45 protein-coding genes and 6 tRNA genes (2 of these 51 cut by a window edge) are annotated in these 57,671 nt (G+C 44.5%); 12 read left to right on the top strand and 39 right to left on the bottom strand.

Annotated elements, in window-relative coordinates:
- Positions 1–783, bottom strand: the 5' portion of a protein-coding gene (tatC, locus tag M3085_RS09345) for a twin-arginine translocase subunit TatC (RefSeq protein ID WP_178255857.1). Its footprint begins 54 nt before the window's first position; 783 of the gene's 837 nt are visible here — the first part of the coding sequence; it begins with the start codon at positions 781–783; its stop codon lies off the left edge, out of view.
- 25 nt (positions 784–808) lie between these two features.
- Positions 809–1,039: a twin-arginine translocase TatA/TatE family subunit gene (locus M3085_RS09350; protein WP_178255856.1), complete on the bottom strand. Its 231-nt coding sequence runs from the start codon at positions 1,037–1,039 to the stop codon at positions 809–811.
- A 276-nt stretch (positions 1,040–1,315) separates the two neighbouring features.
- On the opposite strand from M3085_RS09350, the gene M3085_RS09355 reads away from it, so the two are divergent.
- Positions 1,316–2,956, top strand: coding sequence for a DUF6377 domain-containing protein (locus tag M3085_RS09355; RefSeq protein WP_249052869.1), 1,641 nt, complete (start codon positions 1,316–1,318; stop codon positions 2,954–2,956).
- 97 nt (positions 2,957–3,053) lie between these two features.
- Here the strand turns inward: M3085_RS09355 and M3085_RS09360 are convergent, their stop codons facing one another.
- Entirely contained in the window at positions 3,054–3,380 is a 327-nt protein-coding gene (locus M3085_RS09360; protein ID WP_178255854.1) for a DUF3467 domain-containing protein, read from the bottom strand.
- Positions 3,381–3,784: 404 nt separating this feature from the next.
- Between M3085_RS09360 and M3085_RS09365 the strand changes: the two genes are divergently transcribed.
- Positions 3,785–4,426, top strand: coding sequence for a hypothetical protein (locus tag M3085_RS09365; RefSeq protein ID WP_249052870.1), 642 nt, complete (start codon positions 3,785–3,787; stop codon positions 4,424–4,426).
- Positions 4,427–4,865: 439 nt separating this feature from the next.
- Here the strand turns inward: M3085_RS09365 and rpoC are convergent, their stop codons facing one another.
- The 17 genes from rpoC to rpsU form a co-directional block, all read right to left on the bottom strand.
- Positions 4,866–9,152, bottom strand: a complete 4,287-nt coding sequence (gene rpoC / locus M3085_RS09370; protein WP_178255852.1) for a DNA-directed RNA polymerase subunit beta' — start codon at positions 9,150–9,152, stop codon at positions 4,866–4,868.
- Between the two features lie 117 nt (positions 9,153–9,269).
- The gene (gene rpoB / locus M3085_RS09375) at positions 9,270–13,082 is read right to left on the bottom strand and encodes a DNA-directed RNA polymerase subunit beta (protein ID WP_178255851.1); all 3,813 of its coding nucleotides are present in this window, start codon (positions 13,080–13,082) and stop codon (positions 9,270–9,272) included.
- A 139-nt stretch (positions 13,083–13,221) separates the two neighbouring features.
- Positions 13,222–13,599, bottom strand: a complete 378-nt coding sequence (gene rplL / locus M3085_RS09380; protein WP_007564160.1) for a 50S ribosomal protein L7/L12 — start codon at positions 13,597–13,599, stop codon at positions 13,222–13,224.
- An 81-nt stretch (positions 13,600–13,680) separates the two neighbouring features.
- The gene (gene rplJ / locus M3085_RS09385) at positions 13,681–14,196 is read right to left on the bottom strand and encodes a 50S ribosomal protein L10 (protein ID WP_191710209.1); all 516 of its coding nucleotides are present in this window, start codon (positions 14,194–14,196) and stop codon (positions 13,681–13,683) included.
- Between the two features lie 14 nt (positions 14,197–14,210).
- Positions 14,211–14,909: a 50S ribosomal protein L1 gene (gene rplA, locus M3085_RS09390; RefSeq protein WP_191710208.1), complete on the bottom strand. Its 699-nt coding sequence runs from the start codon at positions 14,907–14,909 to the stop codon at positions 14,211–14,213.
- 17 nt (positions 14,910–14,926) lie between these two features.
- Complete coding sequence (gene rplK, locus M3085_RS09395) at positions 14,927–15,370, bottom strand: 50S ribosomal protein L11 (protein WP_191710207.1); 444 nt, start codon at positions 15,368–15,370, stop codon at positions 14,927–14,929.
- A gap of 58 nt (positions 15,371–15,428) precedes the next feature.
- Positions 15,429–15,968, bottom strand: a complete 540-nt coding sequence (gene nusG / locus M3085_RS09400) for a transcription termination/antitermination protein NusG (protein WP_191710206.1) — start codon at positions 15,966–15,968, stop codon at positions 15,429–15,431.
- A 12-nt stretch (positions 15,969–15,980) separates the two neighbouring features.
- Positions 15,981–16,175, bottom strand: coding sequence for a preprotein translocase subunit SecE (secE, locus tag M3085_RS09405; protein ID WP_191710205.1), 195 nt, complete (start codon positions 16,173–16,175; stop codon positions 15,981–15,983).
- A gap of 16 nt (positions 16,176–16,191) precedes the next feature.
- Positions 16,192–16,264 (bottom strand) — tRNA-Trp (locus M3085_RS09410).
- 58 nt (positions 16,265–16,322) lie between these two features.
- Positions 16,323–17,507, bottom strand: coding sequence for an elongation factor Tu (gene tuf, locus M3085_RS09415; protein ID WP_191710204.1), 1,185 nt, complete (start codon positions 17,505–17,507; stop codon positions 16,323–16,325).
- A gap of 48 nt (positions 17,508–17,555) precedes the next feature.
- Positions 17,556–17,627, bottom strand: a tRNA-Thr gene (locus tag M3085_RS09420).
- Between the two features lie 23 nt (positions 17,628–17,650).
- A tRNA-Gly gene (locus M3085_RS09425) sits at positions 17,651–17,723 on the bottom strand.
- A 14-nt stretch (positions 17,724–17,737) separates the two neighbouring features.
- Positions 17,738–17,820, bottom strand: a tRNA-Tyr gene (locus M3085_RS09430).
- A 44-nt stretch (positions 17,821–17,864) separates the two neighbouring features.
- Positions 17,865–17,938, bottom strand: a tRNA-Thr gene (locus tag M3085_RS09435).
- Between the two features lie 99 nt (positions 17,939–18,037).
- The gene (gene hpf, locus M3085_RS09440) at positions 18,038–18,337 is read right to left on the bottom strand and encodes a ribosome hibernation-promoting factor, HPF/YfiA family (protein WP_191710253.1); all 300 of its coding nucleotides are present in this window, start codon (positions 18,335–18,337) and stop codon (positions 18,038–18,040) included.
- A gap of 16 nt (positions 18,338–18,353) precedes the next feature.
- The gene (locus M3085_RS09445) at positions 18,354–19,235 is read right to left on the bottom strand and encodes a tyrosine recombinase XerC (RefSeq protein WP_249052871.1); all 882 of its coding nucleotides are present in this window, start codon (positions 19,233–19,235) and stop codon (positions 18,354–18,356) included.
- A gap of 78 nt (positions 19,236–19,313) precedes the next feature.
- Positions 19,314–19,505 (bottom strand): 30S ribosomal protein S21, encoded by a 192-nt coding sequence (rpsU, locus tag M3085_RS09450; protein ID WP_191710202.1) that lies wholly within the window; start codon positions 19,503–19,505, stop codon positions 19,314–19,316.
- Between the two features lie 171 nt (positions 19,506–19,676).
- On the opposite strand from rpsU, the gene M3085_RS09455 reads away from it, so the two are divergent.
- Both M3085_RS09455 and M3085_RS09460 read left to right on the top strand, forming a co-directional pair.
- Positions 19,677–21,458: an aminopeptidase P family protein gene (locus tag M3085_RS09455; RefSeq protein ID WP_178255952.1), complete on the top strand. Its 1,782-nt coding sequence runs from the start codon at positions 19,677–19,679 to the stop codon at positions 21,456–21,458.
- Between the two features lie 21 nt (positions 21,459–21,479).
- Positions 21,480–22,037: a gamma carbonic anhydrase family protein gene (locus tag M3085_RS09460; protein WP_178255951.1), complete on the top strand. Its 558-nt coding sequence runs from the start codon at positions 21,480–21,482 to the stop codon at positions 22,035–22,037.
- Positions 22,038–22,173: 136 nt separating this feature from the next.
- On the opposite strand, the gene M3085_RS09465 is transcribed toward M3085_RS09460, so the two are convergent.
- Complete coding sequence (locus M3085_RS09465) at positions 22,174–22,512, bottom strand: translation initiation factor (RefSeq protein ID WP_249052872.1); 339 nt, start codon at positions 22,510–22,512, stop codon at positions 22,174–22,176.
- Positions 22,513–22,648: 136 nt separating this feature from the next.
- On the opposite strand from M3085_RS09465, the gene M3085_RS09470 reads away from it, so the two are divergent.
- Genes M3085_RS09470 through ispF form a run of 3 tightly spaced genes read left to right on the top strand, consistent with a single transcriptional unit; the run spans position 22,649 to position 24,406 of the window.
- Positions 22,649–23,296, top strand: a complete 648-nt coding sequence (locus M3085_RS09470) for a redox-sensing transcriptional repressor Rex (protein WP_249052873.1) — start codon at positions 22,649–22,651, stop codon at positions 23,294–23,296.
- A gap of 16 nt (positions 23,297–23,312) precedes the next feature.
- Positions 23,313–23,930, top strand: coding sequence for a fumarylacetoacetate hydrolase family protein (locus M3085_RS09475; protein ID WP_204499449.1), 618 nt, complete (start codon positions 23,313–23,315; stop codon positions 23,928–23,930).
- Entirely contained in the window at positions 23,927–24,406 is a 480-nt protein-coding gene (ispF, locus tag M3085_RS09480; RefSeq protein WP_249052874.1) for a 2-C-methyl-D-erythritol 2,4-cyclodiphosphate synthase, read from the top strand. The genes M3085_RS09475 and ispF overlap by 4 nt, the downstream gene beginning before the upstream one ends.
- A 58-nt stretch (positions 24,407–24,464) precedes the next feature.
- On the opposite strand, the gene M3085_RS09485 is transcribed toward ispF, so the two are convergent.
- Complete coding sequence (locus tag M3085_RS09485) at positions 24,465–25,529, bottom strand: M20 family metallo-hydrolase (protein WP_191710198.1); 1,065 nt, start codon at positions 25,527–25,529, stop codon at positions 24,465–24,467.
- Positions 25,530–25,872: 343 nt separating this feature from the next.
- Here M3085_RS09485 and M3085_RS09490 point away from each other — a divergent pair, with 343 nt between their 5' ends.
- From M3085_RS09490 to M3085_RS09500, 3 genes are all read left to right on the top strand, one after another.
- On the top strand, positions 25,873–27,888 hold the full coding sequence (locus M3085_RS09490; RefSeq protein WP_249052875.1) for a glycoside hydrolase domain-containing protein: 2,016 nt from the start codon (positions 25,873–25,875) through the stop codon (positions 27,886–27,888).
- A 31-nt stretch (positions 27,889–27,919) separates the two neighbouring features.
- Positions 27,920–28,819: an alkaline phosphatase gene (locus M3085_RS09495; protein ID WP_178255944.1), complete on the top strand. Its 900-nt coding sequence runs from the start codon at positions 27,920–27,922 to the stop codon at positions 28,817–28,819.
- A gap of 252 nt (positions 28,820–29,071) precedes the next feature.
- A complete protein-coding gene (locus M3085_RS09500) occupies positions 29,072–29,827 on the top strand; it encodes an endonuclease/exonuclease/phosphatase family protein (protein WP_249052876.1) in 756 nt (251 codons plus the stop codon).
- A 3-nt stretch (positions 29,828–29,830) separates the two neighbouring features.
- On the opposite strand, the gene M3085_RS09505 is transcribed toward M3085_RS09500, so the two are convergent.
- From M3085_RS09505 to M3085_RS09540, 8 genes are all read right to left on the bottom strand, one after another.
- Positions 29,831–31,066 (bottom strand): YdcF family protein, encoded by a 1,236-nt coding sequence (locus tag M3085_RS09505; protein ID WP_178255942.1) that lies wholly within the window; start codon positions 31,064–31,066, stop codon positions 29,831–29,833.
- A complete protein-coding gene (locus M3085_RS09510; RefSeq protein ID WP_178255941.1) occupies positions 31,063–31,956 on the bottom strand; it encodes a glycerophosphodiester phosphodiesterase family protein in 894 nt (297 codons plus the stop codon). The genes M3085_RS09505 and M3085_RS09510 overlap by 4 nt, the downstream gene beginning before the upstream one ends.
- 22 nt (positions 31,957–31,978) lie before the next feature.
- Positions 31,979–33,547 carry a RagB/SusD family nutrient uptake outer membrane protein gene (locus tag M3085_RS09515; RefSeq protein WP_204499435.1) on the bottom strand — a complete coding sequence of 523 codons (1,569 nt, stop codon included), beginning with the start codon at positions 33,545–33,547 and terminating at the stop codon, positions 31,979–31,981.
- 16 nt (positions 33,548–33,563) lie between these two features.
- Positions 33,564–36,845: a SusC/RagA family TonB-linked outer membrane protein gene (locus tag M3085_RS09520; protein WP_249052877.1), complete on the bottom strand. Its 3,282-nt coding sequence runs from the start codon at positions 36,843–36,845 to the stop codon at positions 33,564–33,566.
- A 217-nt stretch (positions 36,846–37,062) separates the two neighbouring features.
- Positions 37,063–38,208 (bottom strand): OmpA family protein, encoded by a 1,146-nt coding sequence (locus M3085_RS09525; RefSeq protein WP_204499433.1) that lies wholly within the window; start codon positions 38,206–38,208, stop codon positions 37,063–37,065.
- Positions 38,209–38,716: 508 nt separating this feature from the next.
- Entirely contained in the window at positions 38,717–40,195 is a 1,479-nt protein-coding gene (gene cysS, locus M3085_RS09530; RefSeq protein WP_249052878.1) for a cysteine--tRNA ligase, read from the bottom strand.
- Positions 40,196–40,382: 187 nt separating this feature from the next.
- A complete protein-coding gene (locus tag M3085_RS09535; RefSeq protein ID WP_178255936.1) occupies positions 40,383–41,393 on the bottom strand; it encodes a 2-oxoacid:ferredoxin oxidoreductase subunit beta in 1,011 nt (336 codons plus the stop codon).
- A gap of 5 nt (positions 41,394–41,398) precedes the next feature.
- Entirely contained in the window at positions 41,399–43,252 is a 1,854-nt protein-coding gene (locus tag M3085_RS09540; protein ID WP_178255935.1) for a 2-oxoacid:acceptor oxidoreductase subunit alpha, read from the bottom strand.
- 208 nt (positions 43,253–43,460) lie between these two features.
- Between M3085_RS09540 and M3085_RS09545 the strand changes: the two genes are divergently transcribed.
- A tRNA-Arg gene (locus tag M3085_RS09545) sits at positions 43,461–43,532 on the top strand.
- 274 nt (positions 43,533–43,806) lie between these two features.
- On the opposite strand, the gene kbl is transcribed toward M3085_RS09545, so the two are convergent.
- Positions 43,807–45,000 (bottom strand): glycine C-acetyltransferase, encoded by a 1,194-nt coding sequence (kbl, locus tag M3085_RS09550; protein WP_178256494.1) that lies wholly within the window; start codon positions 44,998–45,000, stop codon positions 43,807–43,809.
- Positions 45,001–45,151: 151 nt separating this feature from the next.
- Here kbl and M3085_RS09555 point away from each other — a divergent pair, with 151 nt between their 5' ends.
- Positions 45,152–46,102 carry an NAD-dependent epimerase/dehydratase family protein gene (locus M3085_RS09555; RefSeq protein WP_178256495.1) on the top strand — a complete coding sequence of 317 codons (951 nt, stop codon included), beginning with the start codon at positions 45,152–45,154 and terminating at the stop codon, positions 46,100–46,102.
- Positions 46,103–46,207: 105 nt separating this feature from the next.
- Here M3085_RS09555 and M3085_RS09560 read toward each other — a convergent pair whose 3' ends face one another.
- The 8 genes from M3085_RS09560 to lepB (M3085_RS09595) all read right to left on the bottom strand — a co-directional run.
- Positions 46,208–49,114, bottom strand: a complete 2,907-nt coding sequence (locus tag M3085_RS09560; RefSeq protein ID WP_249052879.1) for a glycosyl hydrolase 115 family protein — start codon at positions 49,112–49,114, stop codon at positions 46,208–46,210.
- 246 nt (positions 49,115–49,360) lie between these two features.
- Positions 49,361–52,348 (bottom strand): protein translocase subunit SecDF, encoded by a 2,988-nt coding sequence (gene secDF / locus M3085_RS09565; RefSeq protein WP_204499428.1) that lies wholly within the window; start codon positions 52,346–52,348, stop codon positions 49,361–49,363.
- A gap of 374 nt (positions 52,349–52,722) precedes the next feature.
- Complete coding sequence (locus M3085_RS09570) at positions 52,723–53,793, bottom strand: endonuclease/exonuclease/phosphatase family protein (protein WP_249052880.1); 1,071 nt, start codon at positions 53,791–53,793, stop codon at positions 52,723–52,725.
- Between the two features lie 3 nt (positions 53,794–53,796).
- The gene (locus tag M3085_RS09575) at positions 53,797–54,687 is read right to left on the bottom strand and encodes a rhomboid family intramembrane serine protease (protein ID WP_178256523.1); all 891 of its coding nucleotides are present in this window, start codon (positions 54,685–54,687) and stop codon (positions 53,797–53,799) included.
- Positions 54,668–55,342 carry a rhomboid family intramembrane serine protease gene (locus M3085_RS09580; RefSeq protein ID WP_178256499.1) on the bottom strand — a complete coding sequence of 225 codons (675 nt, stop codon included), beginning with the start codon at positions 55,340–55,342 and terminating at the stop codon, positions 54,668–54,670. Before M3085_RS09580 ends, M3085_RS09575 begins: the two co-directional genes overlap by 20 nt.
- A 72-nt stretch (positions 55,343–55,414) precedes the next feature.
- A complete protein-coding gene (locus M3085_RS09585) occupies positions 55,415–56,056 on the bottom strand; it encodes a WbqC family protein (RefSeq protein WP_178256500.1) in 642 nt (213 codons plus the stop codon).
- 13 nt (positions 56,057–56,069) lie between these two features.
- Positions 56,070–56,984, bottom strand: coding sequence for a signal peptidase I (gene lepB, locus M3085_RS09590; protein WP_317239280.1), 915 nt, complete (start codon positions 56,982–56,984; stop codon positions 56,070–56,072).
- Between the two features lie 13 nt (positions 56,985–56,997).
- Positions 56,998–57,671, bottom strand: the 3' portion of a protein-coding gene (gene lepB, locus M3085_RS09595; protein ID WP_249052881.1) for a signal peptidase I. The gene runs 856 nt beyond the window's last position; only the last 674 of its 1,530 coding nucleotides appear in the window; the start codon falls outside the window, past its right edge; the stop codon is at positions 56,998–57,000.

Here is a 57,671-nt window from a genome sequence, read left to right on the forward strand (position 1 = left end):
TATATATATAGGTATAAATACAGCCATAAGTGTAAAAGGATCTGACGAAGGCGTTATGACAGCCGCCACCACCATCAGTACCACCACGGCATGGCGACGGTACTTCTTGAAAAAGCTGCGGTTTAAAATGCCAAGTTTCGACAACAACATCGACAGCAATGGCAATTCGAACATAATGCCCATCATAAAAATCAGCATCAGGAAATAACTCATATACGAATCCAACGACAACTGATTGGAGATATTCGGACTCAACTCATACGAGTATAAAAAACGCAGCGTCAAGGGAAACACCACAGAATAGCCTACCACACAGCCTATGAAAAACATGACCGTCCCAAACACGAACGCCCATCTCACCCCTTTCTTTTCATTGTCGTACAGAGCCGGACAAACAAATTTCCACACCTCATAAACAAGATAAGGGAAGGTGATGAGCAACGCCAGCCAGAACGACAACGACATGTGAATAAAAAATTGTGAAGCCAGCTTGATGTTTATCACATCTACGCGGAAAGGTTTGCCGATAAAATCAGGCAACATCGAAAATGCAACTCCTGTTTCCTGTTCCGTCCAATGGCTGAAAGCCGTTCCCGCTTCTGCAATCCAACGGTAAAGAAAAAAATCATTGCTACACGGAGCCATCACCACGTGGTCGAACAAATAGGGTATAAACATGAATCCCAGCAACATAAAGATTCCCCATGCCACCAATACCCTTATTAACATCCACCGGAGGGCTTCCAGATGATCCCAAAAAGACATTTCCGACTGCTCTGCCATACCTAATCTCCTCTACACTGAAATATTATTTCTTTTCCACGCCTTGCGTCGTTCCCGGATTCGGTTCGTCAACGTTGATGTCTTTGTTAATGTCTTTTTCTATTCCATTCACGCCTTCTTTAAAACTTCTTACGCCTTTACCTATTCCGCGCATTAATTCCGGTATTTTTTTACCGCCGAACAGCAACAGTACGATAAAAACAATCAGAAGAATCTCCGACGTTCCGATAGAACCCAAAAAGAGTAGTGTATTCATAATAAAATCTTTTTAAATAAAACAATGTGTTTACGGTTCCCGAAGGCTTTTATTGCAAAAATAAGAAACAAAAGCCTATCTCTTCAAACTAAATACAAAGTAGTAGATTGTTGAGAGAAAAAACAAGCTGACACACAATATTTTAATAAAAATTACAACAAAAAAAGAGTAGATTGCTTAAAAGATATTTTGCAGACTTTTCCGGCTTATAGCTTACATATAAACAAAATAATTCGTACTTTTGACAGCGGACATCTTTGTTAAAAATCAAGAGCTATGATAAAGCAATACTTATTGGCAATACTACTATTATTTCCGCTATGCGCTTCGGGAGAGAACGACCTGAAAACGCTATCGGATTCGCTCAACGCCATACTCGAACAGAAGCAATATTACGTTGCACTGAAAGAAAAGCAGATAGAAAGTATCAAGCAGACGCTAAAAGATTCTACACTTTCTATCGGAGAAGAATACGAGATAAACGCAACCCTCTACGAAAAATACCAGAAATTCAATACTGATTCGGCCGCACGATACATTCAAAGGAATATCGAAATAGCCGTGGCGTTAGGGAAAGAACATGCTGAATACGACTCCTGCCTGAAACTCTCATTGCTTTACTCAATGTGCGGGAAATACCGCGAAGCAGAGGAAATCTTAAAACGACTCCAGACGATAAAACTTCCTGCCGACCTGAAAGCTGCGTACTATAATGCTTATTACCGCTTTTGGGAATATTATGCCATCTCGACGGGAAACACCCCTTACGCCCGCCAGCAATGCAGAATATATCAAGACTCGATACTGACGGCATCCCTGCCCACATCGGTTAACGCCAGATTAGAACAGGGGTTCAGACTCATGGAAACGAATCCGGAAAAAGCAGAAAAGCTACTGACTAACTTACTTGCGACTGAACAGGTGGGAACTCCCGAGTATGCGATGATAACTTGTGGTATCGCATACGCTTACCGGGGATTGGGGAACCGAGAGGAAGAAAAAAAATATTTCATGTTATCTGCCATTGCCGACATTCAAAACGCCACACGTGAAACGGTCTCACTTCAATCGCTTGCCATGATAGCTTACCAAGAAAATAACTTAGACCAAGCCTTCCGTTTCAGTCAATCGGCCATAGAAGATGCAGCCGCCTCCGGCATCCATTTCCGTGCCCTCCAGATGCACCCGTTCTACTCTATCATCAACTCTGCTTATAAAACGGAACAGACCAAAGTGCGGACAAACCTCACCATATATCTTACAGTGGTGTGCTTGCTCGCCGGCGCACTGGCCATATTGGTTTGTCTTACTTACAAACAAATGAGAAAGACTTTGCGGATGAAAGAAGAACTGACCCAAAGTAATGACAAGCTGAAAGAGTTAAGTCGCTCGCTGAAGGAAACCAACCAAATGCTGAACGGCCGCAATCAGCAACTGCAGGAAATCAATACCATCAAAGAACGATATATCGCCCAGTTCTTCGACCTCTGTTCTAACTACATCGACAAGATGGGGCAATACCAGAACGAAATCTATAAACTTGCCATCAACCGCCATTACGAAACATTAATCAAACAGACCAAATCGACTACGGTTATCGATAAAGAATTGAACTCGCTTTACGAACATTTCGACAGTATATTTCTCAACCTCTACCCTACGTTTGTAACCGACTTCAATGAACTGCTGCGTGAAGGCGAACAAATCACCCCGAAAGCCGGCAGCCTGATGAACAAGGAACTGCGCATATATGCCCTGCTGCGACTGGGTATCAACGATAGCGGGAAGATTGCCAGTTTCCTGCGGTGTTCGGTAAGCACCATCTATAATACGCGCACCAAGTTGAGGAACAAGGCACGATGTCCGCGCGATGAATTTGAAGACCAAGTGCTTCAAATAGGAAGCACCTCTGAGTAACACCGGAACACCCCTTACCCACAAAAAAAGCCATTCCGCTTTCTTTGCATCCAAAGAAAACGGAATGGCAAATACCGCATATTCTATAAGCAAAACGTTATGCTTCACCCTTGAAATCGCTCAAAGGCGGAACAAAAGTCTTACCGCCCTGTTGCTGTTCTTCCGGCATACGAATCGGACCAAAATTCTTTTCGTACTTGTTAACGTTATCTTGCAACGCATACATCAAGCGTTTTGCATGTTCGGGAGTCATCACGATACGTGACTGCACGTTGGCTTTCGGCAATCCCGGCATGATGCGTACAAAGTCGATAACAAACTCTGAAGTAGAGTGAGTGATTATCGCGAGATTAGCATACGTTCCTTGAGCCACTTCTTCTTTCAGCTCAATCTGGAGCTGGTTATTTTTGTTTTCGTTTTCCATGATATTTGATATGTTTTTTTGTTAGCGGAAGCAAATGTAAAAAAAAAGTCGATACGGCAAACATATAAGCCTTGAAAATATTTCAAACCTGTTCAAATTTTGTCCTAACATTCTTATGGCAGTCAATCAAACCGTCTCCCAAAATAACAGAATGTAGTATTTTCCATGAGTTCATTAATAATATCCTCATATTTTTACCGCTCGGCCAACAAATTCATGTAAACAATCTTTTATTTTACAAATATTTTTATAATTTTGCTACAAGGATTATGTAAACGTATAAGGTCTTGCCAGCCTTTGTACACCATAATGCAGATTCAAGAATGTTTATTAATAAAATCAAGATGGCAAAACCTTCGTTCTAACGAAAGTCAACATATTTTTTATTAACCTTAAAATTAGTCATGAGAAAGTTTCGTTTATTATTAGCTCTGTTCTTCTTAAGTTTGTGCATGACGGTTCATTCACAAGAGCAAGAACGTTTTTCGTTTTCGGTAAGCGCAGGTAAAGGCAATTTATTTGGCAAGTCCAATCTCTCAGTAATGGGCTGCGAATATCGTTCGGCATACGACAAAGGTTTCGATGCGAATATGAAAGTGGCTTATTTGGTTAACCGGATTTTCCAGATTGGAGTCAAATATGATTTCTTTCAATCTGCCGGAGATTTTACCCTTTCTAACGGATCGATGGTGGTCAGTGATGCGGAGTTGAACTATATCGCCCCGCAGGTTGGCATCCGGAAAAATATAACGAATAAGTTACTGTGCGAATTCATGGTGGGAGCCGGCTATGTGCATTACAAAAATTCAGGTGAATATGGCGGCAACGAATATAAAGCCACTAAGGGATTCTGTGCAAGCAATTTTGATGCTTCCTTTTTCTACCGCATTTACAACCATGTGTATTTGGGCATAGGTGCTTCGTTTATGGGAGGCAATGCTTCTTCGTTCGATATGGATGGAGCAGGCACTGTGGATTTGGAAGGGCGCGACAAGTTAAAACTGCGCAAGGGCGATGTTTTCGTCACTGTTCGTTGTCAACTTTAATTCAGGTGAAAGCCGTAGTACAAATTTGCGACAGGCTCTAAGACAATGTATCTCGTTGTTGCAACTTTAGAGCCTGCCGCTTAAATTTTCTTCTTTCTCTTTGTATTCAAAGCCTATATAGCTCAATCAATAACATGCTTATGGCAGCAAGTCTTCCATGATTGTCAAACCATGAGAAAATTCGTTCTACCACCCCTCTCTTCCCTATTGACTCAAAACCTTTAGAAGTAAGCATTAACGATAGAAGAAACTCATGCGGATAAACTGCTCAACTCATGCGGATGCTTTGATGAAAACAACCGCATGGATCGATGAGTCTTTCCGTATGTTTTTCAAACCGAATCGCAGACATCTTTTATTCCTCCCCCATATACAAACAAAAAAAGCTGCACCAGCGAACTGGCACAGCTTTTCATTATCGTTCAACAGCAAGGAAAGATTATTCTACCTCACTATAATCAAGTACATTCTTCTTGTTTGCCATGATGCGATCGTACTCTTCTTTCGAGCCTACCACAATCTTGTCAAACTCGCGCTGACCCGTACCGGCAGGAATCAAGTGACCGCAGATTACGTTTTCTTTCATACCTTCCAGTTTGTCAACCTTTCCGTTGATAGCGGCTTCGTTCAAGACCTTCGTAGTTTCTTGGAATGACGCTGCCGACATGAAACTTGAAGTTTGCAGAGCCGCACGGGTAATACCTTGCAGAATCTGTGTTGACGTTGCAGGAACGGCATCGCGTGCTTCAACCGGTTTCAGGTCGCGACGTTTCAACATACTGTTTTCATCGCGTAATTTGCGGGCTGTAACAATCTGTCCCGGCTGCAAGTTCTGAGAATCTCCGGCATCTACAACTACCTTCTTACCCCAAATACGGTCGTTCTCTTCGTTGAACTCGATACGGTCTACCACTTGTTGTTCCAAGAAGCGAGTATCACCCGGTTCGTCGATTTGAACCTTACGCATCATCTGACGTACGATAATCTCAAAGTGCTTATCGTTAATCTTTACACCCTGCAAACGGTATACGTCTTGGATTTCGTTTACGATATACTCTTGTACTGCCGTAGGACCCTTGATTGCAAGAATATCGGCCGGAGTAATCGCACCGTCGGACAACGGAGTTCCGGCACGTACGTAGTCGTTTTCCTGCACCAGAATCTGTTTTGACAATGCAACCAAGTATTTACGCACATCGCCTGCCTTAGAGGTTACAATGATTTCACGGTTACCACGCTTAATCTTACCCATTGTTACCTCACCGTCGATTTCAGAAACCACTGCCGGATTCGACGGATTACGTGCTTCGAACAACTCGGTAACACGGGGAAGACCACCCGTGATATCGCCCGCCTTACCTACGGCACGCGGAATCTTAACCAAGATATCACCAGCCTTAACGGTTTGCTTGTCTTCTACCACAACGTGACCGCCCACCGGTAAGTTATAAGTACGGATAATATTACCGTTTTCATCGTTAATGTGGAGCGACGGAACTTTGGTCTTGTCTTTCGATTCAGTAATGATGATTTCACGCAAACCGGTAGCTTCATCTGATTCTACTTTATAGGTTACGTTTTCAATTACTGCTTCGAAATCAATCTTACCCGCAGCTTCGGTAACAATTACGGCGTTGAAGGGATCCCACTTTGCAATCAGTTTACCCTTTTCAACCACATCACCGTCGGAAGCATAGAGCTTAGAACCGTAAGGAACGTTATGGGTAGAAAGAATAATACCTGTATTCACATCGACAAAACGAACTTCAGCCAAACGTCCTACCACAATCTTAACCGGTTCGCCTGTTTCTTCCACAGCATCTACCGTACGCAGTTCTTCAAACTCCAGACGGGCATCGTTTTTAGCCACGATGCTTGCATTGGCAGCCATGTTACCCGCGATACCTCCGGCGTGGAAAGTACGCAAAGTCAACTGAGTACCCGGCTCACCGATTGACTGTGCAGCAATGACACCGACAGCCTCACCTTTCTGAACCATACGGCTGGTAGCCAAGTTACGTCCGTAACATTTTGCACAAACGCCTTTCTTCGATTCACAGGTCAATACGGAACGGATTTCAACGCTTTCAATCGGTGATTTTTCGATTTCTTCAGCAATATCTTCCGTAATTTCCTCTCCGGCAGCAACAAGAAGTTTGCCGGTAGTAGGATGTATAACGTCGTGTACAGATACGCGCCCTAAAATACGTTCGTACAGTGTAGCGATAACTTCATCGTTATTCTTCAACGCCGTACAAACCAGACCACGCAATGTACCACAGTCTTCTTCATTGATAATTACATCGTGAGAAACGTCAACCAAACGACGAGTCAAATATCCGGCATCGGCTGTCTTCAACGCAGTATCGGCAAGACCTTTACGCGCACCGTGAGTAGAGATAAAGTACTCCAACACAGACAACCCTTCTTTAAAGTTTGAAAGAATCGGGTTTTCAATAATCTGTGCTCCTTCAGCTCCTGCTTTCTGAGGTTTAGCCATCAAACCACGCATACCAGACAACTGACGAATCTGCTCTTTAGAACCACGGGCTCCAGAATCAAGCATCATGAATACAGAGTTGAATCCTTGATCATCGTTCTTAATAGTCTTATACAAGATGTCTGACAAATCGCTGTTAACGTGTGTCCAAGTATCAATTACCTGATTATAACGTTCGTTGTCGGTAATGAAACCCATGTTATAGTTCATCATGATTTGTTCCACTTCCTCATTTCCACGCTTAACCAGTTCTTCTTTTTCTTTCGGGATAATAATATCTCCCAAGTTGAATGACAGACCACCTTCGAATGCCATCTTATATCCTAAGTTCTTGATACCATCCAAGAACTCGCAGGCACGAGCCACTCCGACTGCCTTAATTACGTCGCTGATGATATCACGCAAAGATTTCTTAGATATGATAGTATTCAAGTAACCACATTCATCAGGAACCAGTTCGTTGACAATAACACGTCCTACAGAAGTTTCTTTGATCATCTTCTTGACGATATTGCCGTTCTCGTCCAAATCGTTCGTAACCACACTTACGATGGCGTGAATATCTACTTTTCCTTCATTATAAGCAATCAAGGCCTCTTCCGGTCCGTAGAAAATCAAGCCTTCACCTTTTGCTCCCTTACGCAACTTGGTGATATAGTACAAACCGAGTACCATATCCTGTGCAGGCACAGTAATAGGCGCACCGTTAGCAGGATTCAATATATTGTGTGACTGAAGCATCAACATCTGAGCTTCCAAAACAGCTTCGTTACTTAAAGGCAAGTGTACTGCCATCTGGTCACCGTCGAAGTCGGCATTAAATGCTGTACAAGCCAACGGATGGAGCTGAATAGCCTTACCTTCAATCATCTTAGGCTGGAATGCCTGAATACCCAAACGGTGAAGTGTCGGGGCACGGTTCAACAGTACCGGATGACCTTTCATTACGTGTTCAAGGATATCCCAGATAACCGGTTCTTTACGGTCGACAATCTTTTTGGCAGACTTCACGGTTTTTACAATACCGCGTTCAATCAACTTACGGATAATAAACGGTTTGTAAAGCTCTGCCGCCATCAGCTTCGGAATACCACATTCACCCATCTTCAACTCAGGTCCGACAACGATAACCGAACGTGCAGAATAGTCAACACGTTTACCCAACAAGTTCTGACGGAAACGTCCTTGTTTACCTTTCAAACTATCGGACAATGACTTCAACGGACGATTGGCATCGGTCTTCACTGCGCTCGATTTACGAGAATTATCGAACAATGAATCAACAGCTTCCTGCAACATACGCTTTTCATTACGCAAGATTACTTCCGGAGCTTTGATTTCAATCAATCGTTTCAAACGATTATTACGAATGATAACGCGACGATATAAGTCGTTCAAGTCGGAAGTTGCGAAACGACCTCCATCCAGCGGAACCAACGGACGAAGTTCAGGCGGGATAACCGGTACGATACGTACAATCATCCATTCCGGCTTGTTGCGTCCACGCGAAGCACGGAACGATTCGACAACCTGCAAACGTTTCAAAGCTTCGTTTTTACGCTGCTGTGAAGAATCATTATTTGCTTTATGACGAAGTTCATAAGAAAGCGCATCAAGGTCAAGACCAATCAACAAGTCATAAATAGCTTCCGCTCCCATCTTGGCAATAAACTTGTTCGGGTCGCTGTCTTCAAGGAACTGATTCTCTTTCGGAAGCGTATCCAAGATATCCAAATACTCTTCTTCCGACAGTAAATCATATTTATTAATGCCATCTTCAGCCTTTACACCCGGCTGGATAACAACATAACGTTCATAATAAATAATGGCATCCAGTTTCTTTGTAGGCAATCCTAACAAATAACCGATTTTATTCGGCAATGAACGGAAATACCAGATATGTGCAACCGGAACTACTAATTGGATATGCCCACTGCGCTCACGGCGTACTTTCTTTTCAGTAACCTCTACACCACAACGGTCGCAAACAATTCCTTTATAACGGATGCGCTTGTATTTACCACAATGGCACTCATAATCTTTCACCGGTCCGAAGATACGTTCGCAGAACAAACCGTCGCGCTCCGGTTTATAAGTACGGTAGTTGATGGTTTCGGGTTTCAGCACCTCACCATAAGAGTTTTCCAGAATTTCTTCCGGTGATGCCAGTCCGATAGTAATCTTCGAGAAATTACTCTTTATCTTAGTATCTTTTCTAAAAGCCATACTTTATGTTTTATATAATGAAGTATTAAGAATGGAGAATGGAGGAAGTTGAAAAAACAGCCAATCGGGTTTTATCCACAATAAGATTTTATCTCCTTCACTCTCCATTAAAAAGATTTATTCTAAAGTAATGCTCAAGCAGAGACCTCTCAATTCATGAAGCAATACATTCAGAGATTCAGGTATACCCGGAGTAGGCATAGGATCGCCCTTCACAATAGCTTCATAAGCCTTAGAACGTCCTACTACATCATCCGACTTAATGGTCAAAATTTCCTGAAGTACATGAGCTGCACCAAATGCTTCAATAGCCCAAACCTCCATTTCTCCGAAACGCTGACCACCGAACTGCGCTTTACCACCCAAAGGTTGCTGAGTAATCAATGAATACGGACCGATAGAACGTGCGTGCATCTTATCTTCAACCATGTGACCAAGTTTCAACATGTAAGTAACACCAACTGTTGCCGGCTGGTCGAACTGCTCACCCGTTCCGCCATCATAAAGATACGTCTTACAATAGCGTGGCAATCCGGCTTTATCTGTCCATTTATCCAAATCTTCCAGTGTTGCACCGTCAAAAATAGGAGTTGCAAATTTTACACCTAATTCTTTACCCGCACGACCCAAAACGGCTTCGAATATCTGACCAATGTTCATACGAGAAGGCACACCCAACGGATTCAAAACGATATCTACCGGAGTTCCGTCTGCCAAGAACGGCATATCTTCTTGACGAACCACACGCGATACAATACCCTTATTACCGTGACGACCTGCCATTTTATCACCAACGCCAATTTTACGTTTCTTAGCAATGTATACTTTCGCCATCTGCATGATGCCTGAAGGTAATTCATCACCAATAGTCAAGGCAAATTTCTTACGTTTCAACTCGGCTTCCAACTCTTTGTATTTCTTCAAATAGTTCATAACCAAGTCGCGAATCATATCGTTTTTATGAGCATCTGCCGTCCATTTACTCAACTGGATAATTGTATAATCCAATGATTCTAAATCGCGCTTCATAAACTTAGCTCCTTTAGCGATAACTTCCGTTCCCAAATAGTCTTTCACTCCTTGAGAAACTTTTTCATCGGTAAGAACCAACAGTTTATTAACCAATATCTCTTTCAGTGCAGCTGCTTTTTCTTCAAATTCTTCATTCAGTTTTGGCAAGATAGCCTTATCTGCATTCTTTTCACTACGAGTCTTGATAACACGTGAATACAATTTCTTATCAATAACCACACCTCGTAATGACGGAGAAGCTTTCAATGAAGCATCTTTCACATCACCTGCCTTGTCACCGAAGATAGCGCGCAACAATTTTTCTTCAGGAGACGGATCAGACTCGCCTTTCGGAGTAATCTTACCAATCAAGATATCTCCCGGCTCAATACGAGCACCAACACGAACGATACCGTTTTCATCCAAATCTTTAGTAGCTTCTTCGCTGACATTCGGAATATCTGAAGTCAATTCTTCCATACCACGTTTCGTTTCGCGAACTTCAAGCGTATACTCGTCAACGTGCACAGAAGTTAGAATATCTTCACGGACTACTCGTTCATTCAACACAATAGCGTCCTCATAGTTATATCCCTTCCACGGCATGTAAGCTACCAGCAAGTTCTTACCTAAAGCTAACTCGCCATTTGCGGTAGAATAACCTTCCGTCAAAATATCGCCTTTCTTCACCCGCTGTCCTTTCTCACAAATCGGACGCAGGTCTATTGTCATGCTCTGATTCGTTTTGCGGAACTTCGGTATACGATATTCTTTCAATGCCGGTTCGAAACTTACAAATTCCTCATCGTCGGTACGGTCATACAGGATACGAATGGTAGTAGCATCAACAAACTCGATAACACCGTCTCCTTCTGCAGTAATTTGTGTACGAGAGTCTTCACACAACTGCTTTTCGATGCCGGTTCCTACGATCGGAGCTTCCGTTCTCAACAAAGGTACTGCCTGACGCATCATGTTAGAACCCATCAGCGCGCGGTTAGCATCGTCATGTTCCAAGAACGGAATCAATGAAGCCGCAATAGAGGCAATCTGCTGAGGAGAAACGTCCATCAATTCTACCTGATCGGGAGTTACAACCGGATAGTCAGCATCACGACGTGCCTTTACTTTGTCTCGTACAAATGTTCCATCATCATTCAGCGGAGCATTACCTTGCGCAATAATCTTATCTTCTTCCTCTTCTGCCGATAAGTATTCAATTCCCTCAGGTGACAAATCTACCACTCCGTTTGCTACTTTACGATAAGGAGTTACGATAAATCCAAGTTCATTAATCTTAGCATATACGCACAAAGAAGAAATCAAACCGATGTTCGGACCTTCAGGAGTTTCAATCGGGCACAAACGTCCATAATGAGTATAGTGAACGTCTCGCACCTCAAATCCGGCACGGTCACGTGACAAACCACCCGGTCCCAATGCAGATAAACGACGTTTATGCGTAATTTCTGCCAACGGGTTTGTCTGATCCATAAATTGTGACAAAGCGTTTGTTCCAAAGAATGAGTTAATAACCGACGAAATCGTTTTAGCATTAATCAAATCAATCGGAGTAAACACTTCGTTATCACGCACATTCATACGTTCACGAATTGTACGAGACATACGAGCCAAACCAATAGCAAATTGGTTAGAAAGCTGTTCGCCTACCGTACGTACACGACGGTTACTCAAGTGGTCGATATCATCCACATCTGCTTTCGAGTTAATCAATTCAATCAGATATTTGATGATTTCGATAATATCTTGTTTTGTCAATACCCGCACATCCATCGGCGTATCCAAATTCAACTTCTTATTGATACGATAACGCCCAACATCCCCCAAATCATAACGTTTTTCAGAGAAGAACAGGTTATTGATAACCTCACGCGCACTGGCATCATCGGCAGGGTCTGCATTACGCAACTGACGATAAATATACAATACGGCTTCTTTCTCCGAATTACTCGGGTCTTTCTGGAGGGTATTAAAAATAATAGAATAATCAGAAGAGTTTGCTTCTTCGTTATGAACAAGAATATTCTGAACACCCGATTCAATAATCAAATCAATATGTTCAGGCTCAATAATCGTTTCACGATCGATTACTACCTCATTACGTTCAATAGAAACAACCTCACCGGTGTCTTCATCAACGAAATCTTCTGTCCATGTCTTCAAGACACGAGCAGCCAATTTGCGACCAACAATTTTTTTCAGATTAGTCTTTGTTACCTTTACATCTTCTGCCAGATTAAAAATTTCAAGGATATCCTTATCATTTTCAAATCCTACCGCTCTCAGAAGTGTAGTAACAGGCAATTTCTTCTTACGGTCGATGTACGCATACATCACATTGTTGATATCCGTTGCAAACTCAATCCATGAACCTTTGAACGGAATAATACGTGCCGAATACAACTTGGTACCGTTAGCATGGATGCTTTGTCCGAAGAATACACCCGGCGAACGATGAAGCTGAGAAACAACCACACGTTCCGCACCATTGATAACAAAAGTACCTTTAGGAGTCATATACGGGATTGGTCCCAAATAAACGTCCTGAATAACAGTGTCAAAGTCTTCGTGATCGGGGTCGGTACAATAAAGTTTCAGTTTAGCTTTCAAGGGAACACTATATGTCAATCCGCGCTCCAAACAATCATCAATAGAATAATGAGGCGGATCTATATAGTAATCAAGGAACTCGAGCACGAAGTTGTTACGTGTATCAGCAATAGGGAAATTCTCTGCAAATACCTTGAACAAACCGTCGTTCTTACGTTTTTCGGGCGGGGTATCCAACTGTAGGAAGTCTTGAAATGACTTCAATTGCACTTCCAGAAAATCCGGATACTGCATCGGATTCTTAATGGAAGCAAAGTTAATTCGTTGATTTTGAGTATTTGAAGACATCTATCTTAGAATTGAATTTTTAAAATTGACAATTAATAATCAGTGGCATCCAAATTTGTCAACTTAATATAGACGCAAAAAGGTTAAGAATCCTCCTGACAGAGGACTCTTAACCGAACTACCTGATAAACAGGATATTTTATTTAAGTTCAACTTCAGCTCCAGCTTCTTCCAAAGTTTTCTTCAAAGATTCAGCTTCGTCTTTAGCCAAACCTTCTTTTACTGTGCTGGGTGCACCGTCAACCAAGTCTTTTGCTTCTTTCAAGCCAAGACCACATGCTTCTTTAACGGCTTTAACAACCTGCAATTTAGCAGCACCTGCGCTCTTCAAAACTACATCGAATGAAGTTTTTTCTTCAGCAGCAGCTGCACCAGCAGCAGCAGGACCAGCAGCAACAGCTACAGCTGCAGCAGCAGGTTCAATACCATATTCTTCTTTAAGGATAGTTGCAAGTTCATTAACTTCTTTTACTGTCAAGTTAACTAATTGTTCTGCAAAAGCTTTCAAATCTGCCATTTTTGTATGAATTTAATTGTTTGTTACTAATTTGTTTATTAAGTTGTAAGAATTGCCTTTTCAAGTGAAATACCCTTCAAATTATTCAGCACGTTCACCCAAAGTCTTAAGCAATCCATGAATGGTGTTACCACCTGATTGAAGAGCAGAAACAACATTTTTCGCAGGAGATTGCAACAAAGCAATGATTTCTGCAATAACTTCGTTCTTGCTCTTGATAGTAGCGAGAGCTTCCAATTGATCAGCACCAACATAGAAACCTTCTTCTGCATAAGCAGCTTTCAAGGTCGGAACCTCGTCTTTGTATTCTTTCAGCAATTTAGCAGGAGCATTAGCCACTTCGCTAAACATTACTGAAGTCATACCTTTCAGAGAATCAAACAATGGTGAATAATCAACATCCAAGCTCAACAGAGCTTTGTGAAGCAAAGAGTTCTTCACAACTACCAGCTTGATACCAGCCTTAAAACATTTTGCACGCAAAGCACTTGTTTTCGCTGCATCCATTGCAGTCGTATCAACCAAGTAAAAATGTCCGTATTGCTTAATGGTATCAGCCAACTGACTTATAATTACGCCTTTATCTTCCTTTCTCATGATACTTCCTAATTTTAGATTTCGTCTACTGATTTGGGATCAATCTTAATACCCTTACTCATAGTACTTGAAAGATAAATACTCTTAATATAAGTACCCTTAGCTGCTGTCGGTTTCAACTTAATGATAGTAGCGATAAATTCTTTCGCGTTCTCACGAATTTGGTCAGCAGTGAAAGAAACCTTACCGATTGATGTATGAACGATACCGCTCTTATCAACCTTAAAGTCAATCTTACCTTGCTTAACTTCCTTAACAGCCTTAGCCACGTCCATAGTCACAGTACCACTCTTCGGGTTCGGCATCAATCCACGAGGACCTAACACACGACCCAAAGCACCGATCTTACCCATGATAGACGGCATAGTGATGATTACATCAATATCAGTCCATCCACCTTTGATCTTTTCAATATATTCATCAAGACCAACATAGTCAGCACCAGCTTCTTTTGCAGCAGCTTCAGCATCCGGCGTACACAGAACAAGCACACGAATCTGCTTACCTGTACCATGAGGCAAAGAGACAACGCCTCTCACCATTTGGTTAGCCTTACGCGGATCCACACCTAAACGTACGTCAATATCTAATGAAGCATCAAACTTAGTATAAGTAATTTCTTTCACTAATTCAGACGCCTCTTTCAGTGAGTATGCTTTCCCTGCTTCAATTTTTTCTGCAGCTAACTTTTGATTTTTTGTCAGTTTACCCATTATTCAATTGAAGTTAATTAATTATTACCCGGGAAGTCACCTTTTACAGCGATACCCATACTTCTAGCTGTGCCTGCTACCATTGTCATAGCAGCTTCAACAGTAAAGCAGTTTAAGTCAACCAATTTGTCTTGAGCAATAGCACGAATCTGATCCCATGTAAGTTCCGCAACTTTTTTACGGTTAGGTTCAGCAGAGCCGCTCTTAATCTTGGCAGCCTCAAGCAACTGAATAGCTACAGGAGGAGTCTTGATTACAAAATCGAAAGACTTATCCGTATAGTAAGTAATGATTACAGGCAATACCTTACCTGCCTTGTCCTGGGTTCTGGCGTTGAATTGCTTGCAAAATTCCATGATATTAATACCCTTAGAACCCAAAGCAGGTCCAACGGGAGGTGATGGATTTGCAGCGCCTCCTTTAATCTGTAATTTGATTAGTCCAGCAACTTCTTTAGCCATTTTCTTTAATTTTTATAAGTGTTTTAACGAATAGAATGAATGCACGTAACAAAATACATCATTCCTTTTCAACATCCGTAAAGCCTAATTCAAGCGGAGTTTTACGCCCGAATATTTTGACCATCACTTTCAGTTTGCGTTTTTCTCCGTTTACTTCTTCAATGATTCCACTAAAGCCGCTAAACGGTCCGACGCTTACTTTCACTGTTTCTCCAACGGTGTAAGGAATGCTTTCTTCACTTACTTCCTGAAGTTCATCCACCGTACCCAAAATACGATTCACTTCCGACTGGCGCAAAGGAACCGGATGATCCTGTCCTCCTAAAAAGCCGATTACATTCGGTGTGTTTCTCAAATGATGAGCAACTTCACCAACCAATGCAGCTTCAACCAATACGTAACCAGGAAGATAACTTCTTTCTTTCACAATTTTTTTACCATTGCGAACCTGATAAACTTTTTCGGTAGGAATCAATACCTGAGATACATACTCGCCAAGTTCACTATGCTTGATGTCAGCATCAAGATATTCTTTAACTTTGCTTTCTTTGCCACTTACGGCACGCAATACGTACCATTTCTTTTCAATCTCAGACATTTTATTATCGTTTTAGCGCGGATAGATAACATCTTCCATAATAAACTGGAAGGCAGAATCCATAAGGAAAACAACGAGTGCAATGAGAAGGGAAGCAGTTAAAACAACCACTGCACTACTTGAAAGTTCTGAACGAGTAGGCCATGATACTTTATGGACCAGTTCGTCATAAGATTCTTTACAATAATTCGTTATCTTTTTAAACATATTCTTTTCAATTTAGCACGGGAAGAGAGGCTCGAACTCCCGACACTCGGTTTTGGAGACCGATGCTCTACCAACTGAGCTATTCCCGTAAAAATAGTTCCCGAAAAGATTCGGGAACTATTAATTTTATTTGTCGGTTATAAAATATTAGTCAAGAATTTCAGTAATCTGACCAGCACCTACCGTACGTCCACCTTCACGGATAGCGAAACGCAAACCTACGTTCAATGCAACCGGGTAGATCAATTCTACAGTGATAGTTACGTTATCACCCGGCATTACCATATCAGTTCCTTCCGGCAAAGTGATTTCACCTGTACAGTCCATAGTACGCAAGTAGAACTGAGGACGGTATTTGTTGTGGAACGGAGTGTGACGTCCACCTTCTTCTTTCTTCAAGATATAAACCTCTGCTTTGAATCTTGAGTGAGGTTTAACCTGTCCCGGGTGGCAAAGAACCATACCACGTTTGATTTCGTTCTTATCAACACCACGGAGCAACAGACCTACGTTGTCACCAGCTTCACCTTGATCCAACAATTTGCGGAACATTTCAACACCAGTTACAACAGTTTTCTTGTCTTCACCCAAACCAAGGATTTCAACTTCGTCGCCAACCTTAACAACACCAGCTTCGATACGACCTGTAGCAACAGTACCACGACCAGTGATTGAGAACACGTCTTCAACCGGCATCAAGAAAGGTTTATCAACATCACGCGGAGGCAGCGGAATCCAAGTATCAACAGCGTCCATCAATTCCATGATTTTTTCTTCCCACTGAGGAACACCGTTCAAAGCGCCCAATGCAGAACCACGAATAATCGGAGTGTTGTCGCCGTCGAAGTCATAGAATGACAACAGTTCGCGCATTTCCATTTCAACCAATTCCAACATTTCTTCGTCGTCTACCATGTCGCACTTGTTCAAGAATACAACCAAACGAGGAACGTTTACCTGACGAGCCAACAGGATGTGTTCGCGAGTCTGAGGCATCGGACCGTCAGTTGCAGCAACTACGATGATAGCACCGTCCATCTGAGCAGCACCAGTTACCATGTTCTTCACATAGTCGGCGTGTCCCGGACAGTCAACGTGTGCATAGTGACGATTAGCAGTCTGATATTCTACGTGAGAAGTATTGATAGTGATACCTCTTTCTTTTTCTTCCGGAGCGTTATCGATAGAATCGAAAGAGCGCATTTCAGACAGACCCTTCTTTGCCAACACAGTAGTGATAGCAGCGGTCAAAGTTGTTTTACCATGGTCAACGTGACCAATAGTACCGATGTTAACATGCGGTTTTGAACGTTCAAATTTCTCTTTAGCCATAGCTTTACTTATTTATTTTTGATTAGTAATCAGCTTTACAAATTCACGAGCTGTTACCGGGACTTGAACCCGGGACCTCTTCCTTACCAAGGAAGTGCTCTACCGCTGAGCTATAACAGCAAAAGAAGAAATATCAGAAGAAGAGCGGAAGACGGGACTCAAACCCGCGACCCTCAGCTTGGAAGGCTAATGCTCTATCAACTGAGCTACTTCCGCAACTTTTTTTTAAGTGGGCAAAGATGGATTCGAACCACCGAAGGCGTAAGCCAGCAGATTTACAGTCTGCCCCATTTGGCCACTCTGGTATTTGCCCAACTTCAAAGATTAAAAAGAAGTATCTTCTCCTTTCTCTCTTCGAGCCTCTTGTCGGATTCGAACCAACGACCCCGAGATTACAAATCACGTGCTCTGGCCAACTGAGCTAAAGAGGCAATTTCAAAATTTACAGCCGCTAATCATCACACAGAGGCGGCTTAGCGGCTGCAAAGTTAGATATAATTTTTTAATCACAAAACTTTTCCGTGATTTTTTTATTTACCCTGTTGTTTTTCTTTTGCTTTCAACAGTTGTTTAGAGAGTGCTTCCATGCACACATCTATCGATTCTTCGAATGTATCACTTACTTTTTCTGCGTAAAACTCTGAATTTAACGCCAATACGCGAACTCCAGCTTCTTTATTCATTGCTGTTTCAGGTTTTACTACTTTCAAAGACACCTCTACTTTCTTTATATTATCGCAAAACTTCTCGAGCTTCTCTGCTTTCTTCTGAATGAAAGCCTGTAATTTTTCGGATGCATCAAAATGAATTGATTGAATTCTTACTTCCATAAAAACCTCCTTTTCTTTACGCTCTGGGATGAGCTTGTTCATAAACTTTTTTCAATTCTTCAAAAGTTGTATGCGTATAAATCTCCGTTGTCTTCAAACTTTCGTGTCCCAACAATTCTTTCACTGCCTCCAGTCCTGCATGGTTATTCAGCATCGAAGTCGCAAAAGAATGGCGCAACACGTGAGGACTCCTTTTCTTCAACGTAACAACTTTCGACAAATTTCGTCTTACCAAAACATAAACGGCGGCACGAGTCATTTTCCTTCCGTTCTCCTGAACGAAAAAGGCTTCACACCCTTCCGCACAATGTTCATCTCTCACTGAAAGATAGTTCCGCATATCCTCCTTCAGCTCTTCGCCAAAAGGAATCAAACGTTGTTTATTTCTCTTTCCTGTCACTTTTATCGTAGAAGCAAAAAAATCTACATCCGCATCTGCCAACCCGATCAATTCAGAAACTCGCATCCCTGTTTCATAAAACATTTCCAGAATCATACGATCGCGAACTCCTTTAAACCCGCTTCCCAAATCCGTAGAATCAAGCAAGCGGTTCATATCGGCTTCTTTCACAAAAACGGGCAACGGTTTTTTCCGCTTCGGACCAATCACTTTCAGTGTCGGGTCCGCCGTCACCTCGCCTTTACGAAGCAAATAGCGATAAAAAGCTCTCAGCGAACTTAACTTCCGATTCACCGAAGCAGACTCGTATCCGTTTTCCATGAGCTTCAGTACCCACGAGCGAACCAGATCTCCGTCTACATTCGTAAAATCAAGCGTTTCGTCCACACTCTTAAAGTATTCTTCAAAAGCAGTAATATCCGTACCGTAGCAAGCTACCGTCTGCTTGGAATAATTACGCTCCAGCAAGAGATACTTCAGGAAAGATTCTTTCAGCATAAAAACATCGCTTTTATTATATTCTGCAACGAATTTATGAAAAAGAATTCAATAATTCAAGAGTTTTGCCGTAAATTATTATTCTTCTGTTTGGCGGATTTTCTGAACGTAAATAGCACGTTCCATCTTAAGTCTCTTCAATACAGACGGTTTGTCGTATTGTTGTCTCTTTCTTAATTCTTTTACAACACCTGTTTTTTCAAATTTTCTTTTGAATTTCTTCAGCGCTTTTTCAATGTTTTCGCCTTCTTTTACTGGTACTACAATCATGTTTTTGTTTATTAAAATATAGTTGTTATTAAAAATATTTACAGTCGAAATGCGCCGCAAAATTACACATACTTTCTTTATTCACAAAACTTTCCGGCAGATTTTATCGAGAATTACATAGAAATTGTAACTTTGTCTGCCGATATTATCTCTAATAATCAATCTTATCCTATGAAACAAGAAATAACTAACAGATTAGCTTCGCTCCGTGCCTTTATGCGCGATAAAGGTATTGCTGCTTTTATCGTCCCCAGCACCGATCCGCATTCAGGAGAATATGTACCGGCTCATTGGGAGTCTCGCAAGTGGATTTCGGGCTTTACGGGTTCGGCGGGAACGGTTGTCGTTACTGCTGATAAAGCCGGATTATGGACAGATTCACGGTATTTTTTACAGGCTGCCGACCAACTGCAAGATACGGGCATCGAATTGTTTAAAGACCGTCTGCCCGAAACGCCTTCCATTCCCCAATGGCTGGGAAGTGTACTCGAAACCGGATGTAAAGTAGGTATCGACGGATGGGTGAATACTACTGCCGATGCAGAAAGCCTGAAGGCGTATTTACATACGTATGGTCTGCAATTAGTGGCTGTGGAAGACCCTTTCCGCACGTTATGGACTGACCGTCCGTCGCTTCCGCTGAATCCTCCATTCGTTTTACCGTTACGGTACGCCGGCGTGTCATGCCGTGATAAAATCGGTCAAATCCGGGAAGAAATCCACCGGAATGGTGCTGATGGCATTTTGATTTCCGCCCTCGACGAAATTGCTTGGACGCTTAACTTGCGTGGAAGCGATGTTCATTGCAATCCGGTTTTCGTCAGCTACCTGCTGGTTACCGACTATGCTTGTACATTATATATATTACCCGAAAAATTAACTCCGGAAATAGCTGATTACTTAAAGGAGAATGATATACAGACAAAGCCTTACGAAAATGTGGAGGCAGACCTGAATACGTATGCCGGCAAGTGTCTCCAGCTTTCTGCGGATACGAATTATGCGCTCTATGAAACAGCCTCAGTTGCTACACGGGTAGTCCGTGCCGAGTCTCCGGTTCTTTACCTGAAATCTATCAAGAACGAAACCGAAATCAACGGTTTCCGCGAGGCTATGAAGCGCGACGGGGTGGCGATGGTAAAATTCCTGATTTGGCTCAAAGAGGCCGTTAAAAGTGGAAAAGAAACCGAGCTGACTATCGACAACAGGCTCTATGAGTTCCGTGCCGAACAACGGGATTTCAAGGGTATCAGCTTCGACACCATTGCCGGCTATCAGGAACATGGGGCGATAGTTCATTATGAGGCTACGGAAGATACGGCCGTAACGCTGCATCCCGAAGGTTTGTTGCTGTTAGACAGTGGTGCACAATATTTAGACGGAACCACCGACATTACCCGTACCATTGTGCTTGGCGCACTGACAGACGAACAGAAACTCGACTATACTTTGGTATTGAAAGGGTTTATCCAGCTCTCTATGGCTGAGTTCCCTTACGGCACGTGTGGCACACAGTTGGACGTGCTTGCCCGACAATTTATGTGGAAAGCAGGAATCAATTACGGACACGGCACCGGCCACGGCGTGGGACATTTCCTGAATGTTCATGAAGGGCCTCATCAATTCCGCATGAATCATGTACCTGCTCTGCTTCTGCCCGGCATGACCGTCACCAACGAACCGGGTATTTACCGGAGCAACAAGCACGGTGTACGTACCGAAAACACCATGCTGATTGTGAGAAGCAAGGAAACGGAGTTCGGCGATTTTTATAAATTTGAGCCGCTTACGCTTTGCCCGATTGACAAAGAAGCCATCTTGACCGAAATGATGAGTCCTGAAGAAACAAACTGGCTGAACGATTATCACGCACTGGTGTACGAGCAGCTTAGCCCGATGCTTGGCTCTGATGAACAAGCGTGGCTGAAAGAAGCTACCGCTCCCCTCAAATGATAACCATCAAACGATACATTTATGGCATTAATCAAATCGGTACGGGGATTTACCCCCAAAATTGGAGAGAATTGTTATCTTGCCGACAATGCTACGATAATCGGCGACGTGACGATAGGGCGCGATTGCAGCATCTGGTTTAATGCGGTTTTGCGCGGCGATGTCAACACCATCCGGATTGGCGACCGCGTGAACATCCAAGACGGCTCGGTTCTTCACACACTTTACGGCAAATCGGTCGTTGAAATCGGAAACGATGTATCCGTGGGACATAACGTTACCCTTCACGGAGCGCGTGTGGACGACTGTGCACTCATCGGCATGGGGTCTACCCTGCTCGATAATGTAGTAGTGGGCGAAGGAGCCATTGTTGCGGCAGGAGCTTTGGTTTTAGCAAACACCGTCATCGAACCTTACACGATGTGGGGAGGCGTACCGGCACATTTTATTAAGAAAATCGACCCGCAACAAAGCAAAGACCTGAACCAACGCACCGCAAACGGCTATTTAATGTATGCCGATTGGTTTAGAGAAGAAGACAGCAAGCAGCCGTCTCCCCGCTCAAGAGTAAACATCTGATTATCTTACGGATACATTATTCGCTTGACGGCTAAGAAATTCATGCTGATGAACGGTCCAACGCTTCCGCATGGAAGCAGGAGTTCATCAGCATGAATTTCGTCTTTCTACCCATAGCGTTTTTCACCCCTTGAAATCACTTCGTCTGCGTATATCCTTCGGCTTTCAGCAAGTCGATGACACGCTGTTTCAGCTCTCCCTGAATCAGCACCTCGTTATCTTTCGCCGAACCTCCCACGCCGCATTTTGTTTTCAGAAACTTTCCTAAGTCTTTCAGGTCGTCTTCCGTTCCCACAAAACCACTCACTACGGTTACGGTCTTGCCTCCCCTGCCCTTTTTCTCCACAGACACCCGTAGTTTCTGTTGGTTTTTAGGCAAGGTTTCCACCTCGTTATCACGCTCTGTTTCGTACGCAAAATCAGGATTCGTAGAATACACAATATTCAAACGGTCTTTCCAGTCATTCTTTCTCATATCACTCCAAGTTCAATAAATAATCGGGTCAAAGATAGCGATTCCACGGGATTATATAAAATTAAATCTCAGCGTTCGGTATTACCGAATAAATAGCTTAATTTTGCAAATGTGAAGAAACAGAGCGAACCCTACAATGACAACACGGATAAACAAGCATACAGATAAAATCCCCGAACCTACCCTACGGAGATTGCCGTGGTATCTTTCAAACGCCAAGCTGATGAAAGAGCGGGGCGAAAAGTATGTGTCTTCTACTCAAATATCAAGACAAATCAATATCGATGCTTCTCAAATAGCCAAAGACCTGTCTTTTGTTGACATATCGGGACGTACGCGCGTAGGATATAAAATTGATTCGCTTATCCGGGTGCTCGAAGACTTCTTGGGATTCACCAACCTGCACGAAGCCTACCTCTTCGGAGTGGGAAGTTTGGGAGGAGCTTTATTGCGCGATTCCGGTCTGGAGCATTTCGGACTGAAAATCATAGGGGCTTTCGACGTAAAGCCGGAATTGGTGGGAACAACCATCAACGGTGTTCCGGTTTTCCACAGCAATGAATTTGAAAGTCTCATGAAAGAGAACCGTGTAAATATCGGCGTATTGACCGTGCCCATCAATATCGCACAGGAGATTACCGACAAAATGATTGCGGGAGGTATCAAAGCGGTATGGAACTTTACTCCTTTCCGTATTCGCGTCCCGGAGTACATCGTGGTACAGAATACGTCACTCTACGCTCATCTTGCCGTGATGTTTAACCGTTTGAACGAAAAACTATAAGAATAATATAAGTAGCATGAAGATTATAGCCGTTGGCATGAATTATCCTCAGCATTGCCGTGAACTCCACGCCAGCGAACCGCTGCCCGAAGAACCGGTTATTTTTATGAAACCGGACTCTGCACTGCTGAAAGATAGCAAACCTTTTTTTATTCCTGACTTTTGCAATCAGGTAGATTATGAAACCGAATTGGTGGTACGCATTAACCGTTTGGGAAAAAATATTGCCGAACGTTTTGCCCATCGCTATTACGATGCGGTAACAGTGGGTATCGACTTTACTGCACGCGACCTGCAACGCCGTTTCCGTGCCGAGGGCAAGCCGTGGGAGCTTTGCAAAGGATTCGACAACTCGGCTGCTATCGGCGACTGGGTTCCGATAGAACAGTTTTCCGACATCCAACAGATTGGATTCCACTTAGACATTGACGGGAAAACGGTTCAAACCGGAAATACCGGAGACATGCTTTTCCGCGTAGACGAAATTATAGCCTATGTCAGTCAATTTTGTACGCTGAAGATAGGCGACCTCCTTTTTACCGGAACTCCGGTGGGCGTAGGACCGGTATCCATCGGCAATCATTTGGAAGGATATTTAGAAAGTAATAAAGTTTTGGATTTTTACGTAAGATGAAAATAAGAGTTGGTTTCGGATTCGATGTCCACCGCTTGGTGGAAGGACGCGATTTATGGCTGGGAGGAATCAAGTTAGAACACGAAAAGGGGCTGTTGGGCCATTCGGATGCCGATGTATTGATTCATGCGATTTGCGATGCCTTACTGGGAGCGGCAAACATGCGCGACATTGGCTATCACTTCCCCGATACGGCAGGAGCTTACAAGGATATAGACAGTAAGATTCTACTGAAAAAAACGGTAGACCTCATTACAACGAAAGGATACAGGATAGGAAATATCGACGCCACGGTATGTGCCGAACGTCCAAAGCTGAAAGCACGCATCCCCGACATGCAGGAAACGCTTGCCCGTGTGATGGGTACTGACCCCGACGATGTTTCTATCAAAGCAACGACTACTGAAAAATTAGGATTTACCGGACGCGAAGAAGGTATCTCTGCCTATGCCACGGTATTGATAGTAAAAGAATAAAGACGGGAACTGCATCCAAACAACCGTCTTCCGTTATTTGGATGCAGTTCTCCCTCAATCACAGTTTCAGCCCGTCTAACAGACGGATATATAAACCGATTGCTTCTTCTATTTCATTCAACAGGATGTATTCGTCTGCCGTATGCGAGCGTGAAGATTTTCCCGGCCCTATTTTTACTGACGGGAATTTCATCAGAGCTTGGTCGGACAGCGTGGGAGAACCGAACGGCACTTTTCCCAACTCCACAGCCCGCTTTACGAAAGGATGATCGGCAGGGATACTCGATGAGTTCAAGCGGAACGAACGAGCTTTCGCCTCGCAACTGATGTGCTTGGTGATTTCCTCGAATAATTCTTCGTTAGAGTAACACTCATTGCTACGTATATCCACTACCGCCGTACATATATCCGGTATCACATTATGTTGCGTGCCGGCGTTAATCTGCGTCACACTCATCTTTACCGTTCCCAGCAACGGAGATTCTTTTGAAAAGCGGAACGAACGAAACCACTCAATATCGGGCATCAGCTTATAAATCGCATTCTCGCCGTCGTTTCGGGCTGCATGTCCGGCTTTCCCGCGCGCTGTCAGGTCTAATACCATCAAACCTTTCTCGGCTATCGCCGGATTCATTTCGGTAGGCTCGCCTACTATGCCTAACGTAATCGGAGGCAACTTAGGCAATACACTCTCTATCCCATTCTTGCCTGAGACTTCTTCTTCACACGAAGCCAAATAAATCAGATTATAGCTTTGCTGAGTTGCGCTCAAATGACGATAGACTTGAAAGAGAGAAACCAAACTTGCTCCCGCATCGTTACTCCCCAAACCATACAGTTTGCCATTTTCTATTTTAGGAGTAAACGGCTGTCTGCGCCACCCTGTAACCGGCTTTACGGTGTCGATATGCGAATTTAACAGAATAGTCGGCTTGTTTACATCAAACATCGGACTAATACACCAGATGTTATTTCCCGACCTTCCTGTCATAATGCCGCTTTCTTCTATATAATTCTGTAAAAAATCAGCTGCCGTATCTTCTTCGCGGCTCAGAGAAGGAATTCCTATTAATGCTTGAAGCAGTGTTATTGCCTCGGATGTATAAATACTGGTCTCTGTCATACATTTTATCTTGTTTGCGTAGCAAATATAATGAATCTTGATAAATCACGAAAAGGCAGAAACAGTTTTTACATTAAAACCTGTTCAAATTCTTAATCCGGCTTCATGCTGAGGGTCGAAAAAACGCTACCCATAGGACTTGCCTGCACTATGGGTAGCGCGGGGCAACACTACCGCTTGGAATGGGTAACGCTAACGGTAGTATTTTCCTCGGCAAACGGGTAGTGAAGACCACTCTAATTGTCAACACATTACACGCTCGACGATGAATAAACAGCCGATTGTAACAATTATGAAACCCTAATCAGTTATTTTTGTATCGTGAAACTTAATAAAACATGATATGAAAGCTATTTCCTGTTTACTTATTGCTTTTCTTCTTCAAACGTGTATGCTTTCCGCTCAAAGCCTGCTGACGGAAGTTAATTTGTTTTTAGGAACATCGGGCGACCACGGACAGCTTGCACCTGCCGCCAATGTTCCGTTCGGGATGGTACAAGTATGTCCGGACAGCCATCCGCGCCAACATGCGGGGTACGACTATGCCGTTCCTACCATTTCGGGCATTTCCGTCAACCGCCTTTCGGGAGTGGGCGGACAAGGTTGTGGAGGAAACTTGAGCCTGATGCCCGATACTGCTGGGGTGGATGTCCGCATCGTCAAATCGACGGAAAAGGCACAGCCGGGATATTATCACGCAAAGCTGAGCAACGGAGTGAACATCGAACTAACGGCCACACGCACTACGGCTGTCGAACGCTTCACATGGCAGCCGGGAATGCAACCTGTTTTGCTCTTTGCTCCTGCCTCTGCTTTCGAACGGGTTTTCCATTCCGACTATCAGACTTTGTCGTCCAACGAAATCGGCGGAACGATTGCGGCAGCCAATACGTGCGGAAACGGACGCTATACATTATATTATTACCTGCATACCGATGTGCCATTTCATCTTGAGCCGGCAGGTAATCGGCAAAAGCTGACCTTTACAGAGGATTCGCCTGTAGAAGTACGCATCGCCGTTTCGCCTTTAAGCATAGAAGAGGCCCGCCGGTGTTTTTTGGAAACAAGCGAAAACGATTTTCAAACCATACGCCAACAAGCTGCCGAGGCTTGGGAAAGCATCTTATCGCGTGTAGAGATAAAGGGTGGAGATAAAGACGAGCGGACGCTGTTTTACACTTCACTGTTTCGTACCTGTCAAAGTCCGCTTCAGGTAACAACCGGGAAAAACGGAGAATATCCCGGCACAGACGGAAAGCTCCACCGCGCAGAAGGATTCGATTATTACAGCTCATGGTCGCTGTGGGATACGTATCGCACCAAGTTTCCCTTGCTTACTCTAATTGTCCCCGAACGGATGTCAGACATGATGCAGTCGCTCGCCGTACTTTATACCACGGGAAAAAGAGACTGGTCTACCGATGCTGAATGTGTGCCTACCGTGCGTACAGAACATGCCATCGCACTTTTACTTGACAGCCGTTTAAAGGGCATCGAAATACCGAATCTGGCGGAAGCATACGCAGGCATGAAGCATGAAGTGGCAAACCTGCCGCTAAAGTCGCCCGACCAATGTATGGAGGCAAGTACGGATTTATGGGCATTGTCTCGCGTGGCAGACCTATTAGACAAGCCTGCCGATGCCGCTCTTTACCGCCGGAAAGGAGACAGTTTGTTTTGCACTGTGTGGGACAGGGAGTTCCGTTACGTGGACAGTACGTACACGCGCATGAGGCAGAACGGGCTGTATCAGGGTACACGCTGGCAATACCGTTGGGCAGCTCCACAGTTTCTCCCTCAAATGATTGAAAGAGTGGGGAAAGACTCGTTGGAAGCTCAGCTCACAACTTTCTTTGCACAAAACTTATATAATCAGGGGAACGAGCCAGACATTCACGTACCCTACCTGTTCAATCGGTTGGGCAGTCCGGAAAAAACACAGCAAACCATCTTCCAGCTTCTAACCCAACCGATGACACACATCTACGGAGGAAATGCCGAGTATGCTTCGCCCTATATCGGAAAAGCCTTTAAAAATGCACCGGAGGCTTACTGTCCGGAAATGGACGAAGACGATGGGGCTATGAGTGCATGGTATGTATTTAGCGCAATGGGGCTTTATCCGCTCATCGTGGGAGAACCTTCTTATGAGTTGGTTTCACCGCTGTTTGACGAAACCGTGCTTCATCTTCCCGCCGGAAAGCGTTTTGTCATACGCACCGTGGGACGGGAAACAAAGGAACAACCCGTACTTGAAATCCGTTTGAACAACCGGAAATTATCCGATTATCGCATCTCGCACCATGACATCGCAAAAGGTGGAGTGCTGGAATTTATTTACTGCGGCGGAAATGAATAACCTGCAAAACAAAACATTAATTCAATAAAGTATGAAAAAGATTATTTTACTTCTGATGGCGTTAGGCTGCTTCTTTACCACGGCAAACGCTTCAAAATGGAAAGCCGAACATGTAGTAATGATTGGCATCGACGGATGGGGAGCGTACAGTGTTCCTAAAGCGGATATTCCTACAATCAAGCAGTTGATGGACAGCGGCTGTTATACGCTGAAAAAACGTTCGGTATTACCGTCCGAATCTGCTATCAACTGGGCATCGATGTTCAACGGGGCGGGTACTGAAATGCACGGGTACACCACGTGGGGGTCTCGCACACCCGAAATACCGTCGATGGTGGTAAACGAACGCGGAATATTCCCTACGATTTATTCACTCATGTACGAACAGTGTCCGCAGGCAGAAACCGGATGTATGTTCGAATGGGAAGGTATCAAATATCTGGTAGATACGCTGGCTATCTCGCATGTGGCACAGGCGATGGGGTATAACGAACAGCCCGACCAACTCTGTTGCATGGCGGAAACGTATATCAAGGAAAAGAAGCCGAATTTCGTGGCGGTTTGTTTCGACCAACTGGACCATGTGGGACACGTTGATGGGCACGATACGCCGGCTTACTACCGGATGTTGAACACGCTGGACGGTTATGTGGCACGCATCATCGCCGCACTGAAAGATGCGGGTATCTATGATGATACGATTATTATCCTGACCTCCGACCATGGGGGCATCAACAAAGGTCACGGGGGAATAACACTTGCCGAAATGGAAATTCCTTTCATCATTGCCGGAAAAAACGTAAAACAGGGCGGAGCATTCCAAGAAACCATGATGCAGTTTGATACGGCTTCTACCATTGCCTGCATCTTCGGGCTGAAACAGCCGCAAGCATGGATAGGCAGACCCATGACACAGGTATTCAGCAAATAAAAAGCGGAAATCACTCATTACCAGCCTGTTCAAGTTGCTTTACATGGCAATTTGGACAGGCTTTTTTACACTCCGAAACACATGCGGTAGTTTTCACCATCGCTTCCCTATGAACTACTAATTTCTATTCGGAAGGTTTCATCTTTCTATTCGAACCACTCTACCGCCTCAAACGGGCAGCTATTTTGCGAAAAATTATCTACCTTTACGGGATATAAAAACGAATCTCATTTATCATAAAATAAGAAGAACATGAAAAACAAACTATGGATGGGTATGGCGGCAGTTGCCTGCTTGGGTTTATCAGCCTGCCAGCCGGAAGCAAAAGAGGCACGCTTTATGAGTTACAATGTGAAAAACGGATACGGGCTTGATGACTCTACCAATTATGTCCGCACGGCGGAAGTGATTCGGAAAGAAACTCCCGATGTGGTAGCCATACAGGAACTCGACAGCGTGACAGGACGCAGCCACGGAACGTATGTGCTGGGAGAATTGGGCAAACATACCGGAATGTATGCCACGTATGCACCTGCCATTGATTTCGATGGAGGAAAATACGGCATCGGTATCTTGTCGAAAGAAAAGCCGCTGAACGTATACCGCAGGGCATTGCCGGGAAGAGAAGAAGCACGCACGATGCTCATCACGGAATTCAGCGACTATGTTTATATCTGCACCCACCTGTCGCTGACGGAAGAAGACCGCATGGCTTCTCTGCCCATCATCAAAGAAGAAATAACCCGATTTAAGAAACCTGTACTCATTGCCGGCGACTGGAATGCTACTCCGGAATCGGATTTCCTGAAAGCGATGCAAAACGATTTCACGATTCTTACCGACATGAGCCAGCCTACTTTCCCTGCCGATACCCCCGACAGTACCATTGACTACATTGCCGTAAGCAAGTCAACCGCTTCGAAAATAAAGCCTCAGCGGGCATATACGGTAAATGCTCCGGTACAGTCTGACCACCGACCGGTAGTGGTGGTGGCAGACTTATTTTAAGCATTACGGGTCGATAGGTTCTTTCGGATTAATAATCAGCGATTCTGCCAACGGCATAAACTCAACCACACGCTGAGCGAGCCGCTTCCCTGCCCGATAAGGGACGTATCCCAATTCTCTCTGACACCTGCGGGGGAGCGAACTGTCTGTTGCCACATCATTGATGTGCGACGCCGAAGAAGTAGCTATCGCATACCGATTCATCGGGAATCCTGCGCGAAACATGATGCGGGCGGCATTACGGAAGTTTGTCGTCGTATGGCGCGCGTGGGGTTCCATGATTAAAGCACTCTCCGGTATCTGCCATACTTCCATCAGGTATTTCTTCATCTCATACGCCTCGTTATAAGGGGTGTGGTACGGATGCACGCGCCCGCCCGACAGTATAATGAAAGGAGCTTCATGCTGACGGTAGAGCATTGCCGCATACGCCGCACGCAGTTTTCCTTCGGGACTGATACGCTCGCGCGGGTCTTCCGGCCCTGCGCCAAGAACAAGGATTGCCGTATAAGGGTATGCCTCCCAGTCGGTTTGCCCTATTTGCCTGTAAGCCTCCGCATTTTCCGTTTCACCCAGTGGCTCATAGTCGAGCGACTGACGGCGGTCGTTCACATCTAACAACATACAAACCGACTTCAACGGAATGGAATAGAAAGCGGGGGACTTCTGATTCCAAAGCGCTACGTTTTCTTGGCAAGCCGGCAGGATTTCTTCAGTAAACCGACGGCTGTTCACATCGAACCCGATAGAGTCGATAGCCGGATAGTTAGGCTTACGTCCTGCGGCATATACCTCAACGGCATAGTTCATTCCTTCGGCATCCTGTGTCCATATTTTCCGGATAAGTTCGGCTCCGGTTTCTTTATATTGGCGGTAACAGCCGGACGGCAAAACATGAAAAGTAAGCAATTCATCCAACGGGTTTCCCTTTTCATACAATCGCGCCAACTCTTCTCCTATCTGCTTTATCTCTTCAGACGAAAACTTCATAGCAGCAATACGCTCTGCCGTAGTCTTTGCATCAAGCAGGCGTTGCTGTTTTGCCTGCGAAATTTCGACTAACAACGAAGAGGCATGAAGTAACGAGTCTGCCTTTTCGGAATGGCTTAATAAAGAAGTAAAGTAATAGTTCTTGCTCTCAACCGTATGCGGAGCCACTAAACGATAATCCCTCCTCACCTGTCCTTGTACAGCCAAAGCACACAGGCAAGCTAAACAAAAAGCATAAAACAGTTTCATCGTCTTCCTTCCGCTCCCAAATAATTCAACAATGCAGCCGGCCTGTCGGTTTGTATCAGCGAAGCTCCCTGTTCGAGCAGCCATCCCCAACTTTCATCTGCCTCATCCAACTCTACCGCCCGGTCATCATCATGGCCGGCATTCAGCGAAGGCCATAAAGAATTCAGCCAGATTTTAGAACCGTTCTCTTTTACCTTCTTCAGCAGGCGGATGACATCGGGAGTCACTTCGCTGAAACAACACTCTACGGCTACCGGCTTCAAAGCAGCATATCCATCGATAAGGCTTTCTGCTTCAGGCGTATCTAAATTGACAATAGGCATATAAATCACCTTATCAAGCACCTCCCCGTTTTCGGCTTTCACCTTTTCATACGAATAGCCCGACTTAATAACCACCTGACTCACCGTTCCGGTTTTAACCAACAGTGCATATACGTCTTTAAAGTAATCATACCCTTTGTCAATATTGATAAGAATCTTTCCTTTCGCCAAAGTCAACACCTCCTCTAACGTAGGTATCGTATGAAAAGTAGGACGCCCCAAACCATTTTTCAGATGGAACTTCCGGATTTCTTCCAACGTATAGTCAGAAGGTTTCCCTTTTCCGTCTGTAGTACGGTCAATGGTCCCGTCGTGCATAATAATGAGTTGGTTATCCTTCGTCTTCTTCAAGTCGATTTCAATCATATCCACCCCCATCTCAATGCAATTCTTAAACGCCTGCAAAGAGTTTTCGGGCGCATTTCTCCAATCACCTCTGTGGGCAACCACCAAAACTTTCTCCGATTTCATGTCTTTCAACTCATGAACAAGAGTCTTTACGCCCTCTTGGGCAGAGAGCATAAAGACTGAAGTGAGAAAGCACATCACACAAATTACTTTCTTCATAATATAAAGATTAGCTGTATACTTAATATCCTTCGTTCTGATACATTCCTTCCGGATTCAATAACCATTCATCATAAGGAATGGGGTAATAGATATCCGTTTCGGTAAAGTTCTGTAAGTTTGATTCGTTATAATCCGCCTGACTCTTGCTGTGCATATAGGTAACTAACTCTGACGGGGTGAAGAAGCGCAGCAAGTCGTACCAACGCTGATTTTCGAACGCTAACTCAATACGGCGTTCGTGCAAAATCGCCAATTTCAGCGTAGGGAATTTAGCACGGTAAGCAGCATCGTTTTGTGCAACACTGTATTCCGGAATTCCGGCACGCTCACGCACCTCATTCAAGTAACTGATTGCCGTATTTTCATCGCCCAACGCTTCGTTTACTTCTGCCAACATCAAGATAACATCGGCATAGCGAAGGATAATCCAGTCGTTGCCGCCATAACCCAATGTTCCGGCAGCTTCGCTTCTATCGCGGAACTTGGTTACATAATAACAGTTCTGTGTTTCTGAATGTCCTACCGACCAGTTCTGGCGCGGGTCAGTCCATCCGAAACCATTCTCTACCGTTTCGTATTCTTTTACCAAATCGGGTGTAACTTTCAGCATCGGTACGCCGCGCGAAGCATAAAGCGAGTTTGTTGTTTCGCCTCCCGGCTGTGTATCGGCAGCGATAGAAGAATGGTAATCCCTGTCGCCCTGACGATACACAATCTGGAACAGAATTTCAGGACAGGTAGATTTATTATTCACATTGAATACGCCGTTAGAATCTTCCGGGTCAAACGAAATTTCACTCAGTCTATCAAAGGTCTTCATGCCATAACACTGTTCCAGATAAGTTTTTGCATTCTCCAGATAGGTCGTACGATTACCGTCGTCAAGTACATGCGCCATTGTAAGATACACTTTACCCAATAATCCTGCCATAGCAGCTTTACTGGCATGTCCCTTTCCGCTTTCAGACTGGTGGTCAGGGAGTGTACTATTCTCTAAACCAAACTTCAAATCATCCACAATCAGATTATAAATATTCGCTTTATCCTCGCGATATGTATGGGCTTCGATTTCGGCAGGTGTTGAAAGATATTCCGTAACAAGCGGTGCATCTCCCCATTTGCGTACGATATCGAAATAAGCCAACGCACGTACAAACCTTGCCTCAGCTATATAGTTATTTCTGCTTGACTCATCATCGAATGTGATTTCTTCAGCTCCCTTGATCGCGAAATTAGAATTGTTTACTGTTTCGAACATTGCATTCCAATGGCTCTGCAAATAAGTATTACTTGCAAGCAATGAGAAATCGGTAAACTGAAACGGCTCACCTGCCGCCGACTGGTTATCCCAACGTCCGGCATTATCCGAACGTTCTTCGGTGTAAGCGGTACTACCCTCTCCCATGCAGCTGCCGGAACGGAGCGCCAAGTAAGCTCCGTTTACCGCACGTTCAACATCGTTTTCGGTTGAAAAGAAGTTTTCTGCAACAATATGGTTGGGGTCATTTTCGGTGAGGAAATCTTCACATGAGGTAAGTGACAAACCTCCGAACACCAACAGTGATGCTAAAAATATATTTGTTTTCATTTTCAATGCTGCTTTTTTAGAATGTTAATTGAATACCCATGTTATAAGCTCTCATCAAAGGATATTTACCATAATCTACTCCCGGAGTCAGATTAGAACCGTCGTTATAGTCCACTTCCGGATTATAACCTTTATATTTGGTAATTGTAAACAGGTTATCTGCCGCTACATACAAACGCAGATTACTGATTACTCCTTTCGACCACTGGCTGATTTTAGGAAGCGAATATCCGATGGTGATATTGGTACAGCGGAAGAACGAACCGTCTTGCAGATAGAAGGTAGACAAACGTGTACTGTTACTCTGAGTTCCACCACGTGACGCTTTGTAAACCCATCCGTTTCCGGGATTTTCAGGACTGCGATAACGCTCGTCAACCACGGCGTACTGGTTACCCGAACCTTCCATATTAAACAGATAATAATCCTGTCCGTCGAGAACCTCGTTTCCGTAAGAACCGTTGAATGAAGCGCTCAAGTCGAGGTCTTTGTAGTTTCCGCTCAGATTAAATCCGTAAGTAAATTTCGGATGAGGGTTTCCTATTACTGTTTTATCGTCATCGTCTACTACACCGTCTCCATTTACATCTTCGAAGTAAAGGTCGCCCGGCTGCAAAGGAACTGATTGAGATAACGAGCGGGGAGGCCCTTGCAATTCATATCCTTCGGGGAAGCTGTTTCCGTTGGCTGCATATACGGCATCATCGGCTGCCAAACCAGCCATATCAGCTTCGCTTACCATACCGGCTACCTTAAATCCGTAAAACATACCGATAGGTTGTCCTTCTTCAGTGATATGTGTCATATACGAACGTTCAGCACCATTGGTTATGATAGAGTTTCCACCTAAATTGAGTACCTTGTTTCGGTTGACTGAAATATTACCGCTAACATTAAGGTTATAGTCTCTACCTGTCAGAATGCGGGCATCTACCTGAAGGTCGAAACCTGTATTGCGGATTTTCGAATCAGGCAGGTTGGTCATCATTGAAGTAGCTCCCGAAATAGCCGAGATCGGTTGTTCGAACAGCAAATCCTGCGTATGGCTCAGATAGTAGTTTCCGGAAATAGAGAGTCGGTTACTGAACAATGACAAGTCGAAACCTACATTGTATTGCGAAGTCGATTCCCATCCGATGGCATTGTCTTTCACACCTCCAGGATACATTGCCGAACCAATGGTTCCGGTACCGAATACCACACCGGTAGGCGAACTCATAAGCGCTGCATACTGGTAGTTACCGATATTATTATTCCCACTCATACCCCAACTTGCACGCAACTTCAGCGCCGAAGTTTCTCCTAAATTATCTTTCCAGAAATCTTCATTGGAAAGAGTCCATGCAGCAGAAACTGAAGGGAAGTATCCCCACCGGTTATCAGGACCGAACAGCGAAGAAGCATCGCCACGGAACGAAGCCGTAATATAGTATTTGTTAGCAAAGTTATAATTTATACGGGCAAAATAAGAGAGCATCGTCCAATTGGATTTATACGTGTTGTTCAATTGGATATTGCTGGGGTCGGCACCATGTCCGGTTACTTCCGTAATGTGGTCGTCTTCATATCCGGTTGCTCTTACCCCCAATACATCCAACATATCTTTCTGAACAGAATAACCCACTACGCTGCTGAAGTTATGTACATCATTCCATGTTTTATTATAGTTCGCGGTAAACTCTACCAGATAATCAGACTGCAACATGGTTCTTGCGATGGCATTGGCTGCTGCTTTTGCTTGGTCGGAATACGGCGGATTTGCACCATCCGACAAGCTCGTAGGACGATAGAACTCATACTTCTCGCTGTATGTATACATTCCTAAGTTCGCCTTCAAGAATAAATTTTCTATCGGTTCGTAAGAGGCAGTAAGATTATATGTATTTCTCACTCCGTTCCGGCGTATTTTGGTTTCGGTGGCAAGCGCTACGGGGTTTTCTATCTGCTGAAAACCATAATCACTCGAATAAGAAGTCATTTCTCCTTTCACCAACTCACCGTTTTCATCATAACAGCGGAAAATAGGAGCATAAATCAACGCACCAAGAATAGGTCCTTGATTGAAACGTCCTTCCTGTACCTCACGGTTCCAGTTTGACGTGCTTGAGAAGTTACCTCCTACCTTAAACTTCGAGCTGATTTCCACATCAAGGTTGGCACGCAAATTCAATCTTTTTTGTCCGGTAGAAAGAATAATACCTTCCTGATTCTGGTACGCTGCACTCACTTCATAACGCACTTTGTCTGTACCTCCGTTAACAGAAACATGATGGCGCTGTGAAACCGCATTGCGGTAAAGCTCATCTTGCCAGTCGGTATCATACTGCGGAGTGATTACTTCTCCTTTCTCAAAATCGTAAAGGAACTCCGGAATCATAGCCGCGCTATTAGCCGATCCGATTCGCTGTGCACGTATGGCATTGGTATCGTGAATATACGAATCATCCCACGCATCGCCCAACAAATTACGATAAGCATTGTTACGTCCCTCTACCACAAGGTCGGCAAACTGAGCAGAATTGAGCAAATCGATTTTCTTGGCAAGCTGATTAACACTTACTTGAAAATTATAGTTTACCGTGGCTTTGCCTTCTTTTCCGCGTTTGGTTGTAATCAGCACGACACCGCCGGCTGCACGCGAACCGTAAATGGCGGCAGAAGCAGCATCTTTCAAGACCTCAATTGATTCGATATCCTCAGGATTAAGCATAAGATCTTCGTTCGAAGGATATCCGTCGATAACATAAAGCGGGTCTGAGCTGGCATTAATAGAAGCAACCCCGCGCACACGTATTTTGGTATTCCCATAAGGCGCTCCGCTCACTTGCGAAATCTGAACGCCCGATACTTTTCCCACCAAACTTTGTCCTACGGTAGGCGTTGTCACGTTCAGTTCGTTAGCCTTCACACTTGAGACAGCCCCCACAAGGTCGGTCTTACGCATGGTCTGATAACCCACCACCACTACTTCATCAAGCGTCTCGCTATCTTCCTTTAATATGATATGCAATTCTTTCCCCCGCTCTGCTTTTATGCTTTGCGAGGCATAGCCGATATACGAAATCTCCAATGTATGACTATCGTCTTGGATTTTCAAACTAAATCTTCCGTCGATGTCGGTTATTGTTCCATTTTGCGTATCCTTCTCAAAAATACTGGCACCAATAATCGCCATTCCACTTTCGTCGGTCACAACTCCTTTTACCACATAATCAAAAGAGTCTGCTGCTTGCATCGGCACGTTGAATACCCATAACAAGCTCAATGTCAGAAGTAATAAATAAACTGTTTTTCTCATACCTTTGTTTCTATTAAACTGCGGCAAAGGTATAAGTGTCTATTTACATCGGAGTTGCAGGATATTTAAATATAAATTTCAATAAAATTACAAAAAGATTTCCTTACAAATCGCGTGAATCCCGTTCATCTCCCGTCTGTTACGGCCTGATGACAAATAAAAAAGGGCAGAACTTGACATGCAAGCCCCACCCTTCAAGATTCAGGATAAAAAAGTATTATTCTACTTCTTTTTCGTTCAGCGTAGCGATGCTGACACGGTTCCAGTCAGGTTCAGAGAACATATTACCTACACCCTGTCCTTCAGCCGTAATGCGGTTGGCGTTAATCTTATACTTATTTATCAGCATATTCTTTACCGCCTCAGCACGCTGTTTTGCAATGCGTTCGTTTACTTCTGCGCTACCTTCCGGAGATGCATACCCTTTGATGGAAACTTTACTTTCCGGATGGTTCTTCATGTAAGTAGCGATGCGTTCTACGTTCGGAATCTGGTCGGAAGCAATCGTTGTACGTCCCTGACGGAAAGTAACCACTGATTCGAGTGACATTGAGTTCAGGTTCTTCACAACCGTTTCAACTTGTTTCGGCGCGTTTTCACAATCAGCCAATGCTCTTTGTAATTGAGCTGCTTTGGCATTGCTTTCATCGAGGGCAGCGTTTTTGGCAGCCACCTCATCACGCAAAGCGTTTATCTTGCAGTTCAATGCACAAACTTCGTCTGCATCATACGGGCGCTGAATTGTCATATAATGCTTACCGTTGCTTCCTGAGAAATGATAAGTAACTCCCGCCAACAGTTCGAGACCGGCTTTGTTAACATTCAGCATGTGAGGTTTATTGCCGTCCATACGGTACACCATAGCAGGTTTAATATTGATTGACCATGCCTTTTCCTCACCCAAGTTAAAATTGAAACTTGCCCCGAAGCGGCTCATCACGTAGCTATGGTCGTCACCGTAACCGGAATTTACGAAATCATGTCCCCAACCGATACCGGCGATTGCTTCTACTTCAAACAAACGCGGTTCGCCGTTATAACCGGCAAATAAGTTATTCAGATTGATTTTTCCATTTGCAGAAAGGCTTAAAGCGTCAAACGCAGTACGGCTCATTGAAGTATTGACAGCCGTCAGTCCTTGAAACGAAATACCCAATACCGGAGTTACCTGCTTGCCTAATTCCAAGCCTGCCACTCCACGCATGTTTTTCCAGAATGCAGCATGAGAAACCGGAGTAACACCTCCGCCATTCACACCTAAATACCAATTATCAAAGAAGGATGTACCTTCATACGCTTTCTGGGCGTTGCCAGAGATTGCTGCAACCAAAAGGATTGCACCTAAAAACATTTTCTTTACCATAATACAAAGTTTAGTTTAGTTAATACATCTATATACCATAAACATAAGCGATAAACGAATCCGCCTTTACCACAAAGCCGGACTTATTCATAGCTTTTTTCTTTAGTCTTTTTTAGTCTCGTTATAGTCCTTAGTTTGTTAAAGCCATCACAAAGATAACGTTTTTTAGTGAATATACAAAAATAATATTAAAAAACCATTCTAAAATAAGTGTTTTTATAACATTGCTTCTGCCAGTCAGTTAAAGCCACTAATGCTTGATATTAATAGTTGTTCCGACAAGCGTTACCCTCGCTAAATTCTTCCCATAGAAAACAAACTTTCTACCCGAACGGTTCGCTGTTTCTACCAATAAAAATGATAAAAACTACCGCATGAGAAAAACAGGATAAAAAAATACGGATTAAACGGTATCACAACAATCGATAACAGCCTATTGTTCAGGACTATACCGAAAATTGTCGCAAAATACCGTTTAATCCGTGTCAGATAAGGGGGGATTGGCTTCTTACTTATTCAAACGCCAAGTAAAACCGTCCTTCGTATCTTTTACTTCAAAGCCCAATGCCGCAAGGTTATCGCGAATCTTATCGCTCGTAGCCCAGTCTTTATTGGCTTTAGCCTGCATACGCTGCTCCAGCAACATGTCGACCACCTTGCTGTAAGCCTCTTCACGAGCTGCATTGTTTTCTGATTCGGCGCGCAAGCCGAGAATATCGAATGCAAACAGACGGAATACTTCTTTCAGTTCTTCCAAATCTTCGGCACTGATAGTGGCTTTCTTGTCGATAACCGTATTAATCATGCGCGTTGCCTCAAACAGATGAGAGATAACAATCGGCGTATTCAAGTCGTCGTTCATGGCTTCATAGCACTTTTCGCGCAGCCCTTTCGGGTTAATGCTTTCGGTAGCTTTGGCAGGCGTGATGCGCTCTAAGTTCTTGATGCCTTCCATCAGTCGTTCCAATCCCTTTTCGGCAGCCTGAAGCGCCTCGTTGCTAAAGTCTACCGTACTGCGGTAATGCGCCTGAAGGATGAAGAAACGAATGGTCATCGGCGAGTAAGGCTGGGTAAGCAGCTTGTTGGAGCCGGTGAAGAACTCTTCGAGCGTAATGAAGTTACCCAATGACTTACCCATTTTCTGTCCGTTGATGGTAATCATGTTATTGTGCATCCAATAGTGTACCATGTCATGCCCCATCGCAGCAACGCTCTGAGCGATTTCGCATTCATGGTGCGGGAATATCAAGTCCATGCCTCCACCGTGGATATCGAAGTTCTCGCCCAGATACTTACGTCCCATAGCCGTACACTCACAGTGCCATCCGGGGAAACCGTTGCTCCACGGCGACGGCCAGCGCATGATGTGTTCAGGCTGCGCCGATTTCCACAGTGCGAAGTCGGCAGGATTGTGTTTCTCTTCCTGTCCGTCCAGCTCGCGAGTGGTGTTAAGCACGTCATCCAGATTACGTCCCGACAACTTTCCGTAATGGTGGTCTTTGTTATATTTCGCTACATCGAAATAAACCGAACCGTGGCTTTCATAAGCATATCCACTGTTCAAGATTTCTTTTACCAGCTGAATCTGTTCGATGATATGCCCCGAAGCATGGGGTTCGATGCTGGGCGGCAATACGTTCAACTCTTCCATCGCCTTGTGGTAACGAATCAAGTAATACTGTACCACCTCCATCGGTTCCAACTGTTCGAGGCGGGCTTTCTTGGCAATCTTGTCTTCACCATCATCGGCATCGTGTTCCAAGTGACCCACATCAGTAATGTTACGCACGTAACGCACCTTGTATCCCAAGTGGTTCAGGTAGCGGAAAAGAATATCAAACGTAATTGCAGGACGGGCATGTCCTAAATGAGCATCGCCGTACACCGTAGGTCCGCATACGTACATGCCTACATGGGGAGCATGAAGCGGAACAAACTCTTCCTTTTTACGGGTCAGCGTATTGTAAATAATCAGTTTATTCTCCATAAGTCAATGTATTATAATGGGCAAAGTTATAATTTTTTTCGCACGCAAAGCCAAAACATGCGGATGAAAACATTTTTTTGCCGTAAAACTTCACCGGAGGCTATCGGTTTGGCAGAATAAAAAAACGGATATGTAACGACAGAAAACCGTCACATATCCGTTGTTCTATCCGCTTAGGGCAGACAAGCTATTTCACTTCCCACGTATCGTTCGTATCCAGCAGTTCGGCAAATGTATGGTATTTCTTTTTCGCCGAAACTTCTTCTATCTGTGCTTCGACGGCCTCATCGTAGGTAGGAGCTTCTACATCTCGAATCACGCCGAGCGCTATCGGGAAATCAGGACCTTCCATCAACGCCAGTTTCAACTGGAGCGTATGGTCTTCGCAGTGTGCATCGTGTACCAAGATGTCTTTCTCCGTCACGCCGTTTTCGCCCAGCTTCACCACTTTCAGTCCGAAGCCTTCCTGCATCAAACCAAATTCGCGATTCGGCCCGAACAGCATCGGTTTGCCATGCTCCAAATAGATGGCGTTCTTCTCACGGTCTTCTTTCTTAGCCACCGCGCTGTGGGTTCCGTCGTTAAAAATCACACAATTCTGCAACACCTCGACTACCGAAGTTCCCTTATGATGTGCCGCAGCTTTCAAAACCTCCACCGAAGGACCTCCGTCTACCGCCGCACAACGGGCAAAGAAACGTCCGCGCGCACCGAAACAAAGCTCTGCCGGACGGAACGGGTCTTCTACCGTACCATAAGGCGATGATTTGCTTACGAAACCACGTGCCGACGTCGGCGAATACTGTCCTTTGGTCAGTCCGTAAATACGGTTGTTCAGCAACACGATATTAATATCTACGTTACGGCGAATGGCATGGATAAAATGGTTTCCGCCGATAGCCAGTCCGTCGCCATCACCCGAAATCTGCCAAATCGTAAGGTCGGGGTTCGCCACTTTTGCCCCGGTAGCAATGGCAGCCGCACGCCCATGAATGGTGTGCATTCCGTACGTATTCATGTAGTAAGGCAAACGCGACGAACAACCGATACCGGAGATAACCGCTATCTCATGAGGCGGCACGCCCAATTCTGCCAATGCCTTGTGGAAAGAATTCAAAAAAGCATGGTCGCCGCAGCCCGGACACCAGCGTGGCTGTCCGGCTTTATAATCAGCAGGGGTATATTTTGTTTCACTCATTTTACTTAGTCCTCCATGATTTTAGTAAAGGCTTCAACCAACTCTTGAACGACAAAAGGCTGACCTTTTACTTGGTTAAACTGATGTAAATGGATACCTTCTACCTTCATACGCAGATAGCCAGCAAGCTGTCCCATATTCTGTTCGGCAACCACTATCTTTTTATACTTCCGCAATACTTCTTCCGTGTTTTTAGGCAACGGATTGATAAAGCGGAAATGAGCCAGTGCAGCTTTCTTTCCTTGCGCATTCAGCGTATCCATTGCCGAATGTAAATGTCCGTAAGTTCCTCCAAACCCTACAATCAGCAAGTCGGCATCCGGATTACCTTCCACTTCCAACGGTGGAATTGAGTCGGCAATCTTCTCCACCTTCTCAGCACGCAGGCGCGTCATCAGGTTGTGGTTTTCGGGTTCGGTAGAAATAGCGCCCGTCTCGTTACTCTTTTCCAAGCCACCGATGCGGTGCATGAATCCCTCCATTCCGGGTTTCGCCCAGTAGCGCACGCCGGTTTCCGGATTACGCAAGAAAGGCGTCCACGTATCTGCCATGTCGGGAGTAACGTAAGGCGGACGGATATCGGGATATTCACTCAAGTCGGGAAGCCGCCATGCTGCCGAGCCGTTTGCAATATAAGCATCGGTCAACAATACAACGGGAGTCATGTGTTCGAGAGCAATCTTACAAGCAGTATAGGCAGCATCAAAACAGTCGGTAGGAGAAGATGCCGCAATAACAGGCATCGGACTTTCTCCGTTACGTCCGTAAAGCACCTGCAACAAGTCGGTCTGCTCCGATTTCGTAGGCAAACCGGTAGAAGGTCCGCCACGCTGTACGTCTACAATCACTAACGGAAGTTCGGTAATGACCGCCAAGTTCATCGCCTCACTCTTCAAACAGATGCCCGGTCCGGAGGTAGTAGTTACCGCCAATGCTCCAGCAAAAGCCGCTCCGACAGCCGATGCACATCCGGCAATCTCGTCTTCACACTGTACGGTTTTCACGCCAAGCGATTTGTGTTTAGCCAGCTCATGCAGGATGTCCGTAGCCGGAGTAATGGGATATGAGCCCAAATACAGTTGCAGTCCGGCTTTTTCGGCAGCCGCCATCAATCCGTAAGCCGTAGCCTTATTTCCATTGATATCCATGTAACGTCCCGGAACCTTCTGTTCTTTGCTCGGAACCACATAACTCATCGAAACCGAAGCGTGAGTATTTTCTCCGAAGTGATAACCGTCGTACAACACCTTTACGTTGGCTTCGGCTATTTCGGGCTTTTTGGCAAATTTCTCTCTCAAAAGTTTCTCGCCTACCGTAATATCTCGATGGAACAGCCAGCACACCAGTCCGAGCGCAAACATATTTTTAGTACGCATAATCGACTTGTTGTCCAGTCCGCTTTCCTTCAGGCTCTCTTTACACATGGTTGTAATTGCAGCCTCAACCACTTCGTTCTTTATGCCCAATTCCGAGAACGGATTTTCAAGAACAAACTGAGCCTTCTCCAGATCACGTTTGGTAAACGAGTCTGTATCTATAATAATAACAGATTGGGGTTTACAGAATTTATACTGTGTTTTTAGCGCAGCAGGATTCATAGCCACCAACACGTCGCACTTATCGCCCGGAGTATAAACCTTTCCCGAACCAATATGCACCTGAAATCCAGAAACTCCGGACAATGAACCTTGCGGTGCGCGGATATCTGCCGGATAATCAGGGAACGTACTGATATCGTTTCCTTCAGTTGCCGAAATATTCGAAAACATATTACCCGCCAACTGCATACCGTCGCCAGAGTCGCCAGAAAAGCGAACAACCACGTCGTCCAGCTCCTTGACAATCATTTCTTCTGCCATATAGAAATCTTTTTAGTTTAAAGTTCACAAAATCAATAGGCACAAAATTGGCGAAGTTCCTTCAAAAAACAAAATAAATCGGTAGTTATTTTATTGAATGACAAACAAAATGAATAAGTTATGAGTTTTTTCCGAATAATAATAGAAAAGTTTACGCAAAAAGCATTACTTTTGCATCTACATTCGATAATTCTCATAAAAACAAAGCGGCTCTGTAGTTCAACGGATAGAACAAGAATTTCCTAAATTTTAGATAGGGGTTCGATTCCCCTCGGAGCTACTTTCAAGTTGCGCTATACATAAAATGGTTTAGACTGATAGCGGGCTTGTTTTAATCCCTTTCCGACTTGGTCAGGAGCGTGAAAAACGCTTGCGGTAGAACCACTCAACGCTACGGGTAGAACCAGTAAACACTACCGCATAAGATGAGCAACACTAACGGTAGCGTTGAATGTATAAAATCAAAGGCTTGTTTTCGGGAACACATTTGTATATTCTCCGAAAACAAGCCTTTGATTTTCTTGTGTGTAACGCTGTGTAAGCCGTCGGGAAGGTTAACCTTTAATGACGCCCAACTCTTTGCCCACCTTGATGAAAGCGGCAATCGCTTTGTCGAGATGTTCGCGCTCGTGGCCGGCAGAAAGCTGTACACGGATGCGTGCCTGTCCTTTCGGTACTACCGGATAGTAGAAGCCTGTTACGTAAATGCCTTCTTCCTGCATACGGGCAGCAAAGTCCTGCGACAGTTTGGCATCGTAAAGCATCACAGCACAAATTGCGCTCTGTGTAGGCTTGATATCGAAGCCGGCAGCTATCATCTTGTCGCGGAAATAAGCTACGTTTTCCATCAACTTGTCATGAAGCGCGTTGCTTTCTTTCAGCATACGGAACATTTCCAAGCTGGCTCCCACGATGGCAGGCGCTACGGAATTGGAGAACAGGTACGGACGTGAACGCTGGCGCAACATGTCGATAATTTCTTTGCGGCCGGTAGTAAAACCACCCATAGCGCCACCAAACGCTTTACCCAATGTTCCGGTAAAGATATCAACTCGCCCATAAACGCCGAATTGTTCTGCCACGCCATGTCCCGTAGGTCCTACAACTCCGGCTGAATGCGATTCGTCAACCATTACCAGTGCATCGTATTTCTCTGCCAACTCGCAAATCTTATCCATCGGAGCCACATTGCCATCCATCGAGAATACGCCGTCCGTAGCAATGATGCGGAAGCGCTGTGCCTGTGCTTCCTGCAAGCAACGTTCCAAATCGGCCATATCAGCGTTTGCATAACGATAGCGTTTCGCCTTGCACAGACGTACGCCATCAATGATAGACGCATGGTTCAGCGCATCCGAAATAATGGCATCCTCGTCGGTAAGCAACGGTTCGAACAAACCGCCGTTTGCATCGAAACAAGCTGCGTAAAGAATTGTATCTTCCGTATGGAAATAATCGGAAATAGCTGCCTCCAACTGTTTATGCAAATCTTGCGTACCACAAATGAAACGAACGGATGACATCCCGTAACCATGTGTATCCATCGCTGCTTTAGCAGCTTCAATCAACCGCTTATTGTCCGATAGCCCCAGATAGTTATTCGCACAGAAATTAAGGACGTCTTCGCCGGCATTAACCTTAATGTCTGCTTTTTGAGGAGTAGTTATCACACGTTCGTTCTTATACAACCCGGCTGCCTGAATATCGGCAAGCTCTTTGGTTAGAAATTCTTTAAATTTACCATACATAATAGTAGTGAATTAAGGTTCTTATTTCAAGTCAAAGATGGGATTTTTTTCTGAAAAAAGAAACAAAGCCAAAAGAAATAACACTTTTTCACGCTATACTTTACGCCAAATTGCTACATTTGCCGCATCTTAATTTAACCATAAACATAAAATGAAAAACATTTTGATAATAGGAGCTACCGGCCAGATAGGTTCGGAGCTTACCATGTTGCTCAGAAAACATTATCAGGGAAATGTAGTAGCCGGTTACATAACCGGTGCGGAACCAAAAGGAGAACTCAAAGATTCAGGTCCGTCAGCTTTGGTTGACATTACCAATCCGCAACAGATAGCAGATGCCGTAGACCAATTCAATATAGATACCATCTATAATTTGGCTGCCATCCTTTCTGCTGTGGCAGAAAAAAAGCCCCAATTAGCTTGGAAAATCGGTTTGGGCGGGTTATACAACACGCTGGAGGTAGCACGCGAAAAACATTGTGCGGTATTTACCCCCAGTTCCATCGGTTCGTTCGGCGGAGGAACTCCCAAAGATAAGACTCCACAAGATACGATTCAACGCCCCAAAACCATGTATGGCGTGACCAAAGTAGCCGGCGAATTGCTGAGTGATTATTATTTCACTCGCTTCGGAGTAGATACCCGCTCGGTAAGATTTCCGGGATTGATTTCATACGTCACTCCTCCGGGCGGAGGAACAACCGACTACGCTGTGGATATTTATTACGCTGCCGCAAAAAAAGAAAAGTTTATCTGCCCGATAGCTCAGGGTACCTACATGGACATGATGTACATGCCCGATGCACTGCGTGCCGCCATCGAAATCATGGAAGCCAATCCGGATAAACTCATCCACCGTAATTCGTTCAACATTGCTTCGATGAGCTTTGAGCCTGACACGATCTACAAAAAGATTAAAGAATACCGTCCTGATTTTGAGATGGAGTATCAAGTAGACCCGTTGCGCCAAGCCATTGCCGAATCATGGCCGAATTCGCTGGACGATACCTGTGCACGAGAGGAATGGGGATGGTTGCCGAAATATGATCTTGATGCCATGACGCGCGACATGCTGGAGAAACTGGAAAAGCGGTTCGGATAACTTTTTCTAACCATATATATAATTTGCCGCATGGATTAATCAATTCCATGCGGCAAAATTATATCCTCAAAAGGATTGCAGACCGATTTGTAATACCCATCAATATTACTCTACCCGCGTTACGTTCGCCCCTAAATACGAACGCTTCATACCACCAAAATCAATTACTATCTTCTGAATTATCATGCCGGGGTCGGCGCACAGCAGTTTAAACGTATGTTTACCGGGACGGCCAATATTTACGGTCATCATACTTACAGCACTATTACGGAAAACATTCAGTCTCCACTGGCTTGAATATTCTTTTGCCGAGGTTGTCAACCATTGTACCATACCATCGTCTACCATAATTCCGAAACGTGTGTCGTGTTTCGAATCAATCGGGAATACGGGCAACGCATAGACATATACCGTAGCCCTGCCTCCGTTAAAAGTATAAAAATCGTATTCGGCTCTCGGAGTTCGGTCGGTAAACCACATTTCCTGTACTGCCTGTGTAGCTTCACCTAACTGTACGCAAGTATTTTCATATCCTAAGCCCTTTACAGTACGAATCTTGATTTCGTTAGGCTCTTTTTTCCGATGAAATGCTCCGGCATTTATTGATATGCATCCGTTATCTTCCACATAAAGTCCTTTCAACTCTTCGCGTGTGGGAGACTGTGGATTAAAGACCGGCAAATAAACTTTCTCAATCTTATCTCCTGAAGTTATTTCAATTTCTCCGGTTATACGCTCTCCTTTCGGGACGTTCTGCCAATCGACAGACACACCGATACGCTCCTGCAAGGCTGTTTGTCCGGAATGTTTGTTCAACTTTATCCATGAGGCTTTCGGCGTTGCCTTCCATACAAAAGACTGGCTCCCCCTGTTATATAACTCGATAAACAAATCTTTGTTTATGTATGGGTTTACCGTGGGAAGTACATTTACACTCGATACTCCTACCGTACAGTCTTGTCCCGGAATGAATACTTGCATATCCGCATCTTGGGCAGCTGCACACGTATCTACGGGCGGCATTTTTTGATACTCTCCCATCCATCCGGGCGAAACTGCCATCATGTGATTCCATTTACCATCCAGCAAAGAGTTATACCAGTCGGTATAATACGTCAGGCTATCGTGATAGATTTTGGCTTGCTCGGCACACTCATTTGTAGCTGCACGCCGCTGCCGGGCGTACCAACGGCTTTTTTGTGCCGTAAGCATTTTCTTATTCATCAAATCGGCCCCTTTCACCGGATAATAAACCAGTTCATAAAAAGCGGCCTGATAAGCTTCGGGCAGTGCGTGTAACATCTTTTGAGCTTTGGCAGCAATCCGGTCATACTCTTTCATACGGTTCTCTGCCTCGTTGTAATTGACGAACGAAAAATCCGTATCAACCACTCGCTCTCGGTCGCGATAATTATTCCACACATATCCCCATCCCATTGCTTCGGGCTTATGCTGGAATCCCAATAAATAATAAGTGTCAATTATATCTTTTAAATCGTTCCGATATTGTTCGCCGAAGATAGAGGTCAGATAGTCTGTATTAAACTCATAAGCCGTATCTATATTAAACCGATTTACATCCCAAGCCATATCCATGAAGAACTTCATACCCAGTTCACCCGGTTTAATATCGCCCACATTCAACAACCAGTAACGCTTAGCTCCCGTATCATACGCTTTGCGCATTTCTTCATAAATCAAAGTAGGAGGCGTAGTGTTCAGCCACAAATAATCATGAGGTTCTCCACAATACGAAATATGATAATATACCCCTGCTTCTCCTTTACGCTTCTGCTCCTCTTTGTTGCTCAACCGCTTCATGTATCCCCAATTATCATCAGGCCAAACCAGTGTTACGTATTCAGGCACTTTCAACCCTCGTTCGTAGATATCCATTACTTCTTTATAAGGAACGAACAGTTGCGGAATCGAATCAATATTTTCGGGAATATGTTTCGACAATATCTCCCGCTGGTCTTTTATAACTTCTTCTACTACGCTTACTTCCTTATCTTTAGGAACTCCAACCAATCCGGCATCATGAATACCCCGCATCGCTAATGTATAGAAGTTCTCATACTTCCCGTTTTCAGCAATCCGCTTGTCAAGCTGTTTGTTGATTCCCGCTTTGTTTGTCATGTAATTCCATTCGCCCATTGTTTCCTTATGCCATTCTGAAACGTTATTAAAGAGCAAAGGCTCGCAATGGGAAGAGGTCATAACAATCGCGTAACTGTCTGCCACGATTTTATTTTCAGGATATTTGTTAAACGCTCCCGACCCCGGATGCATTGCCGGAGCCAGCATATTCGCCTTCATGCGTAACAACAATTCGCAGATTTTGGCATACGTTTTAGGACCGATGTCTCCCAATTCCCGATCGAATGTTTTCGCAGCCCACGGGGTAATTCCCCAACCTTCATCGTTTATAAATATCCCCCTATATTTTACACTCGGTGCTTTCGACACATACCGTAAGGCTCCTACGTATAGAGCCTTTTGCTGCTTTACCGGGACATCTGCCCACCAATATAAGGGAGACACTCCAATCGCCTCGGACAAGGCGAACGTCCCATAGGCTGTTCCGCGACGGTCGCACCCGGCAATCACTAAGGCACGAGACACATCTTTTGCCGGATTATCCACAGTCTGAATCAAGTATTGTTCCCAACCATTCCGAATCGTTGCAATGTCCAGCTTGCCCTGCTCCACCAATTCATCAATAAAACGATTATGCCCCAGCGTACCAATGACCATGACCGCTTTGCCTTCAGGAGTTCTTTTTGAGTCAACCCTATTCCGGTGTCCGGTCACTCGCTCCACATCTTCGGCAAAGAGCGAAGACACTTTTTTTACGACTTCGAAATCGGAAGAATCAATATAAATATCACACGCCTTTCCTCCCACACATAAAGGGAAATCGGACGAATCTTGTTCCCGGTCGTTCACTCGTATTTGAGCGCACACGGATATACCACAGAGAAGGAACAATACAACAAACAGTTTTTTCATGATAATATAGAATTAAGTTACGTTTTTACTTATGCCTACATTACAAATGTACAAAACCCCATAAAGAAAAAAGATTCGAATATCTTCAGAAAACAGCACGATTGTTGCACACCCTCTATAAAAGCAACAGAAAGTAACCGATATCAAGTACAAAAAAGTCTCAAGGCAGGAAAGAAAGGTCCTCTCCTGCCTTGAGACAAATAATATATACAAACTTGGGGATTGATTAAAACAACCCCGCGTTTATCATGCTTTCTGAACTTCTGTTTCTTCGGAAGCAGCTTTCGGAAGTTTGTTTCCCAACATGAGGTAAGCTACCGGAGCAGCCACAAACAAAGAAGAGAACGTACCGATTACTACACCAAGAATCATCGCGAATGAGAAGCTGCGGATGCTGTCGCCACCCAATAGGATAATAATAAGCAATACGATCAACGTACTCTGACCTGTATTCAACGTACGAGCCAATGTGGTATTCAGTGCATCGTTAAACAGTTTCGTGTGTTCACGGGTAGGATACAGATGGTTAAACTCACGCACACGGTCGAAGATTACCACCTTATCGTTGATTGAGTAACCGATAATCGTCAATACGGCACCGATAAATGTCTGGTCTACATCCAAAGAGAATGGCATGATGCCATAGAACAGTGAATAAGCACCAATCACCAGCACTGCGTCGACCGCCAATGCCACCGTTGCACCGATACTGTAAGCGATGTTATTAAACCGGATCAAGATGTATAAGCCGATGGCAATCAATGCAAACACAACAGCCCAAACAGCAGATGCTTTCATATCATCGGCAACACTCGGACCTACTTTCTGTGAACTGATAATCGAACATCCGTTCTGGTTATCGCGGTCAATAAACTGCTCAAGCGTAATACCTTCAGGAACCAAATTGCCCTCTTTCAGTACGGAATAAAGCAACGCTTCGATTTCGGTATCTACCTTCGGGTCTTCTTCTTCGATACGGTAGTTAGTCATCACACGGATTCTCTTTCCGTCTGTACCCAAAGCAATAGCCTGCACGTTTGCATCACCTACCTTTGCATCAAGCAGGTCGCGAACGGTTTCGGGCTGAACTACCTTATCAAACTGTACCACGAAGTTACGTCCACCCGTAAAGTCAATACTTTGTGACAAGCCACGGGTAAAGAATGAAATCACACAAACCAGCAACAGAACACCCCAAATGGTAAACGAGCGTTTGATGGTTCCCATAAAGTTATAGTGTACATTCTGGAACAGGTTCTTAGAAACAGCCGTAGAGAATGTAAGATGCTGCCATTTTTCTTTCTTCATGTAATGTTCATAAACCAAACGGGTCATGAATACAGCCGTAAAGAATGAGCAGAGGATACCGATAATCAAGGTCGTGGCGAAACCACGGATAGGACCGGTTCCGAAGTAGAACAGAATGACACCTGTGATAATAGAAGTCAAGTTAGAGTCGAAGATGGCAGAGAACGCACCCGAATAACCGGCGGCAATCGCCTCTTTCATATTCTTTCCGGATTTCAGTTCTTCTTTCGTACGCTCATAAATCAACACGTTCGCATCGACCGCCATAGCCAGAGAAAGCACCATACCGGCAATACCAGACAAGGTCAAAGCGGCTTGGAACGAGGTCAGGATTCCCAACGTAAAGAAGAAGTTGAAAATCAGCGCACCGTTGGCAACCATACCCGGAATGAAACCGTACATGACACAAAGGTAAGCCATCAATGCTATCAATGCTACGATAAACGAAATAAGTCCCTGATTGATAGACTGCTGTCCCAGTGACGGACCTACGATGTCTTCTTGAACAATACGCGCAGGAGCCGGCATCTTACCTGAACGAAGCACATTCGCCAAGTCTTTGGTTTCTTCTACGGTAAAGTTTCCTGAGATTTCAGAGTTACCGCCCGTAATTTCAGAATTTACGTTCGGAGCCGTATAAATATAGCCATCCAATGCGATAGCAATCTGATGACCGATGTTGTTCTTCGTCAATGTAGCCCAGCGGCGAGCGCCTTCGGTATTCATTTGCATGGTCACACAAGGCTTGTTGAACTGGTCGTACGAGCTTTGCGCATCGGTTACTACGTCGCCTTCCAGCGGAGCGCGTCCGTTGCGGGCAGTAGACTTAATGGCATACAGTTCGAACATGTGTCCTGTCTTGTCCAAGCTCGAAGCCTTAACGCCCCACATCAGTTTCAAATCGCGCGGCAACATTTTCTTAACTTCGGGCATGGCAAGAATACGGTTTACGGCAGCCGTATCACGATAATCGGCATATCCTACCGTAGAACCCATACCGCTTTGGTTCAATGCAAAGATTGAAGTAAAAGGATAGTTTTTAGCGTCGCTTGCCGTATTTTGTCCGGCTTCGGCAGTTTCGCCTTTCAGGGCTGCGGTCAGACTGTCTTTCGCAGAAACAGCCGATGCTTCTGCCACTTCTTCTTTCACAGCCGTTGTATCAGCATCTGCCAGCAGCGTACGCACTTTCCCGTCGATTGACATCAATATCGGCAGAACGTCTTTAGCCTCGTATGTTTCCCAAAATTCCAAGTTTGCAGAACCTTGCAACAATTTTCTCACACGTTCAGGCTCTTTGATACCCGGCAATTCCACCATGATACGTCCCATGCTTCCTTCCAAAGTCTGGATATTGGGCTGTACCACACCGAAACGGTCGATACGTGTACGCAACACATTATAAGAATTGGCTACGGCAGCTTTAACTTCTTCACGCAATACTCTTTCCACTTCGGCATCGGTACTGCGCGTATTTACTTTGTCTTTCAACTGCTGAGTGGCAAAAAGTTCAGCCAATTTTCCATTCGGGACTAATTTCTTATACTCTCTTACGAAAAGAGTAATGAAATCTTCTTGACTTGTTACTTGCTGTTTTGCAGCTTCAGACACTGCTTTGTTAAACGCCTCATCCGGCTTGTTGTCTGCCAGCGCTTTCACTACATCAGGTACTGAAACTTCCAAGATGACATTCATACCACCCTTCAAGTCAAGTCCCAACCCAATTTCCATCTCACGACACTGCTTCAGCGAATATGCACCGAGCCATATTTTCTTGCCTTGTATCGAATCAAGATAATGCTCAACACCTTGCGGGTCTTTCTCCGCCTTACTCATGTGGTAGCGGGTAACGAAAGAAAACGAAAGGTAAAAAAGGCAAGCAACGGTCAGTAATAACGCAAAAAGCTTTACAAATCCTTTGTTTTGCATGTTACTTTAATTTATTATTTTTAATTTTCTGATTATATGCTTTTATTCAAGGTTGCAAATATAGTTTTTTTTTCATTCACAAAAGGAAAGGTTTCTGAATATTTAGACTTTAGAGGGCAAAAATCATGCTATCGGACCGATAAAATGGTCTATAATTATAAGAAACTGTTTAAATTTTGTAGCATAATAGCCGAAACGCGGAAGAAATACAACAACGATTTGTGGCGTAAAACGCTACCGTTAGCGTAAGGTATTTCATGCGGATGCGTCGACCCTTTCTACCCATAGCGTAAGGCAACGCTACGAATAGAATTTTTTCAGGCCCTGAAAGGAGGTACGGTGTTTCTAAGAACTGGCTTATAACAGCAACATATTCAACGCTTTTCCAACATACACCATACGGGATAATGGTCGGACGCACGAATGGAGCGGTCTACCCTGCAATCTAACACCCGAAAAGCGTCGCTCGTCAAGATGTGGTCGATACGGAAATAAAAATAATTCCGGTTGTATGAGAAACCCGGACCGCAGCCTGCCTCTACATAGGCGTCTTTCAGTCCTTTGCTTATCACCCGATGGGCATAGGATATAGGAGAATCATTAAAATCACCGCAAACCACCATGTAATGGCTGCGGTTGTTTTTTATAACCTGAGCTACCGAATCGGCCTGCACCGCACGGACAGCTACGGCTTCGGCGTATTTTCGCAACAAATAACGCCCGCTGGTGGTTAATTGTTGCTCGCTCGGCGACTTCAGCAGTTCTTTGTACTTTTTCCTATCTTCCGACGACAATTTGTTCGATTCCAAATGATTGCACACCACGGCAAGCGTGTCGTCTTGCATCTTCAGCCTGAATAAAGCACTGCAATTATAAGCACTCGGGAAGCGAATCAACTCCGATTCAAGGATAGGATATTTAGACAGACATGCCACGCCTAATCCTTTCGCAATGGAATAAGACTTGATATACGGATATACCGAAACCAATTCTTTATGTATCTTTTTATCGTTTACAGGATATTCTTGAAGGCACACGATGTCGGCTCCACAGCCTTTCAGATAATTCAGTACGGGATTTGTTTTGTTCCCGTTTTCATCTGTTTCGGTTTTCATGCCCCATGTATTATAGGTGAGAAGTTTTATCGGAGTCTCCGTTTCGGGCTCACGGGCAATGTTTACAGGTATGTAGTTTCTGACGGCTCCCCAGCCTGCCACAAAAACAAGCAGCGGCAGCCATACGTAGTTACGCTTCCATAACAGCCAAAAAAGGAAGAAAAGGAAATTCAAGGACAGGAAAACAGGAAACAATAACCCCGTACATGCCCACAGCGGATGCGATACGGGAGAAAGGTAAGGGCTGTAAGCGCATATCAGAAAACCTACTCCTACCCCCGCATTGACAAGAAACAATAAAAAACGTAACGTGCAGCCTATCACATTCATTGCCTACTGCTTTTTACTGGCATCGAAGAGTCGTTTTTTTTCTTCCTCGGTCAAACTTCCATATCCCGACTTACGCAGTTTATCCAAAATACGGTCGACTTCTTCTGCCCGCTCTTTTTTACGGGCATTAAAATCATAATCTTTTTGCTTGTCGCCATAATGTACTTTCATCTTGGGCTTGCGGGATGAGAATTTCACGTTGCCCGACAAGAAGTCCAACACCCGGTTTATCCATTTCGTTACATCATGTCCGCTTGACAGGCTTGCTGCAAACCACCATCCTGCCAATGCTCCCCCCAAATGAGCGATGTGTCCGCCTGCATTTCCGGAAGGCATGAACAGCAAATCGAGTACCACCATGAATAATGCCACATACTTCAGTTTTACCGTTCCTATAAACATAAATTGCACCGGATAGTTAGGCTCACGTACGGCAGTGGCAATCACTATCGCCAAGATAGAGGCGGAAGCTCCCACCAACATCGAACGCTCAACAAACGGGGCAAAGTAAGGGAACACATTATATGCCAGAATATAGAGCAATCCGCCGCAAATTCCGCCCAGAACGTAAAGTCCGCGCAGGTGTTTTGCCGAAAAAAAGTTCAAGAACAAACGTCCGAACCAATACAGCCACAGCATATTGAAAAGAATATGCAGGATGCCGCCGTGCATGAACATGTAAGTGAAAAGCGACCACGGCTGGAGGATAAAACGTTCGGGCGAAGCCGTGAGTGCGAAATAGCTTTCCCACTCTCGCGCACCGGCATTAAAGAGAAGCAACCCTACATTGACGATTGCCATTACAAGAAAAACCGCCACATTGATATAAAGTAACTGGGTGACAATATCGCCCCGGCGGAAATTTTCTTTCAAATCAGTAATAAATCTGCCCACCGCCATTTTTCTTCCTCCAATATATAATGAATATCAGTCCGAACAACATGCCTCCCAAATGGGCGAAATGAGCTACGCCATCGCCTCCTGTGATACCCAGAACCAGCTCAAGCGCCGCGTAACCGATAACAAAGTATTTGGCTTTTATTGGGACGGGTATCGGGAAAACAAACATCTGACTATTGGGAAACAACATACCGAAAGCCAGCAGAATGCCATACACGGCTCCCGACGCACCGACGGTAGTCAGTTCGTTTAAGAATACACTCATCGGAATGATATCGAGACCGGTGTTTACGCTCTCGTAATTCGACCATACCATCGTATATTCGATGAATTGCACCAGCTCTTGTATCACACCTGCTCCGATTCCGCAAACCAAGTAGTAAGTAAGAAAACGTTTCGGTCCCCATACCTGCTCCAGTACGCGCCCGAACATCCATACCGCAAACATATTAAAGAATATGTGCGAGAAGTTGGCGTGCATAAACATATAAGTGAAGAACTGCGCCAGATTAAAGTCGGATGCTAAAAAGAAGTGGAGTCCCAACATATTCTCCACATCTATCCCATATCGCCGTGCCACTATTGTGCCTAAAAAACACAACAGGTTAATAATAAGTAAGTTTTTGGTTACGGTTGGTAAATTATTCATATTTTCTATCGTTGATAATCAGTCGCAAAGGTACAATATTAAAATGAAGAACGCAGAACGAAGGAGAAAGAATTAACAATTATATGAAGAATGAAGTACGATAAGACTTTCCGGCCCCATATTGAACAGTAAATCAGCAATGCTCAAATTGGGGATAAAACCTTGTTTCTGGTCAAACACCTGATAATAAACCGCTGGAACAAAATCGGGATCTGTTTCGGCATACGGATGTTTGGGATGAATACGTTCTCTGAAATCGTCCATTCCCTCCGGAGCGGTCAGGTAATCGGAAGTTGGAACAAGACGGGGCTGCATGTCTATCTGTTCGCACACCCATTGACACAGTTCCATGTTGAAATCGAACAGAAACGTATATTTCCGTTCGAAGAATCCCCGAAACTCATCGGCATAATAATCGAAGAAAGGACTATGCTTATATCCTGCTACAAAAGCATTCCAATGTACATGCCGCCAATTCCCGTGGTCGGAAATCCGGATATCTTTCATCAAACACTTCCCTTCGTCGCTCTTTTCCGTAGGAATCGTCAATGCCAAAGCTCCACCTGCCGATGCTATGACACAACGGTTACGGAAGGTTTGTTTCATATAATGGTCGTAACGCTCAATATATGCCGTATCGTAAGCGAGCAGTTTTGTATAATATTCTATCGGAGCTAAATATGCAGAACTTAATATTACTTGTTTACCATTCATCTTTTACTTGTATTTATTGCACACGCCGAAAGAAGCGTCCTTTGCGTGAGGTCAGCCAAATGCGCCATGCCTTACCAATCACATGGTCTTCGGGCACGAAACCAAAAAGGCGTGAATCCTGTAAGTTCACCGGGTCGTTCGAAGCTACCCAATAATAATTTTTACTGAACGTATAAGCAGACACCGGCTTACCTTCTACCCAAAGTGTATCACGACGGACTTCTGCCTGCCGATGTTCGTGATTAATTATGATATTACAAAGCAGCGTTACATTCCACGGGTAAACTTTTACCGGCACATTCTCACGAGGCACGATAAACGGGTGGACTTCCTGTTCGTTTTTCTCGTCCAGCCGGGCTATCTTCACCTTCCCTTCTAATTTCTGACGGATAAGGTAATATTCATAATGGCTGAAGCTGCGGATGTATTTCCCTTCGGGAGTATATCCGGCAAGTACATTTCCGGTTATCCCTAACGAATCAAGCACAGCCAATACCGTATCTTCTGCCGCTGAAGGATAAACATACAGCGCTTTACTATCCGGACTCAAAACCTCGCTTTTCACGTCCATCAGTTCACGGTTCAGCATCAGCGTATCACCCGATACACCGATACATCGGCTTATAAACAGTTTTCTCTGCTCGATGCGTATCGTTTTATCCGTAGGATTGGGGTTATTGAACAGAATAATATCTCCCCGCTTTACCGGAGATTCCGCCAACCGATGGTATCCGAAAACAGACGGAAAAGGCATACGCAGACCGTAGCTCCATTTATTCACCAATACTCCTTCGCCTTCGTATAAGCTGTTTTCCATACCCGAAGAAGGAATTACGCAAGAAGTGATAAGGAACATTCTAACCAGCAATACCGCGACAATCGCCCCGCCTATTGCTTTCAGCCATACCGTCCAGCGTCTGTTTTCCACCGGTTAACAATCATTATTTTATCGAATCCACGAATCGGAACAAACGGTCCCAACGAATCTTGCCGTCCAACCATCCACGGTCTTGGTCGAGCGACAGCCAGATAAAGATGGGCTTACCTACAATATGGTCTTCGGGCACAAATCCCCAAAAACGAGAGTCGGCAGAGTTATGCCGATTGTCGCCCATCATCCAGTAATAGTCCATCTTAAAGGTGTATTTCGTTGTTTCTTTGCCGTTAATGTAAATCTTTCCGTCTTTTACAGCCAACGTATTTCCTTCATAATTACGGATAGGACGTTCATAAACAGGCAAGTTATCTAATGTCAAATCAATGGTCTCCCCTTTCTTGGGTATCCATACCGGGCCGTAATTATCTACCGTCCAACCGGTTAATTTATTCATAGGATACAATCCGCCCATATTATCACTCGGAACATCTGTGATAGAAACAACAATGTCTTTCCGCGCAAGTAGTGCTTGCTTGGCACCCTCGGTAAGAGGCATACGTATCACACCATCCTGCGAAGGTGTTCCCGACAAATCATCGGCACTGATGTTAAATTCATCAATGATTTCTTCAGGTATTCCAATATAAGCCGTAATATCAGCCATCGTACGTCCCGGCTGCAAAGTATATCCGCTGCCTACGCTATTAACGCAGAATAAAGAAGTCCACAACTCGGCAC

This window comes from Bacteroides caecicola, from assembly GCF_023337095.1.
Classification (GTDB): Bacteria; Bacteroidota; Bacteroidia; order Bacteroidales; family Bacteroidaceae; genus Phocaeicola; species Phocaeicola gallinarum.

Coding starts and splice junctions, on each gene's coding strand:
- rpsU (WP_191710202.1), bottom strand. CDS start 19,505: ATGATTGTAGTACCAGTAAAAGAAGGCGAAAACATTGAAAAAGCGCTG.
- M3085_RS09505 (WP_178255942.1), bottom strand. CDS start 31,066: ATGAAACTGTTTTATGCTTTTTGTTTAGCTTGCCTGTGTGCTTTGGCT.
- M3085_RS09570 (WP_249052880.1), bottom strand. CDS start 53,793: ATGAATGTGATAGGCTGCACGTTACGTTTTTTATTGTTTCTTGTCAAT.
- M3085_RS09445 (WP_249052871.1), bottom strand. CDS start 19,235: ATGCTGAAAGAATCTTTCCTGAAGTATCTCTTGCTGGAGCGTAATTAT.
- M3085_RS09520 (WP_249052877.1), bottom strand. CDS start 36,845: ATGAGAAAAACAGTTTATTTATTACTTCTGACATTGAGCTTGTTATGG.
- nusG (WP_191710206.1), bottom strand. CDS start 15,968: ATGTCTGAGATTGAAAAGAAATGGTACGTATTGCGTGCCGTAAGTGGC.
- secDF (WP_204499428.1), bottom strand. CDS start 52,348: ATGCAAAACAAAGGATTTGTAAAGCTTTTTGCGTTATTACTGACCGTT.
- kbl (WP_178256494.1), bottom strand. CDS start 45,000: ATGTATGGTAAATTTAAAGAATTTCTAACCAAAGAGCTTGCCGATATT.
- ispF (WP_249052874.1), top strand. CDS start 23,927: ATGAAAATAAGAGTTGGTTTCGGATTCGATGTCCACCGCTTGGTGGAA.
- M3085_RS09360 (WP_178255854.1), bottom strand. CDS start 3,380: ATGGAAAACGAAAACAAAAATAACCAGCTCCAGATTGAGCTGAAAGAA.
- M3085_RS09525 (WP_204499433.1), bottom strand. CDS start 38,208: ATGGTAAAGAAAATGTTTTTAGGTGCAATCCTTTTGGTTGCAGCAATC.
- rplK (WP_191710207.1), bottom strand. CDS start 15,370: ATGGCTAAAGAAGTTGCTGGACTAATCAAATTACAGATTAAAGGAGGC.
- M3085_RS09555 (WP_178256495.1), top strand. CDS start 45,152: ATGAAAAACATTTTGATAATAGGAGCTACCGGCCAGATAGGTTCGGAG.
- M3085_RS09465 (WP_249052872.1), bottom strand. CDS start 22,512: ATGAGAAAGAATGACTGGAAAGACCGTTTGAATATTGTGTATTCTACG.
- M3085_RS09495 (WP_178255944.1), top strand. CDS start 27,920: ATGAAAAAGATTATTTTACTTCTGATGGCGTTAGGCTGCTTCTTTACC.
- M3085_RS09350 (WP_178255856.1), bottom strand. CDS start 1,039: ATGAATACACTACTCTTTTTGGGTTCTATCGGAACGTCGGAGATTCTT.
- M3085_RS09500 (WP_249052876.1), top strand. CDS start 29,072: ATGAAAAACAAACTATGGATGGGTATGGCGGCAGTTGCCTGCTTGGGT.
- cysS (WP_249052878.1), bottom strand. CDS start 40,195: ATGGAGAATAAACTGATTATTTACAATACGCTGACCCGTAAAAAGGAA.
- M3085_RS09535 (WP_178255936.1), bottom strand. CDS start 41,393: ATGAGTGAAACAAAATATACCCCTGCTGATTATAAAGCCGGACAGCCA.
- rpoB (WP_178255851.1), bottom strand. CDS start 13,082: ATGTCTTCAAATACTCAAAATCAACGAATTAACTTTGCTTCCATTAAG.
- hpf (WP_191710253.1), bottom strand. CDS start 18,337: ATGGAAGTAAGAATTCAATCAATTCATTTTGATGCATCCGAAAAATTA.
- M3085_RS09365 (WP_249052870.1), top strand. CDS start 3,785: ATGAGAAAGTTTCGTTTATTATTAGCTCTGTTCTTCTTAAGTTTGTGC.
- M3085_RS09470 (WP_249052873.1), top strand. CDS start 22,649: ATGACAACACGGATAAACAAGCATACAGATAAAATCCCCGAACCTACC.
- rpoC (WP_178255852.1), bottom strand. CDS start 9,152: ATGGCTTTTAGAAAAGATACTAAGATAAAGAGTAATTTCTCGAAGATT.
- M3085_RS09355 (WP_249052869.1), top strand. CDS start 1,316: ATGATAAAGCAATACTTATTGGCAATACTACTATTATTTCCGCTATGC.
- M3085_RS09485 (WP_191710198.1), bottom strand. CDS start 25,529: ATGACAGAGACCAGTATTTATACATCCGAGGCAATAACACTGCTTCAA.
- M3085_RS09460 (WP_178255951.1), top strand. CDS start 21,480: ATGGCATTAATCAAATCGGTACGGGGATTTACCCCCAAAATTGGAGAG.
- rplL (WP_007564160.1), bottom strand. CDS start 13,599: ATGGCAGATTTGAAAGCTTTTGCAGAACAATTAGTTAACTTGACAGTA.
- M3085_RS09475 (WP_204499449.1), top strand. CDS start 23,313: ATGAAGATTATAGCCGTTGGCATGAATTATCCTCAGCATTGCCGTGAA.
- secE (WP_191710205.1), bottom strand. CDS start 16,175: ATGTTTAAAAAGATAACGAATTATTGTAAAGAATCTTATGACGAACTG.
- M3085_RS09540 (WP_178255935.1), bottom strand. CDS start 43,252: ATGGCAGAAGAAATGATTGTCAAGGAGCTGGACGACGTGGTTGTTCGC.
- M3085_RS09510 (WP_178255941.1), bottom strand. CDS start 31,956: ATGAAGAAAGTAATTTGTGTGATGTGCTTTCTCACTTCAGTCTTTATG.
- tuf (WP_191710204.1), bottom strand. CDS start 17,507: ATGGCTAAAGAGAAATTTGAACGTTCAAAACCGCATGTTAACATCGGT.
- M3085_RS09580 (WP_178256499.1), bottom strand. CDS start 55,342: ATGAATAATTTACCAACCGTAACCAAAAACTTACTTATTATTAACCTG.
- M3085_RS09585 (WP_178256500.1), bottom strand. CDS start 56,056: ATGAATGGTAAACAAGTAATATTAAGTTCTGCATATTTAGCTCCGATA.
- M3085_RS09515 (WP_204499435.1), bottom strand. CDS start 33,547: ATGAAAACAAATATATTTTTAGCATCACTGTTGGTGTTCGGAGGTTTG.
- M3085_RS09560 (WP_249052879.1), bottom strand. CDS start 49,114: ATGAAAAAACTGTTTGTTGTATTGTTCCTTCTCTGTGGTATATCCGTG.
- M3085_RS09490 (WP_249052875.1), top strand. CDS start 25,873: ATGAAAGCTATTTCCTGTTTACTTATTGCTTTTCTTCTTCAAACGTGT.
- rplA (WP_191710208.1), bottom strand. CDS start 14,909: ATGGGTAAACTGACAAAAAATCAAAAGTTAGCTGCAGAAAAAATTGAA.
- M3085_RS09455 (WP_178255952.1), top strand. CDS start 19,677: ATGAAACAAGAAATAACTAACAGATTAGCTTCGCTCCGTGCCTTTATG.
- rplJ (WP_191710209.1), bottom strand. CDS start 14,196: ATGAGAAAGGAAGATAAAGGCGTAATTATAAGTCAGTTGGCTGATACC.